Raw genomic sequence first — 48230 nt, 5'->3', positions numbered from 1 at the left:
CATGGCTGCATTTGAAAAAGAGGACGCCGACCCGTTTCGAGAAGATACAGGAATAGCCAAGCCAAAACAGGAACTTTTTATTGATGATGTCATTCCAGTAGGGATCTAGGGCAGCATTCTACGGTGGAAAAAATGGTGATTTGATGTTATAATTTAGAAAAGAAGTGCATATACTAAATACTACTCCTTTTTAAGGCGAGGTGATTAGTATGTGTGATGAGGAGGATGTTGAAATGGCTACAGAAACAATCTTTCAACGGTTTACTCTTGATGAAGAAGCGTCTAAAAAAATTATTTCATCGCCACGTACTCAAATCAGACACACAAATACTTTTAACGATATAAAGCTTAATAAATCAGAAAGAATTGCTAATGCAGCAAAAATATTAAATTCTAGAAAATGCAAATAGTTAGTTTATCGAGTTTAATTGATGCGTCTCAGGATGAGGCTGAAATATATCAATACTTGTCATCCTTTCAAAGTGAAAAAAATGAGGATGTTCAAGTATTTCTGCACAAAAAGGCAATTCCCAATGAAACAAGAGCTTTAACTCGTACAAGTCTAGTTGTGGATGATGAAAATGATAATGAAATAATTGGTTACTTTACTCTTCTAGTAAAACCCTTTGTAATTGTAGAGGAAGTTTCTAAAGAATCAAGGAAGAAATTATCTGGAGATAAAAATACAGATGTCTTTAATTCTATTTTAATCGCTCAATTAGGAAGATCTGACTTATATAAGGGTAAGGTAAGTGGCGATGCTATCTTAGAATTCGCTTTAGAAAATTGCGAGTTGGCTTATGATTTAGTTGGATTACGAATTGTATGTGTAGAATATGATGATGTCCCATATCTAAATGATTTTTATTTGAGCAATGATTTTAAAATTCTTCAAATGAATAATAATCAAAAGATATTAGCCTATTTAAGATTTTAATATAAGGAATCCCAAACAAGGGGTTCTTTTTTTGTGCCTAAACGAGAGGAGGTGGAGTTGTGGCATTAAAAACGGTGCCTGTGCACTACACAGTTAGACACTATTCTGATAACTAGATAGTGTTCAAGAAAAGAGTCTTTTGATCGAGAAATCGATGGGGGACTCTTTTTTGATTGCAGCCTATCAGTCCAATGTAATTCCACACAACCCAACCACAATAGGTCACTAAATAAACATTCTGCTGTTCACTCCAGCTCATCGGCCAAGTCCTTCATCACCATCTTCACTTGAAATCCTTCGAAAGCTTGCAACATACGGCCTACTTCATCCCACGTATATGGCTTTCCGTCGATGATTACGAGCGGTGCTTCGCTGTTTATTGAATCGTAGGTAAGTACGCCTTTCAAGTGGTTTTGTTTTACATATGTATAGGGTTCATCTGTTGGAAATTTCCCTGTTTCCAGATAAGTCTCCGACAGGCCCCGTGTTGTTTTTTCTATCAGTTGTTTGAATAGTTTATGCTGATCGTCATCCAGTTCTCCATCCACTGCAAACTCGTATCCTTGCTCCCATCGTTCATGCGCAGTCAGCAAAATCGCTGTTCCCGTGATCTGCCGCTCCACTTCAAAAATATGTTTTACTCCATTCACATCATCAGCGACAAATGTTTTGGGCAGTTGCGGAAGCTCTAATCCTAACTCCTCCGCCATCACTGTATTATAGCAATCCATACAGAGTGAATGATTGCCGAACCGTACGCGCACTGTTGAATTCAAAAGCTATTAAATCTTACTCAAAATAAAAACTATCAAAATTCAATTTTGCCCCCGAAAACAGCCCCGAAATTCAATTCTTTATATCCACAATACGATACCTATGCACTTCTCTTGCTTTCAAAATTCAATTTTGCACTTTTGACGTTACTTTGTTTCCTTCGCTATACTCAATACAATCATATATACGAGAGAGGGTGGAGTAATGGCATCGACGGTGTGGAGTGTTGGTCTGCAAGGGTTAAAAGGAGAGCGTATTCGGGTGGAGGCGGATATTCGTGACGATAAAGAACAATGTGTCATTATAGGGTTGCCGGATGTAAGTATCAAAGAATCAAAAGAGCGGATCTTAAGCTGTTTACATCATTTAGCGTATGATTTATCCATGAAGAAGATTACGATTCATTTATCGCCTGCTGATATACGCAAAAGCGGTACAGGATTTGATGGAGCGATGTTGCTTGCGGCTATACAGGAACTTACCGATCAGCCGTTGCCGCTAGATGATTCTATTTGTGTGATTACCTCTCTTTCACTACACGGTGAACTGGTTCCTTTTCACGGCTTGTTACCTGCGATTCAACAAGCGCTCACTCTTGGTTTTAAACGAATCTATTTGCCGCCAGTGGATGTTTCATTTCTTAATTATGCAAAAGACGTAGAATTGATTCCACTGCCGAATGTTGAGGCTCTGTTGAATCATTTACGAGGACAGTCCACTCTGTTATTTGATGGCTTATTAGCTCCCGTAATTACAGAACAAGCGACGTTTCAGGAGCAATATGAGACCGATTTTTCAGCTATCCGTGGACAACAGCAGGCAAAGCGTGCATTGGAGATTGCAGCAGCAGGCGGACATCATACATTATTGATTGGTCCTCCTGGTTGTGGAAAAAGTATGCTTGCTGGTGCATTTTCATCCATTATGCCTGATTTGGCGCAGGAGGAAGCACTTGAAGTGTATAGTCTTTATCATTTAGCACGTGAAAAACAAGGTATAACGCTTCGTCCTCCCTATCGGCAACCCCACCATTCAGCATCCGCTATTTCATTGATCGGCGGAGGTACGTATCCAAAGCCTGGCGAGATATCCTTGGCGCATCGCGGACTATTATTTCTTGATGAATTGGGGGAATTCTCCAGAAAAACATTGGATATGTTACGTCAGCCGATGGAGTCCGGAGAAGTGACGATCAGCCGCGTAAAACAAACCGTCAGTTATCCAGCCTCTTTTACGTTAATTGCGGCTACGAATCCTTGTCCATGTGGCTATTACGGTTCTCGGGAGCGCTACTGTACGTGTACTCAGAAGCAGATTACGCATTATCAATTAAAAGTATCCGGTCCGATTTTAGATAGGCTGGATTTTGTGTTGTCTCTTGAAAGCAGTGGCTTAAAAGAACAAACTACTGCGGAGAGTTCATTGGATATACGGAAGCGCCTAGAAAAAGCGCGGGAGTTGCAACGAATACGATATGGTCGCAATGTTCTAAACGGCACGGTATCGTTTCAGCTACTGGAACAGACTGCTGGGCTGACTTCCGATCAACTGAATCTAATTGGTGATATCTGTTTTGAGCACAAGTGGAGTAATCGGACACAAGTCAAACTCATTCGGATTGCCCGTACTATAGCGGACTTGCAGGGGAGCACGGGTATTACGGCAAGTGCGCTGCAGGAAGCGATTGAGTGGAAGCGGCTACCTACCGGGTTGCAACTAGTAGGAGGTGATTCAGTTGGCCAGACGTAAACGAAACTGGCGACCGTATGCATACTATCATGTTGTCATGCGTGGCAATAACCGTCAAAATATTTTCGCTACTGAAGAAGATATGTATCATCTGATGCGTTGTATTGCTCATGCGTATGAGAAATATCGATTTACTCTAATCGCATTCTGTATTATGACTAATCATTATCATTTGCTAATTCGTTCAGAGGATGACTTATCGAAAATCATGAGGGAGATCAATCGTCGATATAGCGACTATTATTCGAAACGCTACAATCATGTAGGACGCATCTATCAACGTCGCTATTTCTCCAAAGAAGTCGATACTCCACAATCGCTTCTCGCAGTCAGTCGATACATTCATCGGAATCCAATCGAAACCAAGATTCCAATGGTGAAACGTTTAGCCGATTATCCATTCAGCTCCTTTCCTTTATATGATGACACTACTACTTCACTACCTTATATAGATATTCATTCAATTCTTCGGTACTTACCGCCACCGTTTGAAAAGACTAGTGAGAGTTATATCCGATATTGTTTGATGGAGGTAGAAGAGATTTTGGATATTGGTGAATATATCTCTTTGTCTTAGTGAGCTGTACCTGTGCACAACAAGCCAAATTAATTAAAGGTGCCTGTGCACTGTTGAATTCAGAAGCTATTCTGACGGTTGCCTGATGAAAAAAGAGAACCGTTAACTCCGGTTTAGCGTTTACAGTAGGTTACTATAACTGTGTAGAGAATAGTCACTAAGAATCATAACTAAGTTGCTTTACTAGTTCAAATCACACTATAATGAAATGATATAACAGAATGTTCAGGAGGCTACTATGTCTAGAAAATGGTTACCTATGTCGTTTTGCATTGCAATTCTACTTTTCACTACTGTACTCCCTGTTACGGCCACGACGCTGAATGGAGAGAATGACAGAGTAGAATCTACACAAGCGAAGTCAATTGTGCCAAAAAGTCACACATTGAAGTTGCTTCCGAATCTGCAACTGGCTATGCAGTAGAAGCCCCTTCGAACGATTAACGATCCTCGGAAGGCATGGCGCATCCAGTTCAATCGTCCAATGAGTGGTGCGGAAGAGAATTTGTATAAAGCGAAGATTTTTGATCAAGCGGGGGTTGAAGTGTCTACGGTTAGTTCTTTATATCCCGAGCATCTGCTGCTTGTACCGAATACCCCTTATCAGGCTGGAAAGACATATACGCTACTTTTGCAGAAAGATCTAGTTAGCGAGCAAGGTATCGCGTTAGGAAAAGATGTGTATCAGCAGTTTGTTTATCAGCCACGACAGCTTCCAGGAGAACCTGAAATAGATCCCCCATATCATGGAACAGTCTACGTAGATCCTACTATCATCACAGCGAACGATCCATCAAGCTTTACAAAGTTAAGCTATGCTGGAAGAGAAACAAGGACAATGTATGATCGTAGAAGTGCAAGTTAGGTCTTACATGGTTTGCCATGCTATTTACTGCAGGATTGGTGATCGGCCTCGTCTTCTTTGGACTAGCCGAACCAATTTACCATTACGTGAATCCCCCGTTTGGAGAAGGAAATACAGTAGAATCAGCAAAAACAGCTATGAAATACAGCTTCCTACATTGGAGTCTTCATCCATTTACATGGCAATTGAATCCGGGTACTATATCCAAAAGCCGTATTCTACTTATGTTTTATACCTTCACGCTCTAGTAATCACTAATGAGGTACCATTTTGATATGCTCCAAGAATGGCATTGTATCAGCCGTAAAATCAGAAAAACGATTGCAATGAACGCAATCGTTTTCTAGGTTCAATTATTTTTGCTTTAATAGGAACGATTCATATCTCTGAATAAACGCTGATATGTGTGCACGCGTTAAAATTTGGTCAGGTTTATACTCAACGGCTGAAGTCGCTGTAGTAAGCCCATTACCCATGAAAAATTGAATCGCTGTAGGTTCACTTACTTTTTTCCCATAGTGGTAAGATGCCATCAATTGTGCCAATTTACCACGTCTAATGCCTTTCTCCGCTAGAGCTTTCGAAGCTTTCGAATTTTCATTTGCTAGTACAGGCATTTTATACTTTTTCGCCATGCTGTATATACCACTTCTACTCCAAGACGAAGTGTTTTTTACACTTCCTATTTCATCTTTTTGAGCGTAACGGAAGAAGATTGTTAGGAAGTGTGCCTCTGTTAATTGTGTATTCGGTTGTAACTGGGTTTCGTATTTCTTTGTTTTTGTGTTCCATTCGTTATTGTAACCTCTAATTAACCCCCGGTCGATTGCCCAAATCATATCATCTCTCCACCAAGCTGTAGTGCTGAAGTCTGCAAACCTTTTAGCGTAAGCTGAGTAGTCCTGTGTAGTGTCAACTGGAGGTGTTGGCGTTGGCGGTGAAGCTGAGTAGTTTAAATAACTTGATGCTACATACCCCTCTGTCCCGTCACTTCTTTTCACAGGATACCAAACAAAATGGTTTTTCTTCGTTGATACTTCTTCATATTCAAAAGGACCCGTAATGGTAACAATTTCGCCTTCACGTAAAGTACCCATAGAAAGACTATCCGTAGTAGGTCTTGTCCTAAATGTTACATTAGTTGTTGCACTAACTTTTTGATTTGTTTCAAAAAAATACTTTGATTTTTTTAATGGTAAATCAAAATCATAGTTCATCGCTGAAAATTTAATATTTTCCCTGCTGTTAGAGTCATATTGAAAATGTTCGCGTGAAAAAGGTAGCTCTGTTAGATCTATTAATTCCAAATTCTCGATAATTCGGAGAACTTTTTCTTGATAGGCATTTGCATTTCTTTCACCAGTTGCTTGGACAATTGGACTATTTACCGGCTTAGTACCGTTATAAGCCATGATAGCGAAGTACCAATGTTCCAGTACATCTCTTTCCCCACCGTTGATGCTAGGTAAATCCTTCCGCTTAAACATATCATCTAGAGTCTCTACACCAGCTTGAATATTATAGACAATATCGCTTTTTAGTCTATCTTGATTGTAGCCGGCTTGATTTGTAATTTGCATAATGCCAATTCCATTATCAGCTGTCACAATCGCTTCACCATTCATATCGAAATGACGCCAATTTCCACTTTCACCTTCCGCTATTGCCTTCACAATTTCAGGAGGAACATCATAAATCAGTGCTGTTTCGGTTAACAAACAGTTCATTGTGGAATAATCAGGGTTTACTTTCGATGCCGAATCATACTCACATGTATTTGCAATATTATTAGCTAATACATTTTTATCTATATTTATAGATAGAGAGAGGGCACCAATGGCAATAACACTAATCAATGGCTTTAATATCTTTTTCATATCTGATTATTACACTTCCTTTCATATTTTCTAAAGTCAAAAGATTCATATATATGTTATCATAAACCCAATATTTGAGATAGGATAAAAAGCTGTACGCTGTGCACCACACAACTTGGACCTATTCAGACAATTTGTAGGTGTTAAAAGGCCATACCTATTATATGAAATAGAATGAGTGAACTACACAACTCCAACACCATTCCGAAAATCATGAGAAGTCTTCTAACCAAGAAAACGGTCGGAAGGGTTTTTGTTGTTTAATTTCAAAACAACAAAACTTACCCAAAATAAAAACTATAAAAATTCAATTTTGCCCCCGAAAACACCCCCAAAATTCAATTTTGCTTTTCCGAAATCCAATACCTATGCATTTCTTTGGTACTCAGAATTCAATTTTATGCTTTTGATGGTACTGTGTTTCTTTCATAAGTCGTTGGTTCTTTACTGTTTATTTCTGCAGGGCTCAATTAAAATCTCCCCCAAAATAAAAAAATGACCCACCTTGGTCCGCATTGTTAAGAGGCGTGGTGGGTTCTGTTGTTATCATGGTATCAAGAAGCGGCTATGCTGTAAAGAGACAAATGCCCAAAGCGATGTTAAAAACGGGTGCCTATGCATAACGCAAAAACGATGTGCACCACACAACTTCAATACTATTACGACAATTATCCGATAAAAAATGAAGTGTCTTCTGATCTAGAAAACGCTCAGATCACTTTTTTCTGTTCAATTATAATCCCACAATATCCGCCACTCGCCTACAGCATTTGCGACATATACTTCTTGGAGGAAGCTGAACCTTCCGTATTTTCCTTTATAGGTTTGAATGACAGTAAATTTATAGGCTATATCAAATGCCTCTGCTTCTTCAGCCATTTTCCAATCATTGATTTCATTACCTCCTGTTATTGTAAATTGGAACGTTTCAGCACCAAAATGGCCATTAAAAACATGGAGACGGTCAGTCATGAACTGTGTTTTACTCCATTTATCTTTCATGAAAGGGTGAAGTAATGCCCATGAATCAGCGTAGTTACCACCTTGTTCATGCGTATAAAACGCCTCAAGTACTTTCTTTGATTTGTAGCTTGGCGAAAGCAGGTGATTAATAAAGCCTATCAACGCAAGTAAACTACAAATGGATATGATTATAATAAAAAGTAAGAGTTTATTACTTTTCTTCTTTCCCATCATGATTATCCCCTTTGGTAAGTTAATCTCTGTTAAGAGGATATGATTTCAACAAGTTTATTATCAAAACGGACAGCCTGTATTTGGGGAAACTGCACAGTTGGAACAAACTATGTACTAGTGAAATTTCAAATGACAAATTTCAGCTTGTATGGTAATCTGAAAAAAATGAATATTCTATCCAATGGAGATACCTTTGAAAAGGGATGAGATCATGCAATGGAAAGTAAAAGCAGAACATTGGGTAACACAGCTGACTGACAAAGATCCGATGAAGAAGGAACTCTCGGAACTGTTACTCAATGAGAAGGTAGCAGAGGATTGTTTCTACAAAGATTTAGAGTTCGGAACGGGCGGCATGCGTGGTGTGATGGGGCCTGGAACAAATCGGTTAAATATGTATACGGTACGTAAAGTGGCCCTTGGACTTGCACAGTATGTAGTAGGACAAGGGCAATCAGCGAAAGAGCGTGGAGTCGTTATTGCTTATGATTCACGTCACTTATCCAAAGAATTTGCGCTTGAAATGGCAAAAGTGATTGGCGGACAAGGTGTTACAGCGTTTCTATTTGATGAACTTCGACCGACGCCATTGCTTTCGTTCGCTGTTCGCAATCTACAAGCATTTGCTGGAGTTATGATTACAGCTAGTCATAATCCACCAGAATACAATGGCTTGAAAGTGTATGGTGAAGACGGAGCCCAACTTCCACCAGAAGCAGCAGACATCATTATCGATTCTATAGCTAAGTTAGGAATAGATCTTGTACAGGATCCAGCGAATGAGGAGCAATTAGCTACTGAAGGATTACTCGTATCGATTGGTAAAGCAGTTGATCTAGCGTATATGGAAGAGTTACAAACGATCAGATTAAACAAAGAGGTAACGGATGTATCGATTGTCTTTTCAGCACTTCATGGGACAGCGAGCAAGCCTATGCGACAGGCATTTGAAACGTTTGGCTTCGAGCAGGTCGAGTATGTAAAAGAACAAGAACAGCCAGATCCGAACTTCTCAACTGTTAAAAGTCCAAATCCAGAAGAAGCTCAGGCGTTTGAATTAGCTATTCAATATGGAGAAAGGGTTGGAGCCGATCTATTGCTTGCAACAGATCCAGATGCAGATCGACTAGGCGTGGTGGTTCGGGATGAACAGGGGCAATTTAACCTGTTAACAGGTAACCAAATCGGCACAGTTATTCTCCATTATTTACTGGAAGAGAAAGTAGCAGCCGGGGAACTACCACGTAATGGTGTCGTTCTGAAAACAATCGTCTCTACCGATATCGTGACTGTGATGGCGGAAAAGTACGGCTTACAGACAGTGGACGTACTAACAGGCTTTAAATTTATCGCAGAGAAAATTCTTACATACAAGGAAACACAAGCGCAGACATTCCTTTTCGGCTTTGAAGAAAGCTATGGCTACTTGATAGGGGACTTCGTACGTGATAAAGATGCCGTTCAAACCGCAGTCTTCATGGCGGAAATTGCTGCTGTGTATAAAGATAGGGGAAAAACGATCTATCAAGTGTTACAGAAAGTCTATGAAATGTATGGCTTTTATAAAGAACTGAACACTTCTATCACACTAGAAGGAAAAGATGGTTCGGAACAAATCACACGGATTATGAATTCGTTCCGTCATACGCCACCTTTGACTGTTACTGGTAGTAGAGTGCAGAGGATAGAAGATTATTTAAGTAGTGAAATGCTTGAGTGTTCTACTGGAAAGATTACAACGATTGACTTACCGACTTCTAATGTATTGAAATACTACTTGGAAAATGGCGCTTGGTTTACAATCCGTCCATCTGGAACAGAACCTAAATGTAAATTTTATTTCGCGGCGAGAGGTCAGACAGAAAAAGAAGCACTAGACACAGTAGAAACAATTTGTGATTCCGTATTGAAAAGAGTACAAACAGACGTATTATAAAAACACAAAAGGCATGAGGTTGAATAGATTGAAAAAAGTGCGCAAAGCCATGCCAAAAGAATGTTGCCCATTATCGATAAACCTACTTTGACGCTATACGTTGTGAAATTTAATTTTTAATAATAGGGATTTCTAGCGTTTCATATCCTGGCTTATTCAACAGTTTAAACATATTCGTTTTATATTCCTCCACACCAGGCTGATCGAATGGATTCACACCGAATAGATAGGCGCTCATCGCACATGCTTTTTTAAAGAAGTAGACGAGGTATCCAAACGTATAGGCATCCATGGATGGAATTTCAAATATTAGTCCGGGAACGCCACCGTTACTATGCGCGTTAAGTGCGCCTTCGAATGCTTTACTATTGACACAATGCAACGTTTTGCCTGCCAAATAATTGAGGCCATCTATATTGTCATCCTGGGGATCAATTGGTAGATCATCTTTGTTTTGGTTCACTTTCACAATCGTTTCAAACAAGTTCCGTTGACCTTCCTGTATATATTGACCGAATGAATGCAAGTCCGTAGGGAAGGTGCCAGATGCTGGGAAGATTCCTCTCCTGTCTTTCCCTTCACTTTCGCCGAAAAGCTGTTTCCACCACTCCGCTAAATAGTGCATACCGGGTTCGTATGTGACGAACATTTCGATTGCCATGCCTTTTTGAAAAAGGATATTGCGAATGACGGCATATTGATAGGCGGCATTTTCCTGCAAGACTGGGGTCAATAATTCAGTATGGGCCCGCTTAGCGCCCGCCATGATCGGATGGATATCGATTCCGCTTGCTGCGATCGGCAGTAGACTGGCAGCAGTGAGCACTGAATATCGCCCGCCAATGGTGGCGGGAATGGCAAAGGTGTCGTAACCTTCTTTGACCGCAAGCTCTTTCAATGCGCCTTCATGTTCATCCGTCGTCACATATATCCGTTCTCTCGCTTTCTCTTTGCCGTACTTCTCCTCCAAAAGCTGTCGGAACAACCGGAAAGCAATTGCCGGTTCAGTCGTTGTGCCCGATTTGGAGATGACGTTAATGGAGAACTCTTTTCCTTCCAATACATCCATCACATGTCTTACATACGTAGCGCTCAGATTATATCCGACAAATAAAACTTGCGGAAGACCATGACGTTTCTCTTTTGGCAATAAATTATGGAAACTATGGTTCAACATCTCAATCGCTGCACGCGCCCCCAGATACGAACCACCGATTCCGATGACCAACAGTACATCAGACGTCTCTTTAATTTTCACTGCCGTTTTTTGAATACGGTCAAACTCGTTCTTGTCATAGGTTGTAGGAAGATCGAGCCAGCCTAAGTGGTGCTGATGCATGCCTTTCCTGCTATGCATTTGGTGGTGGATCGCTGACACGCTATGCTCCAGAAATTGTATGTTATACTGCCCGAAAAACGACTTTGCTTTTGCATAGTCAAATGTGATATGAGTCATAGGACACCTCCAAATAGTTTGCAGTAAGGCATACAAGAAGGCTGAGATGCTGTTTGTGAATCAAACATTACAGTGTAAGTCTGCTTACAAAACCGCTTTTTTGTTGTTGATAATATCGCTCATATAGGTGAGCAGTTCTTTTTGGATATCAGCATCAAGCAAAGCATAATCGATGGTTGCTTTAACAAATCCTGCTTTTTCACCGATATCGTATCGTTTGCCTTCAAATTCATAGGCAAAGACCTGCTGGTTTTTGTTTAGGGCCTGTATCGCATCGGTCAACTGGAATTCTCCGTCCGCTCCAATTGTCTGTTCGTTTAAATAGGAAAAAATTTCAGGCGTGAGAATATAGCGCCCGACGATTGCAAGGTTTGACGGGGACACTTTTGGATCAGGCTTTTCTATTAGATTGTGGATTTCGTACCGTCTCCCGTCACGCAAACCGGGATCGATTATTCCATAACGTGTAGTTTCCTCCCAAGGGATGGTCTGAACTCCAACTACTGAGGCACCTGTTTCCTCATGGACATCCAGCAACTGTCTTAAACATGGAGTTTTACTTTGAATAATATCATCGCCAAGGAGGACAGCAAACGGTTCATTTCCTATGAAACTTCGGGCACACCAGATCGCATGCCCGAGGCCGAGCGGTTTTTTTTGCCGAACGTAGTGGATGTTCGCGAGGTTTGAAGAAAATTGGACTTTCGCAAGAAGATCAAGCTTTCCTTTTTTGGATAAATTGTATTCAAGTTCGGGAGCAATATCAAAATGGTCTTCGATCGCGCGTTTACCTTTGCCTGTCACGATCATAATATCTTCAATTCCTGCAGCCGCTGCTTCCTCGACAATATATTGAATGGTCGGTTTATCGATAATGGGCAGCATTTCTTTAGGTTGTGCTTTTGTAGCCGGTAAAAAGCGGGTACCGAAACCTGCTGCAGGAATAATTGCTTTTTTAATTGACATAATCGGCCTCCAATTTTTTAGTTAAACCCATCTACGCCTTATGATGTCCTCTTAATCTCCAAAGTTGGTAGAGCATAATGAGTGTTGCAAAAATGGTTAAGTAGGTAAGTACAGTCCAACCGGTTTGTAAAAAAGGTCGGATGGAAGTTTGTACAGATTCACTCGTTAAAAATTCCCTTTCATTTATACAAAAATAGATGGCAAGGCTAATGAATAAAATGATTGCGAATAAGCCTTGTGTAAGTTTGCTTTTCGTCTGTCCTCTTTCGGCACTATACTGGATTGCCCAACCATCCTTTTTGTTTGCGGATAGTTTTCCCAACCATACATTGATGAACGTGATGAGGTTTACCCATAAATAGATTTCCGGACTGATCAATAACGCAGCGAAAATAATATCGATTGGCCGGTGCATAGGTGTTTTTAGTGCGAGCACCGTGTTTAACAAAGAGGCTATCAGAACTGGCGTAATCCAGATCCATGACCAATTGAACTGGTCTGTTGCGAGGCTTAGAACGAGTAGTAAGATGAATAGAAACCTGATGAAAAGATTTGAAAATGTTTTCAATTGGGAACGCCAAATCTTCCCCCTATGCTTCGAACGTACATCAATATTCGGATTCGTAAGTAAATCAACCGTTCCCGACTGCCATTTATTTCGCTGCTGCCTGAATGTATGATAGGTTGTCATGGCATCCACATAACAACGGGCTGTAGGGCTAATCAATGTTTTCCAGTTTTTCTGAATCTGCCATGTCAAGTGCATATCTTCTACATCACTATCATCCTGCCATGGACCGTCCAGCTTGTTTTCATGCATGACGTCTTGTAAGGATTCGGGTCGGAATAAAGTGGCCTGCCCGCCTAAGACATACGTACTGCCGCCACTGTATTGTAAGTCTAACAACCAACTTGCCATATCCTGTTTCTGTTGATGTGTCCACCAACGCGCAATGGGTCCACTATATTCACCGGTTAAAATCTTTTCTTCATAATAGGGATCGGACTTTGACAGCAGACTTTTCTTCTTAGGCATCCTCATTGTATACTTCGCCATAACACCCCCGATATTCCGGGCACTCATCAGCCCTTCCCAAAGATCTTTTAGTGCACCTGGCGCTAATCTGCTGTCAGCATCCATGCCAAGAATCGCTTTCACAGAGTTCTTATAATACTCTTGAAAAGATGTCAGCCTCGTATCATATAGTGCTAAAGTATCTCCATAAATACTTTTCCAAGCTGTATTTAAAGCACCGACTTTTCGCTGCTTGTTATTCGTGGTCGTCAACACTCTCAGGTTTAGATTGAATTCCGCTCCGGCTTGTAAGGCCATTTCTTCCGTTTCATCGGAACAGTTATCCGCAATGACTATGACATCCAGCTCGACGCCAAGCGGCAACGATTGATCGCCTAATCCTGCCAGACAATCCCGAATCGATTTTTCTTCGTTATGCGCGGGAATGAAAGCAACAATCCGCGGTTTCATATAGGTATGCCGGACACCCGGTAAACGACTTGCTGTTGAAATCTCGTCCTCCCTATTAGTTGGGTTAGACACTACTTCCTCCATAGTTGAACTACCCCCTACGTCACTAATCGATCATCCATACTGAACATTTTGATCTGAGTTGGGATAAAATCCTATAGTGCTTTGCTTCTACACTATTGTATTTAGTTGTATAGAAAAGTAGAACGATAGAACAATAGTGGGGGGCATCGATATAATATGTTCGTTAAAAGGGTACTAGGAACCACGAATGAAAGTTCGTATTCAATTCAATAATTGAGTGTGGACTAGGATAAAGAGTCTTAAGAACGTGAAAACGATTGGGAAGCATTTTTCTGTTTAATGTGGAATTTTAGTCAAAGGATTCAAAAATGACAAATTTTAAATGACAAATGACAAATTATAACTTGTATGTTAATCTGAAAAAAATGAATACTTTATCCACTGGAGGTGCCTTTGAAAAGGCTGAGATCAAAGTGATTGACTTTGGGACTCCTTGAACCTGATCCAGTTTGTACTGGCGGAGGGAAGTGGCACTATCAATTGTATGGTATAGACTGTATACATGAGGCGCTGCTTTCTTCTATGAAAGCGGCGTTTTTTTATTTTCTTGTACGGATGTTCAATGGCATTAGTATGTTAACCATTTATGAGGAGTGGGGACAATGAAGATATATGATCACATGATTATTGGCGGAGGGGTAATTGGTTGTTCGATTGCCTATCGGCTAGCGAAGGAAGGCTTAAGCGTAGCTGTATTTGATGCAGGCCAAGCCGGACAGGCTTCTATGGCAGCTGGAGGGATGCTTGGGGCGCAAAATGAGTTTGAGCGGGAAAATCCGTTGTTGGGAATCGCACTGGAAAGCCGGGGGATGTTCCCTCAACTTCGTGATGAACTGCTGTCCGAAACGGGTATTGATATTGAATTACGAACAGCCGGTCTGATCAAAACAGCTGCGACAGAACAGGATAGGGACGAGTTGCAACAGCAATATTACTTTTTGTCCAAAAAGGATCCATCCATTCAGTGGCTTGAGCCGGAGGAAGTGCCGGAGATCGAACCTTGTATGACGTCCCAAACTGCCGGTGCTATTTTTCTTGAAAAAGACCATCAAGTAAAAGCCCCGTTGCTCGCACAGGCCTTTTTGAAAGCAGCACTACATGCCGGTGTTCATGTATATGAAGAAACAAAGGCTCTTCGTCTACTGATTCAACAAAACCGCATCATGGGAATCGGTACTTCAATCGGCTCATTTCATGCAGCGCAAGTTACGATTGCAGCTGGTGCTTGGAGCAGCCATCTTTTAGTTGACACCGACTTTTCCTTGCCCGTCATTCCCGTGAAAGGCGAATGCTTGTCCATCCGATTGGCCGGCCCTGCACCGGTCAAAACCATTTTTGCGGTAGACGGCTGTTATATTGTGCCGAAACGAAATAAGGAAATGCTCATCGGCGCAACGTCTATTCCCGATACGTTTGATACATCGGTAACGGCTCGGGGCATTCTTTCACTATTGCAGCGGGCTTCCCATCTATTGCCTGTACTTAGTGATGGAACAATTCACCGGACATGGGTCGGTGTACGTCCTCAAGCCGCAGACCATCTGCCGGTCATGGGGTCTCATCCGTTCATTGAAGGGCTGTATATATGTACCGGTCATTACCGGAACGGCATTTTGCTTAGCCCGATTACAGGTATACTGATGAAGGATTACATAAACGGCTGTCAGGAGACGCACAAGCTGCTTACGCCTTTTGCACCGGGGCGGTTTTCCGTTGTAAGCGGCGCTAAACACACTATAATGAAATAATATAACAAAATGTTCAGGAGGCTATTATGTATAGAAAATGGTTACCTATCTCGTTTTTCATTGCAATTCTACTGTTTACTACTGTACACCCTGTTTCGGCCACGACGCAGAATGGAGAGAATGACAGAGTAGAATCTACACATGCGAAGTCAATTGTGCAAGAAAGTCACACATTGAAGTTGCTTCCGAATCTGCAATTGGCTATGCAGTGGAAGCCGCTTCGAACGATTAACGAACCTAAGAAGGCATGGCGTATCCAGTTCAATCATCCAATGAGTGGTGCGGAAGAAAATTTGTATAAAGCAAAGATTATTGATGAAGCGGGGGTTGAAGTGTCTACGGTAAGTTCTTTATATCCCGAGCATCTGCTGCTTGTACCAAACACCCCTTATCAGCCTGGAAAGACGTATACGCTACTTTTGCAGAAAGATCTAGTTAGCGAGCAAGGAATCACGTTAGGAAAAGATGTGTATCAGCAGTTTGTCTATGAGCCACCAGGAATACCTGAAATAGATCCCCCATATCACGGAACAGTCTTCGTAGATCCTAATATCATCACAGCGAATGATCCATCAAGCTTTAAAAAGTTAAGCTATGTTGGAAAAGAAACAAGGACAATGTATGATCGTAGAAGTGCAAGTTGGATCGTAGCTGTGCCATATTTATTCCGGGCGGAGTACTACGATGGAAATACGATTGAAATCCAAGTGAATCCCGAGTTTAAGAGTATTGGACAAGCTGAGTCGCAAGCACTCCGTTTTGCGGGTCCAATAGGGCAACTACCGAACTATTTAAGAGAAAAAGTGTTAACTGTATGGATTCATAAAGGAAAAGAAGCATTTGGCGGTGGGAATCATAATCTATTGATTCATACAGAGCAGGCTGATGAATATATAGGGCTAGGCGTATTGGAAGAAGTTCTGTTCCACGAAGCGACACATACATCGATTGATCCTCTATATTCCAACCATCTGGGATGGAAGGCAGCCCAACAAGCTGACGGGAATTTCATTTCAACTTATGCAAAAGAATTTCCGGAGCGGGAAGATCTCGCTGAGTCGTTTTTAATGTATTACGCATATAGACAAAACCCTACTCGTATAAGTGAAGAAATGATATCTACCATACGTAAGACGATGCCCAACCGTATAAACTTCTTTGATCAACAATTTTTTCGGAGGAATAAGTGAAAATAATTTTTAGTGAATACTAGCAAATAGTTTAGCAGGACTCCTCATACTAGCGGACTTGCAAATGCATCACAAAATTTAACAACGCAGAAATTCTCGCCTTTTCCTAAATATTCTAAAAGTTTAGTGACGGTTTAGTGAATGTATGATACAATGGTCGCAGGGGAAATAAGTGATAGAATATACATGCCACTGATAGCACGCCGTATGCGATGAAAGTCGCCTGTACGGTGTAGGCCCGGATCGAAAGCTGTTGAAAAGCAGTATAAGACGGGAATGGCGGACAACAGTTGAATAAAGCTACGCAACCGGGGACATATGGACCGGCAACAGGCACACAAGTAATAGCAGGTGACTTTACCGTTTCAAGTCCTGGAGTCAATTTACAGAACATGGTCATTGAAGGAAATCTCATCCTCGGTCCAGCTGTGGGTGAAGGTGATGTTCATTTGAATGGTGTCACCGTTCAAGGGACTACAATCATCAATGGTGGCGGTGAGAATAGTATCTATTTCACCGATTCGGTATTAGCGACAGTAATTGTAAATAAAAACAACGGTGCAGTGCGTATTGTGGCACAAGGTAGTACGCAAGTATTTGAAGTGCAACTTGAAACACCGGCAAGAGTAGTAGAACAAGGCTTGACTGGCAACGCACCAGGATTCACTGATATTGTTGTATCGGAAGCGATGCAAACTAGTCAGTATGGTGTGCAACTGGAAGGTGTCTTTGAAACAATTAACTCAAGAGCAACGAATGTTCGTATTACGTTAGAAGCTGGTACAGATATTAGAACGCTTGTTTTGAATGCATTGGCAACAGTGTTAGGTACTGGGAATATTCAGCTTGCAGAAATTAATGCAGATGGTTCTACGTTGTCTCAAAGACCACAAAATGTTGTTTTAAACAATGGTCAAGTGACGATTGCTGGGGACGTAGTCGATTCTAGTTATTCTGATAACTCTGCAACAGCTGTATTGAACTCTATTGCAGTTAGTCCAGGAAGTATTTCATTGAATACGACACAATTTATTGCAGGTTTAACCGCGTCTGATTTTAACATAACAGCAAAGGTAGATAACGAGGCTATTGAGTTAAATAATGTGTCTTATGATTCGAATCAAAACCGCTTTACATTCAATCCAATTGCGTTAATTGGAAACGAGGGTAAGCAAGTAGAAATAGCAGTGACGCCTGCAGTAGGTTCGAAAGTGACAGGAACTGTGAAAACAGCTTCTTATCTTATTAGCACAGGTTTTGGTGGACGAATCACAGATGTGCAAGAAGTAGGTATGGCAAATGCGACGCTTACGTTCAAAGCGAATAATCAGGTAGTTGGCACAGCGACGACGGATCGTCATGGGTATTATTCTGTAAATCTACCAGCAGGAACATACCAAGGTGAAATCTCAGGTCCAGGCTATATTACATCACAAATATTCGGTGTAGCAGCTACGGATGTATTCTTGATGGATCAAAACGAAACTGGGATTCGTGCAGGTGCTTCTAATGAAGTGAAGATCATGCTCGATTGGGGTGAATACCCGAGTGATTTAGATTCGCATTTGACGGGACCAGGAGCAGATGGTAATAGGTTCCACGTTTGGTATGCTAATAAGCAGGCAACGACAGGTGAAACTACGTATGTTGATTTAGATTGGGATGATACGGATTCATATGGTCCTGAAACGACAACCATTCGCAAATTAGTTGATGGAGAGTACCGTTTCTACATTCACAATTATTCTAGTCGTTATGATAATGAAAATACTTTATCAGGCTCTAAAGCGAAAGTGAAAGTATTCAAGGGTAATGCGAATACACCTGACTTAACGTTCAATGTGCCTGAAGGTGACGAAGAGGCAATCTACTGGATTGTTTTTGATATGAAAGTTAGTAATAATGGTGAAACAATCGATATCGTAGAAGTAAATACGATGACAAAAGAAGAACCAATCAAATAATAGGTACTAGGTTCCCACGCAATTTAGACAATTTGAAAAGTGATAAAGGAGAAATTCCCCGACGGAAAGATCGGTCGAGGGAATTTCTCCTTTTGTGGTCTGTATGACTTATGGGGGAATTGGAACAGCTTCTTGAATTAATTTCGGGTGCCTGTGCAGGACGCTATTTTGAATTTCATGTTGCAGAGGCACTTATTAAAGAAGTTTCAACTTATAACGGGCAAGTGCAAGCAAAGGAAAGATCATTCGATAGCTATGGTAGTGGAAATAGAGCTCACCACCCATTCCTTGTCCAACGGGATACGAAGTGGTCCAATCGTTTTTATCATAGGAATCGAGCAAATAAGAAATTCCAGCTTCTATTTCAGATGTAGATTTATCCGCGACTGCAATGAGCGCATCAAGTGCCCATGCTGTTTGGGTTATGTTGCTGGATCCAAGGGGGATGTACTTAGCTGCATGATCACTTTTGCAAGATTCACCCCAGCCACCGTCCGGATTTTGTATTTCGTGTAACCAGTTTACGGCTTTTTGAATTGGCTGTTCTTTTGAGTGTACACCTGAAGCCATTAGGCCGGTAATTGCCGCCCATGTTCCGTAAATATAGCAAATTCCCCAGCGGCCGTACCATGATCCATCCTTTTCTTGATGATGAATGAGCCAATTTGTCCCGCGTTTCATCAGGCCGTGATTGTTTGGTAAATCGGTGTAGCTACCTAAAAATTCAAGAGTTCTCCCGGTTAAATCTGCAGTACTAGGATCCGTTAGTAGGAACTTTCCACCTTCGATTGGAAGTAAGGTCAATAATTCATTAGTTACATTTTTTTCAAACGCGGGCCATCCACCGTCCTGATTTTGCATCGACATGGTCCAATGAATGCCTTTGCTCCATGCTTGATGATAGTCTGGATCTGTCAGGGCAAGCCGCGAAATAGCTCTGAGTGAAGCCGTTGTGTCGTCTATATCAGGGTTCATCGTATTAATAGCTGAAAATCCCCATCCTCCTGGTAATACACCAGGATTATGAATTGCCCAATCGCCATATTTAGACTGTTGACGTGTTAACAAGTATTGGTTAGCCTGTTGGATGACCGGATCAGTTGAAGGAACGCCTGCATTTTGAAGGGCGTAGCTAATTAAGGACGTGTTCCAAACTGCAGCGGTTGTAAACTGTATATGTGTATGACCAAGAATGGTGCATTTCATCCCTTTTAATCCACTTACAGCTTGTAAAATGATCGGGTCCCGGTTTGAATAATCAAGAGAAAGTAAAGCAAATATCATGAAAAACGTTGAACTGAAATAACTGTAAAATGTGCCATCGGGCTCGATGCGGTCAAGCATATATCGAGAACCGGTACCAGGTCCCCACACAACTTAAGTTTTTAAAAAATGGGGTTGGAAGTAAAGGATTAAAAAGAATTCTAAAAATAACAAACCATTTCTCCATTCAAGTCGTTACCTTAAGTGAACGAGTAAAAAAACTTGGATGAGGGAGGAATGAAAGATGAGAAAATGGTTCATTGGGTTGCAGTTGTTAATCGTGCTGGCCATAGTTGCTGCATGCGGAAATGAGGGGACAGAATCAGTCTCAGACGAAGGCAACGGTTCAGAAACGACAGCATCGGCCCTGCAAGTCTTATCAAATGATAAAACTGGCGATTATTTAGCGGATGAAGAAGGAATGACAGTATATTATTTCAAAAAAGACGCTGAAGGAAAGAGTAACTGTACGGATGATTGCCTCGCAAATTGGCCGATTGTAAAAGCTACTGATTATGACGTGCCGGAAGGGTATAATAAGGCCGACTTCGGTAGCATTACTCGTGAAGACAATAGTGAAGAACAGTTGACGTATAAAGGCTATCCGCTTTATTACTTTGTAAAAGACGAGGCACAAGGTGATGTAAATGGGGAAGGCGTCAAAGATGTCTGGTTTGTAGTGAATGACAAGACTGAGTTCGGAAAATAACTTTTGGAAAAGGAGAAACCTGAATGGTTTCTCCTTATTTTATGCGCACATAAATTGCTTCCTGTTAACAGCAAGCGATCTTATTGGTATTATTAGAGGAATAAGAATATTCACTCGGGAAGGGGTGCGGTTGTGTGCGTACAAAAAACGATGAGGAACTATTTCGATTGGTGAAAAAGAAGAACCGCCACGCACTTGAGGAATTATATGACCGATACGGGAAGCTCGTATATAGCTATGCGTATAAATTTTCTAATAATCAATTGGAAATGTCAAAGGAAATTACACAGCTTGTTTATTTAAGGCTATGGACGACTCAAAGTCACTATGTTGCGTCAAAAGGGAAGTTTATCAATTGGCTATTAACAATTACAAGAAATATTTGTCTTGATTATGTAAAGAAAGAACGGCGGCACAAGTTTTTAGGCAATGTTGATACGATTGAACATATAGCGGATCCGAAAAATAAAATTGACGAGCATATCGACGCACAGTTAATACATAATGCAAAACTGAAACTCACTGAGAAACAAAGACGTTTAATCGATCTTTTATATTGGAAAGGTTGCACACTTCAGGAAATTGCAGAAATTGAGCAAGAACCCCTTGGAACGATAAAAAGCCGGCTTCATCAGTCATTAAAACAGTTGCGATTAAGCATGGAAGGGAGAAGCGACAATGAAAAATGACCCCAAAGATCAGGATGAAAAAAAGTCTTTGTCTAATCGATCCCTCCCACGTGATTTGGATGGTGCTGAGGAGAAAATGTGGGAGGCCATGCACTTCGATTTTGAAGTTGTTGAAGAACCATTAGGGTTAAAAGAAGACGTGATGAATTTTGTGTTCGAAAATGAACAGTTGAACGTAACACGATGGGGAAAAATGAAACTTCTATTCCGATCGGCACGAAACCAGTTTACCCCCTTGACGACAAGTTTGATTGCCGTGATGTTAATAGGTATTGTTTTGTTGATGGCTCCGCTTATTCAAGTCCCATCGAAAGAAGGATTCAGTGAGATAACGGCATCCATGAAGTTACATGTTGCAGGGGAAGAATTTGGCGAAGTATATGGTCAAGCATTTTTGGTAAACAAAAGTGGAAAAGAGGAGCTCGTCGTAAATGTATTCGATTTTCCTCAAACAGAAGGGCAAGAAGTGTATCAAGTGTGGTTGATTGACAATGGTCAACGTCAAAGTGCAGGTGTCTTTAGACCGGATAAGGCGGGTTACGGTGTCTTGACAGTTGACACGTCGAAATTTAACATATTTGACACTATCGGGATTACGTTGGAACCAGATACTACTAGTAAACAGCCCAGAGGAAAGAAAATTGTTGGAACTTAATAAAGGGTACCTGTATATTAAAACCCGTACTGGAGCATCAGAAACGGTTCTCTGGATTCAGAACCGTTTCTTTTGGTGCGTAAAGCGATTGGAGCCTCTTTCACGCATCGCCATATATGTGCTTCCGCTAGAATTTGTACTTAAGTTCTTGAAAGACAACGTAACAGTTCAGAGTTTTCTTCAACGGATATCTGAAGAAGTGTCTTACGAAATCGATGAGCTTTCGGGTGCTTTTTTTGTAGATTTTCTCTTTCTTCTTTTCATTGCCTTTAACAAATAGCCGCCTTTAAACTTTCTTGGTTCGTACGTGATAATAAAAGCATTTGGCTGGTAATCACAGATCAAATCATATAACCCTTCTTCCTGATTCCGCTTCGTGAGGATTTCGAGTTTATATCGAACACTATCACGTCCAGTGCCTTCAAAAACTGTTACACCATATCCTTCTTGCCGCAACCGGTCAATGAGCGGCTGATTTAGCGTAGGAATGTTCACTTGGATGGCAGTATAACCAATCGCCAGCTTCTCTTCAATTAGAGTTCCGACAAATATGCCGATGCTGAATCCGAGTGCGTATACGAGCATGCTCATAAAGCTTTGTTCTCCGTCAAAAACAAGTGATAATCCAAAAATATAGATCAAGGCTTCAATTGCACCAAGAATGGTTGCTTGAGTTCTTAATTGTTTTACAATAAAGATTGTGCGCAATGTGAAACAGGGGACGTAAAGTAACTGTAAAATAAGAATCCAGATAATGTTATTCATTCCACATCTCCCTTAAGGCCTGTGCCGGTAGTACTTCCATTGTATTCAACTACAATAGCGGACATACAAAGCATCCCGAACATAAATCGAACAGGCTGCAGAGAAGATCAAGACTTTTCCACAGCCTGTTTTAGATGTAGCGGATGTATTGTTGTTATTTTTTTATCGTCATATTTTGTGTGACAGGTATTTGCTGTGACTCTATTGACGTACCTAATGGAGTAGTCTCCTTATTTTCTGCATTGGAAAGTCTATTTCCCGTTATTCTTGTAGGGATCGTTTCCTTCGATAGTTCCTTTAAAAGCGAATAGCACATGAAAAGCATTAAGATAGTTAGCGGGAATGACGTGATGATTGCCAATGTTTGAATAGTGGACAAATCACCTGTTAGTAAAAGAAGACCCGTCACGATTGCCATGTATACGCCCCATGTAGCTTTTACTTTTCTTGTAGGGTTTAGGTCACCATTTTGACTCAGCATCGCGAGTACAAAAGTAACTGCCTCAGCATTTGTAATAAAGAATAGGGCAATCAGAATAATGGTGATAATACTCATAAACGTTGTTAGCGGCAAGTACTCCAAAAATGCAAACATACTGAGTGCACTATTTGCGAATGCTTGATCGGCCAATGCTGTATAGCCTAAGTCGTGTAGGAAGTGTAAGCCGGTTCCTCCGAAAACGGAAAACCAGATCATTCCTAAAAAGGACGGTGCCAATAGAACCCCGGCAATAAATCCACGAATCGTACGTCCCTTCGAAATACGTGCCACAAAGATTCCGACCGCAGGAGCCCAGGATACCCACCATGCTAAATAGAATACTGTATACTCCCCAAGCCACTTATTATCTTTGAAAGGCTCAATTCCTAAGCTCATGGAAACGAAGTCACTCATGTATGCACCCAGTGAGCTGATGAACACTTGGATAATTTGTAGTGTCGGACCCATTAGAAAAACGAAAGCCAATAGGAATATGGCTAGTGCTATATTAAGATTGGATACTAGCTTGATTCCTTTTTCAATCCCCGAAATGGCGGCAGTGATATAGATGAGCGAGATGACACCGATAATAATGAACTGTGTCGTCATCGTATTAGGGATATTGAAAACGTGTTCCAATCCGGCTCCCATCTGTAATGTACCGACTCCATAGGAAGCCGCAACGCCAAAAACAGTAGCTACTACGCAAAATATTTCTACTGTATATTTGAAAGCCCTTTCATTTTTACCTTTATACAAACCAATGACCGTTGAACTAATTAAAGCAGGTCTGTCTTTTCTGTATTGGAAGTAAGCTAGCGCCAGACCGAAGATCGCATACATCGCCCATGGATGAAGACTCCAATGAAGGAAGCTGTATTTCATGGCGACTGTTGCAGATTCCGCTGTATTTCCTTCTCCATAAGGAGGATTCACGTAATGGTAAATTGGTTCGGCTAGTCCAAAGAAGACGAGGCCGATCGCCATCCCTGCAGTAAATAGCATGGCAAACCATGTCAGTCCTTTATAGGTTGGTCGATCGGTATCTTTCCCAAGCCGAATGCTGCCATAAGGGGAAATGCATAACCAAACTAATAGGCCAACAACTAGGAAAGCAGCTAGTAAGTAAAACCAACCGAAATAATCTACAGCTAGTCCTAATGCGGATGAAGCGAAAGTACCGAGTGCTTTATTAAAGAAAAAAGCGAAAATGATAAAAACCGTGATAATTGAAATAGAAACTTTGAAAATTACATTATCCTTTGTATTGGGATTTTGCATAGCCATCCTCCTCGAGTAATTTAATAGATTCTTCTAACATGCCATTGTAATGTACGTTTACACGTAAAAGCAGTATCGAGAGTCTGATGTTGTACTATGTCTACGTTTTAATCACTCTTCTATCTCCTCCCTTATAGTGTGAACTTGTATTTTATATGAACAAGTTCATTAATGGCATTATTATAGGTTAATTAACTGGAAAAGTAAATGTATATTAAATATTTAAAATATTTTACTAGAAACTATTGCAAGTGAAAAAAAATGATGTTATTATCTGAACAAGTTCATGAACATGTTCATTAATTGAACACAATCAATTGTGTAGGGGTGGTTACTATATTGAATCAGCTAGAAGCGTTTGTTCCTGTAGCTAAGGTTTCTGATTTTGATGATGAAGAATTGATCAGCGTTGAAGTAGATGACGAAGAAATCATGCTTTGTCAGGTTGAAGGTAAGTATTATGCGATTAACAATATTTGCAGTCACGCACATGTGGAATTATCTGACGGTGAACTTGATGGGTGTTTTGTAACATGTCCCCTCCATTTTTCGCAATTTGACGTACGGACAGGGGAACCCCAGGGCCCACCCGCTAAAGATCCGGTTGAAACATATGAAGTGCTAGTCGTTGATGATCTAATCTATATAAAACCTTACTGAATGGAGGCGGAAGAATTGAGTACTTATAATCAAATCGTAATTATCGGGGCGGGCATTGCAGGGGTCAATGCTGCAAAAACATTACTTGATAATGACTATGAAGGAAAAGTGGTTCTTATAGATAGAGACGAAAACCTTCCTTATGACCGGCCGCCACTATCTAAAGAATATTTGGCAGGAACGATGGATAATGATGGTATCTTGTTACACCCTGAGGAATTCTACCGAGACGATCGAATGGAACTGTTACTTGGGAAATCTGTAACTGAATTACGTCCTGATAAGAAAACGGTCATTCTCAACGACGGTGAAGAAATAGGGTGGGATAAGTTGTTGATTACGACAGGCTCTAAATTAAGACGACTGCAGCCGTTGGATGAACAGAATTTTGAAAACGTTTTCTATTTGAAGACGCAAAAGGATGCATCGAGGGTACAGGAGCAATTGTCTTCTATTAATCACTTAGCCATTATTGGAGCAGGCTTTATAGGGTTGGAGGTAGCAGCTTCCATGCTAGCTGCTGGTAAGCAAGTAACTGTATTCGAAGCAGCAAAAACCCCTTTATCGAGAGTGCTAGGTGAAGATATGGGTACGTATATTGCCGAAAAGCACCGTGCGAAAGGCATTGAGATTTTTACAGATGATTATATTACTCAATTTAAAGGCGATTCATCCATACGCGAAGTGGAGACGAAGAATGGTATAAAGTTAGCGTGTGACGGTGTATTGGTAGGAATAGGCGTTTCTACGGATGGCCTATTAGTAGAGGGAATTTTAGATTTTGATGATGGAATTATTGTCAATGAGTTTTGTGAGACATCTGTTGCTGATATTTATGCGGCAGGAGATTGTGCAAGATGGACGTATCCAATCAGTGGGGAAAAGATCAGGATCGAGCATTGGGATCACGCCATGAATCAGGGAGCGACTGCGGCACTAAACATGTTGCAGCCTAATTCACAACCTTTTACAACGATACCGTATTTCTGGTCAAATCAGCATGACCTCGCTATTCAATATGTAGGGCACCCTACTACGTGGGATCAAACCGTTCTAAGAGGTTCTATGGAAGACGATACGTTCACTATGTTTTATTTGCTAGAAAACAAGGTGGTAGGTGCTTTGATTGTGAACCAACCTACGAATGTATTGCCTATACGCCGCCTGATCAGCCAATCTGTAATCGTGAATACAGATCAGCTGGGCGATGAGAAAGTCAAACTTAAACAAATTATTAAACAAGCAGCAGTAATCAACTAAAAAGGGGTGTCGAGGATGGTTATCAATACGGATAATACACAAGTCAATGACGCGGAGACAAATAAAAAGACACAATTAATTGATGTGGATGTTCATTGTTTTTTAGGATCTTTAGATGAGTTAGTACCTTATTCTGATGAATGGCTGCATAAGATGATGAATTTTGGGAAGTTCAGTAATAGCTTTTTGAGTTCCCAGACTGCGGGAGCTTTCGAATTTCCTAAAACACGCTATCACAACCCGAATCATGTACTGCGCTTAGACGCCACTACTCCGTCGGGCGGAATTCCAGGTTCTGACCCTGCGTTTGTGGGAACAGACTTATTTGATAAGTTTGGAACAACGTACGGAATCTTGAATGTAGGTCATGGCACGATGACGCCGTATCATAATGTGGATGTTACGACAGCCTACAGTTCTGCATGCAATGACTGGCTATATGATAAGTGGGTGAACACAGACGATCGATTCAAAATTGATATGGTCGTATCAACGGTAGATGCCGATGCTACGGTTAAAGAGATTGAACGAATTGGTAAGAAACCGGGCGTTGTAGGGATTAACCTGCAAAATATCAATATTCCTTTAGGAAAGCGTCATTTTTGGCCGATTTATGAAATTGCAGAGGCGTACGGTTTGCCGATTGTCCTGCATCCTGACTCTGAAGGTTCAGGTGAATACTCGCCTGCCCAATTTATCGGTCCGGCATCGACTTATATGGAATGGCATTCTTCACTGTCGATTGTACCGATGCGACAAATTAACAGTCTGATCTGTGAAGGTGTATTCGAGCGATTCCCGAAACTAAAAGTCGTTTTTGTAGAATATGGATTCTCTTGGATGCCGCATTTGATGTGGAGATTAGATAAAAACTGGAAAGCATTGAGAGATGAAATCCCTTGGGTGAAAATGCTGCCTAGTGAATATATCAGAAGAAATATCCGTTTGGCGACACAGCCATTTGAAGAACCTTTCCATCCAAAAGATCTAGTGACTTTAGTGGATATGATTGATGCAGAAGATATGCTCATGTTCTCTAGTGACTACCCGCATTGGGATGGGGAACATACGATGGATATCTTTGCTCATTTTCCAGAGGATTTAAAGCAGAAAATCTTCTATAAAAATGCTTTAGAAACGTACAGATTTTAATATAGGGAGGGAATTCAATGATCACCAAACCGAAGAATGAGATTGTCGTATGTAAAGCAGAGGAGTTGCCTAGCGGTAAGCGTAAAATCGTAACGATTAAAAACATGACGATTGTAGTCGTGAATGTAGAGGGGAAACTGCGGGCGTTTAACAATATGTGTCCTCATCAAGGAGCGCCATTGGAGTTTGGCTCTATCTCAGGTATTATGGAGGCCTCTGATCCTCAGCAATACAAGTATGGTTGTCATGACAACTATGTCAAATGTCCACTGCATGGCTGGGCGTTTGATATCGAAACTGGGAAGTCGCTATTTAGTGAGAAAGTGAAGATTAAGACATTTGAAGTGAGGGAAGAAGGTGGATACATTCTCTTGTCCGCAAAAGGAAAGCAGGAGGATGCTGTAATTTCAGATGTAAACCATGTGTGCGGTTAACAATAAAAATCATTCCGGTCTGCAGCTGGAATGATTTTTTTGTATTACTTTGTATAATGGCTCATTATTTCTCGTATGTAGTTCATTGTGATGGCAGTAGCTTGTTCGGGCGTATAGTGTGTCCGGTTATTGAGAAGTGTAGTTAACATGCCTTTCCACATAAGAATGGTGATATCAACAATAGCTTCCAGTGACTCATCAGACAAGTGCTTATTCTGAACAGCATTATGGAGCATTCCTTTACTGCGCTTAGATAAGTCGTTTTCCATTACAAGCATTTTGATTTCTTCAGGCAACTTCAGCAAATCATTGGGATAGATCTTATAGTAACGCTTTAACAACTCGTTTAGTTCTGACCCTAAGTCAGAGATGAAAATCACATTGTAAATTTGGGGATTATTGTATGAATGTTTACAGAAGCATTCCCAGGAGGAGAGGTATTTTTCAAGGGGCTCTTCCTCTCTATCAATATACTTGGATAGATCTGTAATATATTCATCCAAGAAGCGTAAGGAACCGAAGAAGATGAGATGATTCAGTTCTTCAAAATAATTATAGATTGTCGAACTAGTATATCCAGCCAAGTCGGCAATTTTTCTTGCAGTAACATGTTGCACGCCTTCTTTTTCAATCACTTGTTCAGTTGCTTCGATAAAAAACTCTAACATCCGTTTGACTTTTATATCTCGTTTTTTCACCATAGTCTAGTGACTCCTTTGTTTTTTCATTACATATATAAGTGGGTAGTTAAACCGAGAAATGCCTACGTACGGTACAGTGAATTAGTATAGGGAGTAGGTATTATACGTATCGTATATCTTTAGTGTAATAATACAGGTGGAAAATATCAAATCTTATGAGTGACTTTAAAAAGCCGTACACGTACATTGCGGAATTTTGGCCCTATTCTGGTAATCGGCAGATGCAAAAAAAGAGGCGTAAATCAATACGTAATCAAAAAGAAAAATGCATGGTAGCGTACTTTAATAGGTTACTTAGTAAAGATGTTGCATTTTTTTAAAGGTGCCTACTTTTCAATTAACTTGTGTTACTATATACTATTACTTTACATCTAGAGAGGAGTGGATGATATGCCACAAATGCTTGCTTTTGCTATATTAGCGGGGATTTTATTCATCGGAGATTTTATTGCAGTTCGTACAAAAGCATGGATTCCATCAATTTTTGTTTGTGCGGTGTTAATTTTATTTGGGTATTGGACGTTTTTCCCTGAGGATATCGTTGCGATTGCCGGTGTACCGCCAGCAGTTGCTACCTTGTTAATATATTTATTAATAACGAATATGGGAACGATGCTTTCTATTCAGCAGTTGAAACAGCAATGGAAAACGATTTTGATTTCAATTTCCGGAATAGTCGGTATCATTGTGTTTCTATTTACGATTGGTCTATTGCTATTTGATGTGAAAACGGTATTAGTAGCAATCCCACCTTTAGTCGGCGGTATAGTTTCAGCGTTGATCATGTCTGAAGGTGCAGCTGAAGCAGGTCTTGTCACGCTGTCTGTTTTCGCGGTTGTGATTTATGTCATGCAAGGCTTTGCGGGTTATCCGCTGACATCGATTGTCTTGAAAAAAGAAGGAAAGATGCTTCTTCAGAAGTATCGCAGTGGCGAATTGGAATTGAAGGACAGTCCAGTAGAAGGAGCGTCACTTCCGTCTACCGAGCTGAAAATGTTTAACAAGATGCCGGAAAAATATAATACGGAATATTTCAAGTTTTTCCGTTTGGCATTTGTCGGTTTTCTTGCCTACGGTGCTTCTACGCTTCTCGCGCCAATCATTACGATCAGTCCGTATGTTCTTTGTTTACTGTTCGGAATTATTGCGACAAGCGTCGGTTTTCTTGAACGCAACGTACTTCAAAAAGCGAATGGATTTGGCTTCGCTATGCTAGCGTTAATCTTATTTATTTTAGATGGTCTGAAAAAAGCGACACCGGCTATGATGTCGGAGATTTTGTATCCGCTTGTCGGCTGTATTGTAGTAGGCATCATCGGCATGTACATTTTCTCGTTTTTCATTGGAAAGGTGCTAAAGGTAAGCAAAGAGATGGCGTTTGCGGTGTCTCTTACAGCGTTGTACGGTTTTCCAGCGGACTATATTATTACGAATGAAGTCGTAAACGCATTGACAGATGACGAAAAGGAACGGGAGGCATTGCTTAGTCATATGCTGCCCCCAATGCTTGTCGGAGGGTTTATTAGCGTGACGATTGTGTCGGTTATTTTAGCAGGAATTTTCGTCGGCTTCTTATAATAGGAGGAATATAGTATGACAGCGAATAAAGAGCGTATCGAGCAGCATATTGAATTACTCGGACAGTTCACAGCCACACCAGGACAAGGTGTGACGAGACTGACGTATAGTAAAGAAGATTTGCAAGCGCGAAATTATATTAAAGAAAAAATGGCGGCATATGGTCTTCAAGTATCAGAAGACGGTTTTGGAAATATTTTTGGCAAGCTAGAAGGTACGTTGAAAGATGCACCTTCTGTAATCGTCGGATCGCATTTTGATTCGGTGCCGAACGGTGGGGCGTATGACGGGACAGCGGGTGTTGTCATCGGGTTGGAAGTGGCCGCACTGTTTCAGGAACTGCAACTGACGCCTGATTATCCGCTCGAGGTACTTGCGATGGTAGAAGAGGAAGGTTCTCGTTTTGGTGGCGGCTTGATGGGTTCACGGGGCATGATGGGCGTTATGATAGAAGAGGATTTTACTGCAGTAGCGGATAAAGACGGCATTTTAGCTACAGACGCAATGGCAGCCATTGGACTGGATCCTTCCAAAGAGAAAATTCGACGACCGGAGACGATAAAAGCATTTCTTGAACTCCATATCGAGCAAGGTCCGATTTTGGAAGAGAAGGGCATCCGTATTGGTGTCGTAGAAGCGATTGTTGGGCTAGTGCAGCTGGAAGTGACTGTGCAAGGACGCGCAGGTCACGCAGGCACTACACCAATGGATCGCCGCTCGGATGCGCTAGTATCTGCAGCGCAACTGATTGCAGCGTTTCCTCAACTTGCGAAAGAGACAGGCAACGGTACAGTCATTACGACAGGAAGACTACAAGTATTCCCGAACGGCGCGAACGTGATTCCTGACAAAGTCGTTTTTTCAGTGGATATTCGCGCGGGCAAGGAAGAACATATACAACACGCTCTAGATCGAGTAAAAGAGCTTGTAGCTTCTCATAATGGAGTGGATGGTATTCACACCATTGCTGATCAACTTATGTCAATAGAGCCGAAAGAATTAGATCCGGAAATTCGTGGACTGTTTAAGAATATAAGTGAAGAGTTAGCGATTCCTTATTGTACGATGAATAGTGGAGCAGGGCATGACGCGATGGTGCTGTCAGATTTCACCGCATGCGGCATGGTATTTGTTCCTAGTAAGGACGGGCTTAGCCATTGTCCAGAAGAATGGTCCGATGCGGAACATTTGGCGGATGGTGCGACGATTTTATTTGAAGCGGTTAAGCGGTTAGCGGTAGAGTAAGTGTACAATCTTCATAGAAGAAAATACAATGTGGCAGGAAGGACCCTGTCCGCTGTTCGACCCCTTTTTCTCTAACTAGAGGAAAGGGGTTTTTCTTATGGTAAGAGGAAAATTAGGGGGATTTGCATGGTGGTCTAAGGGTAGTATTCGATACTCATTGTTGGAATTGCTTATGACATAATACGTCAAAGTTTTCGGAAAAGTCTTTACAATGAGGATTGCTTATTATACAATAATTAAAACGATTGTCGACAATAGGACAATGTCTGAGAGGTTGATCAATTCATATGACGAATAACTTTTCAAAAAGCTCATTAAAGCATCAAATTGCACAAGAAATTAAAAAGTTAATATTTGAAGGGAAATTAGAACAGGGAGAAAAGATAACTGAACTTCAAGTATCAAAAGACTTAGGGGTTAGCCGAACTTCTGTCAGAGAAGCTATGCTGCTATTGGAGTTGGAAGGTTTGCTAATTTCCGAACCTTATAAAGAAACACGAGTGACTTCTATTTCAAAGGAAGAAGTGATCGAACTTTTAATCCCCATGCGCCTTCAAATTGAAACATTCGCTTTGAAAAAAGGATTTTCAACTTGGGGAGTAGATACAAAAGAACAATTTAAAACTATTCTTGAAAATATGAAGAAAGCTATACAATATCAAGATTTATCGACATTTATCGAGTTGGATATACAACTGCATGAATTAATCGTCAGATCTTCCGATTTGGAAAATGTAATCCAAATTTGGGAAAGTATCGTTCATAGAATTCGGCTTCATTTCCTCTATCAAAACAGCAAGTCGGGCATATTAGAAAAATGGTTTACGGAACACGAGGAATTGGTTGATGTTTTTGTGAATGGAAACTCCACTGAAGAAGCTATTGCTGTATTAAGAAAACATATTGTAGATACGAATATTCCAGATGTCTATTTGTTAGATTGACAGGTTATTCCTTGAAAGGGGGGATGCAAAAAACTAGTAGTATTTTTTTAAAAAAAGGAGAGAAGAAAAAGGTATGAAACTGAAAATTGATAAAGTCGAAGTGTTTGTTGTAGCTGGACCTGATGCGAAATATAAAACATCATCCCATTATTCCGACTTAACAATCAGCAATACAATTGTCAAAATACACACTTCAGATGGCTATGAAGGATTTGGTGGGGCCATTTCTTGGACGGAAGAAGGCGTAGATAAGAGTCTTGCGGAATCTATTCGTCATTTAGTCCCATTCCTAATCGGGAAATCAGCTCTTCAGAGAGAAGAACTTTTTGCTTTACTCGCTAGTCGATGTGTCCAAATGACACCACAAGCACAGTCGCCGATTGATATCGCTTTATGGGATTTGGTTGCAAAATATGTAAAACTGCCATTGTATCAACTACTTGGTGGCGCGAGAAATAAAATTCTGTCCTATGCAAGTACTCCGTTTCTGTCAAGTATTGAAGAGTATATTCAACATGTTCAAGAATTACAAGAGCAGGGATATAAAGTTATTAAATTTCATACGTGGTGCACATTTCAAGAGGATATGGCTTTAGTAGAAGCTATTCATAAAAGATTTAAAGATTCCGATCTTAAATTTATGATAGATATCGAATCCGCTTATACGAGGGATGAGGCATTACGAGCTGCCAAAATAGTCGAAGCGTATGATTATCTTTGGTTGGAAGCACCGCTACCGGATACAGATTTGGCAGGCTATAAAGAGTTACGATCCCGGGTTTCGATTCCGATCTTACCAGCGGGTAATACATTGCTTCATTTAAATCAAATTGAACAAGGCATTCAAGAGGGCTGTTGGTCAAGCGCACGTGTAGATACTACGCTTGCAGGCGGGATAACGCAAACGAAAAAGATCATGGGAATTGCTGAAGCAAATTCGATGACGGTGGAACTTCAGTCTTGGGGCTATACTCTATCGCAAGCTGCCAATTTACATTTGATGTTAGCCTGTAACAATAGTCTGTACTTTGAGCAAGCAGTTCCAGTAGAACCATTGGAGTTTGGAGCGCTAACAACGATTAGAACTGATCAGGACGGCTATGTTCACGCACCGGAAGGTAATGGACTAGGTATTGAAATGGATTGGGAATTAATTGAAAAGACTGCGGTATTAAAACTTTCATACGATGAAACAGGTTGGACGGAATAAAAACAGAATCTTCTTTAACTATATGCGGCGGCAACCAATCATATATAAAGAGATTCTGTCCAATCTCAGTATAGCAAATCTACATGAATACTACACTGATTACCTTTTGTATAACAACTTGTATAACATCATGCACTGTCATGAATATTAATTCTTACTTATTACTATTCAATAGGAGAGAGCCAAAATTATGTCCAAATTAATTAATTATACTATCCCTATTATTAATAATAGCCAGTTGCCAACGTATCCAATACCTTCGTTAGAAGATACATTGAATCGGTTTCTAGAATGGGTGGAGCCACTGGTTTCCGCAGTAGAATTAGATGAAGCAAAAATAGCTGTTGATGAATTTATAACGACTAAAGACTTCCGTAAATTGGATAAGAAAATTCAGGAACTTGGCAGTACAGAAAATGATAGTTGGATTTATAATTACTGGGTAAAAATGCATCTCTTAATTAGAGAACCACTTTCCCCCCATACAAATGTGCCTATTATCTATCATAATGATAAGCTAGCGACACTTTCAGTAACCGAAAGAATGGCTGTTCTAATTCACTCTACAGCAACAATCTACAATGAGTTTACGAATAAGGGTACGGGAGAGTATTGGATGAATAATAAGCGTTATTCATCAGATCAATTCCATGGTTTATTGGCCGCAATCAATGATATCAAAGTAGGCATAGATCAGTATTATATCAACTCCAGTAAGTCCGAACATATCGTCTTTTCCTATCGTAACCATTTCTATCATATGCGTGTCATTGAAAATGGACAGGTCGTTTCATATGGCCAAATCCTTCAAAGTATCGATGAAATCCTATCGTGTACACCCGAGCCACTTATACCGAATGTAAACTATGTAACGATAGGGGTAGACAGGGATCAAGCCGCGAATGTTCTTTCAACGATTTTGCTAAATGAAGAAAATCAACAATCTTATCAAAAAATTAAAGATGCCATTATGGTGATGAATTACGATGATGCAGTTAGTGATACTGCACTTGAACAACTTCATCAGGCTTGTTACAACCGTGAACATGTCAATCGTTGGCATGGAAAGGGCTTACAATTTTCTTGCTCGAAAAACGGGCAATTTTCATTTGTAATAGATCATGCTTTTGTAGATGGTGGGACAGAAATCTATTTTATTGAGCTACTGAAACAGACGATTGACGAAGCAACTATTTCCTTTGGTCACTCCAATCAAGCACCTAGGATTGAGCGTTTACTTTTTGATATTTCAAATGAGGAGAAACAGTCACTTTTACATTTCAAAGAAGAATTTGATCAATGTATGGATAGTTTTGAAGCGCGGTATGTTGATTTCAATCAACTTTCCAGATCTATTTTGAAAGAGAAGGGCATTCTTTCTGGGGACGGATTCTTTCATCTCGCATTACAAGTAGCTCAATATGTAACGTACCAACAAATACACAACACGTACATTTCAGTGGATGTCCGCAAATACTTTAGAGGGCGAACTGAATCTAACCGACCTGTTTCAAAAGAAAGTGTTCATTTTGCCCATGAGTTTGTAAAAAAGGTGAAGTCAAAGAAAGAGTTACAAGATTTGATGAAGAAGGCATTAGATGAGCACCATAGACGGGTGAAACTATGCCAGTCAGGAGAAGGAGTAAACCGATATCTTTATGTGCTCGAATCTGTTTATAAAGATTTTGGAGAGTCAATGGGAATTGCTGAACAACCAAGTTTATTTGATACAACTGCCTTTAAAGAAATAGCGAATAACCGATTATCTACAACGTCTTTCGGACATCCAGATATTAAATATATCTATTTTCCACCCGTTGTAAGCAATGGATTTGGTATTTATTATATGGTAGCTGAGCAATCATTTATGATTATGACGGCTTTTACTGATGAAATTGAGACAATGGATCAACTAATCACCAATTTACAAAATGTAATAACTGAATTGCTTGCGTTACAAGAGTAGTGACAAAGGGGGGGACATACTATGTCGAACAAAGAATTTGAGGGTAAAATTACATTAGATAAAGTTGTACTTTTTGGTGCTTTTATCGGTTTACTAGCTTTGTCATTACCGATTATCATTTTCCCTACTAAAAGCGCAGAGATTATCAACTCCATCAACGAATTTATTATTACAAATTTAGGATCGTTTTATATTTGGTTTGGGTTATTTTGTTTTGGTTTTTGTATCTGGGTTTCTTTCAGTAAGTACGGCAAAGTCCTATTAGGGGATCGGGGAGAAAAACCGGAGTTTGGTAAATTCTCTTGGGCGGGTATGCTTTTTTCTGCCGGAGTAGGTGCAGGAGTTGTCTATTGGGGAGTAATCGAATGGGTCTATTATTATCAGGCTCCTCCCCTAGGTGTAGAAGAAGGATCATGGCAAGCTGCTGAAATGGCGGCCGCTTATGGTATGTTCCACTGGGGCCCAATGGCTTGGGCAATTTATTCTGTAGTAAGTTGTGCAATCGGTTACATTTTATTCGTGAAAAAAGGGAACGTGCTTAAATTGAGCGAGGCATGTCGTGGTGTGCTCGGATCAAAGACCGATGGAATTCTAGGTAAAATAATCGACATAGCATTTATCTTTGGACTTGTGGGCGGTGTAGCCACGAGCTTAGGGCTAGGTTCTCCATTGGTAACTGCTGGCTTGTCACGAGTTTTCGGTCTGGAAATTACTCCAGCACTTGAAGTGACAGTCTTACTTTTAGTAACAGCACTCTTTGGTATAAGTGCCTATTCAGGCTTGAAGAAAGGTATCAAGGTGCTGAGTGAACTTAATATCATTTTAGCCATAGTCGTCATCGTATTTGTTTTCTTAGTAGGAAATACGCTCTTTATTTTTGAAATGGGAACGACTGCGTTGGGCGTTGTAGTCACGAATTTCTTTAGAATGAGTACATGGCTCGATCCAGCAGGACAATCTAAATTTCCGCAGTCTTGGACCGTGTTTTACTGGGCGTGGTGGGCGGCTTATGCACCATTCCTAGGCATGTTTATTGCACGTATTTCAAAAGGACGAACAATCAGGCAAATGGTTATAGGGGCTTTATTCTATGGCTCTGCTGGTTGTGCAGTATTTTTTACCGTTTTAGGTAACTATGGATTAGATCTTCAACTCAGTGGGAAAATGGATGTTGTAGCAACGTTAGAGGAGGTCGGTGGACCACAAACTATAATTGCTATTTTAGCGAATCTACCGATGGCTGAGGTGATTATATTAGCGCTTGTTGTCCTCTGTGTGGTCTTTATGGCAACCTCATATGACTCGGCGTCCTATATACTTGCAGCAAACTCGCAAACTAGATTGGATAAGAATAACGAACCCATCAGATGGCTTCGACTAGTTTGGGCTTTTGGATTAGCACTTATTCCAATTGGTTTTATTTTACTAGGAAGTCCTCTTCAAACATTACAAACCGCATCACTCGTTTTCGCAATACCTGTCTGTTTTATTATTATAATCACTGCTTTTTCTTTTGTGAGAATGGTAGATGCCGATACTAAATTACAAGAGAAAAAATAACTCGAAGTATTATAAAATAAGAAAAGGTATTTGTACACGACGCGAGTCTGAGTACAACATGATAAGTCTTTCATTCCAAAATATGGAGTGAAGGGCTTTTAATTTTATAGATTATATAAAACATTCGCCTAAAATAAATATACTTATTTAAAAACACCTGTCCACTTTTCGACCCCAGCTCTCTATATAGAGGGAAAAAGGGGTTTTTCTTATGACATATTATCTATCCACTTACGCGAAGTTTGCAAACAAAGAACAATTAGATGCGGCTGCACGCAAGCATTCGGACATTCACTATAATGCGATGAATAAAACGGATCGTGCGGTGCTGGAGATGATTCGTTGCTATTCCGTAAAGTATTTAGCAGCACATTTGAAGCATGAGACGATGGAGAAGAAGCTTGGCTTATCGAATTCGACGATCCGACGTGCGTTGCGTAAATTAGCGAAGTTAAAAATTATCGAGCGAATTCATTTTGTGCGACCTGTCTTAAATGGATTGGGTGCGAACATTTATGTCATTTTGCCTGTGCATGACCAGGGGGAAATGGACAGCCCGAAGAAGGAGAATGAGCCTTGTCGTGACGCGGTTTCTGAAGTAGTTTCTCAGAAGGAAGCTTCTTTCTTTAAATCTACAAACACTAAGCAAGGACCAAAGACGTCTCATCTTGCAGATGAAAAGTTATCCACAACGTTATTTTCTAAGATGAAAAATCTACTTGCGTTAACGGGAGATACTTCAAAAGCAAGGGATCTATTTGCGATTCATCGTTCATTGTCTGGTCGGATGTTACGTTTTGATATTCATCAAGGGAAAGAAGAGTTATTTGAGGAATTGGCGTATCGTGCAGCAAGAATTAGTGTGATGGCTACGAAGACGAAGAACATTCGGAATGTGGCGGGCTATTTTAGTGGTGTGTTGAGACAATTGATCACAGATACGTTGTTTGAGGATATTCATGAGGAGTATTCGGTTTCTGTAGATGAGCTGTATTATCCCGGATTGATATGAAATGTAAGGAATAGAGTATGGCATGTACTTCATCGCATGGGCTATACTATTTACTGGGGAAATAAGCATTGTGAACTACTACTGATGGCACGCCGTATGCGATGAAAGTCGCTTGTACGGTGTAGACCTAAATCGAAAATTGAGTGATCAATATAAGATAGGGATAGCGATCAACTACGAAACGTAACAGGAATAGTTGAGAAGTATGATAAGACAAGTGTGACAATAGACGGGACGACATATATGGTTGATCCATCTATGGCAAGTATTTTTTCAGAAGAAAATAAAACGGCATTACAAGGGGCAATTATTGAATTTAAAGTGGAGGGTAATAAAGCTACCAAGCTAACTGCGCTGACTTTGAATCATACAGCGGGATCTGAGGATCAACCCATTATCTTTGATGGGAAAAATGCAGAGATCGATGGAAGTATGGTGTTAGCTGGAGGTCACTATACCGTTAAAAACGTACATATAAAAGGTGATTTCATAATTACGTCTCAAGTGAAAAATAATTTTACGGCGCACCATATGATTATTACCGGAACTACTTATGTGAAGGAAGAAAGTAATACTGCACTTACTCGTTCTAGTCATACTGAAGATGAAAATCTTAAGCCGCGATTCACGGTGATGTTTAACGATTCAACAATAGCAGTTATTGTAATTGCACGAAAAGATACTAATTTTACGACTATAGGCGGTACGACGATGACAGAATTGATTTTACAAGAAAATGCTTTTGTTTCTACAGATGAAAATGTGGTTTTGCCTAAAGTTCGTATTGGCAAAGGTGCGACACGTGTAGAATTGAACGCTACTATCAAAGATGTCATCATAGATTCAACTAACGAAGTGACGATAGTAGGACATGGGAATTTTGAAAATGTCATGACAAATACGAAGAATGAAATTATATTGGAGATGTCAGGGAGAGTTAAAAACCTGGATGCGCGGAATGGAAAACTTACTGTGTGGATCGGGCATCATTTGTTAGTAGGTAAAGTACTTGTTGCTACGGATATGGATGTTAAAGATATCGTATCAAATTATAAAAATAGTCAAGCGCAAATTGGTGGCGTCACAGATAAAGTGGACTATTTTGAAGCTAGTCTTTTGCGTGTGATGGATCGATTTGGTTATGTGAAGCTCAACCTGAAAAATCAAGGTTCTCACCGTGTGATGTATGAACTCGTTAAAAAACGTACGAAAAATCTTACAGACACAGGTGAAAAGGTACCGACAAATGCTGTTGTGTATACTGCTGAAGAGGAGTTCATCGCTTGGGATGGCTATGAGGTGCATGTATATCAGGTGGATGAGAGCAGCAAAATAGTTGATGCCATTTCTCTCGATATTTTCTTTCAACAACCAATTAGATGGAGAGTGACGGACGACGGATATTTGCAAATCAAAACAACTTTCCATGTAGGTGAAAAGAGTATTGCAGACGAAATACAATTCATTTATTTATATAGTGATAAAAAAGTAGAAAAGTTTACAGACTTCTCAAATATTAAATGGGAAATGGAAGACGGTTTGAAAACGTTGAATCTAAAACTGAGTCAGCCCAACAACCCAAAAGAAAACTTACTACTATTCTTTTCATCCGACTATTCAACAATGGAAGGTTGGAGCGGGACTGGGGATCGATGGGGTACGCCTATTTTCATGTTGCATGATGCAGCCGCAGACAACAATCTACATTTTACTTGGCATTTTGTAAGTATGATTAAATGGTTTAATCATCAAGCGAAAACGGACACGGTTAGCATGGAGACTTATAAAACGGAATTGATTACTAATAAAGAAGAATTGCAGTCGTTTGAGAGTATTTCAGCGATGATCGACACGGTGAACGATAGACTACAATCTACACTCGATTCCTATCAACATGTCCGTAACCTCGTGAGCAAGTTGCTCGTTGCAGATTACGATAAGTACAAAGAAAAGGATCGTTTGCGTGCAGGCGTAACACAGGAAGATATAAGTGATGCGTTAGCTAATTGTGAAGCATTAGAAGATCATGAACTTCTGGACAAGAAGCATTTAATGATGCAGATTATGTACGCTCAAGAATTATTTGATTCCATGTAATCCATGCGTATCGAAATATAGTCAATAAGAACAATGGTTTGTTGCCGAAAGGTGGATTTCGTCCGAATGCAACTTCTGAAAATATTGCAGACCTTACTTCAAAACAACTGGAAATCGGTTATGCCTTTCGGTTAAACGCAACACCATTTGATACACAGATCGTTTATAGATAGCGTACCTGATAGAAAATAGTAGAGAACAGTCTTCTGATCGTGAATAACGATTGGAGGGCTTTTTTCTTGAAGCTCCTTCGCTCTACTAATAATTTTCCTAGCTATGTTGTCTTCTACCTTAATTAATGCTATCTTATCAGTATAATAAACCGAATAATTGGAAAATTATCGAAACGTGTCGAACGTGGATAGGCTACGGACGCATGACAAAATAGAGCGAAAAACGCTTCATGAAACGAGGGATTTGATGAGTAACGTAGAGAGTCCGAATAGTAATAAACCAAGAGGGTTGCATAGACTTCTGGATAGAGAATTAATGAAGTTGGAAACCATTTCATTGGAAGAATTCACGAGTGATGTTGTTGAAACATCTGAAGTACAGGAACTTACACAAACAGAGTTGGTTGCTCATACGCGTATTGAGACGCTTGAAGAGCTACTTGAATCCGATTTGATAGCAACCTCAGTAAAAGAAGAAATCACGCGGTTGAAAATGGATGGTGCAGTAGGACAAGTAGATATGGCCAAACGAGCGGTTGAGATGTTTAATTTAGTGGATCAGTTACGTATGACGCTTGAGGAAAGTGACGCCGAAACGCTTCGACAAGTACAATCGGTCGTTTCTCATGCGCTAGCACTGTTGCGCGAGATGGGGATTCATGAAGTGGATGTCTACGGCCAATATGTGGACGAGGAGTTTATGGAGTTGTTGGGGACGATTCCTATTGAAGAGGCTGCGGAAGGTTTACAGACGTACCAAGTGGGGTTCGTGTACCGAAGAGCATTTTCGTTTGAAGGAACGGGGAAAGTTATTCAAGATGCTTTAGTAAAGACGGTTTCGTAAGGGGGATTTTATGGCGATGCATAGAGATGAAGAGGTGGTTGCATCATGAACTCGACTATTCAAATAGAGGAGCTCGTCAAGCAGACCCAACGACACATTAGACAGAAACAATATTTGAAAGCGCTTGCCACTTTAGATTCCCTTGAGGCCGTCAGTGGCAACCGGCAGCAGATACTTTGGCAGAAGGCATTGCTTGAAACTAAAGTCGGTCGTTTACATATCGCGCGTCACTATCTAGAGGAGATTCAAGGCGATTTGCGAGCGCAAGCGGAGTTGTTAGAGAAAGAGATTGAAAGGAACTGGTCTTCGTATACGTTTTTGATTGGCGAATATAATGCAGCGTATGCTGAAATTCGTAAAGGGGATTCTGAAAACGCGCTTTACATCTTGAATGACGCGTTACATAGGGTCGCAGATTTACCTATATCACTTGAAGTATATCGAATGAACACGCTATTACTTGCGCACCACCGCCCAGATTTATTGGCACGCTTTATATTGGACTTACCGATCCATGCGATGGAGGATCGTGTGATTAAGCGTGTGCATTCGGCAAAAACATCGCCAAGCCTAATTGAGGAGCAAGAGTTATCGGTAAAACAGCGCAAGCCGAATATGCGAATTGTGGCTATGTGTGCTGCGATTATTAGTACGCTCGGCTTGTCAGGGTATTTGTTGTTAAGTGACAAAGAGGCAGTGGATTCATCACCTGATCCGCCGGCTGAAGTGGCAAGCGTGGTTATTGCAGAACCCGAGGACACTAAATTAGCTACTGTTGAACAAGCGCGACCGCAAGAATTAGCTGATGATGAGAAAACATTGTTTGTCTCGTCTGAAGTTGCTGAAGGGCATTATGAAGATGGATTGAAAGACTATCGTAATGGGAATTATTCAAGGGCGATTAAATCTTTTGAACAAGCAGTACGTTCATTAGAAAGTGAGTATTTTTCAGACGATGCTGCCTATTTTCTGACTGCAAGCTATATGAAGGAAGATGCTTACGAGCAAGCACTTCGTACAGTAGAACAGTTTCAGACAGAAGAGAGCGACGATTACATGGAATCTCCGTATCGTGAAGCAATTCGTTTGCAGGAAAGCAGTGCGTTGTTAAAGCTAAATAGGCGCGTGGAAGCTATTGCTATTTTAGAGGAACTTTCTAAGAAAACGGAAATTGACTGGGTGAATCATGAGGCGGCTTCGAAGCTCAAGCTGCTGAAGGATGTGGAGTAATAGAAGAGAGACGTCGCAAGAGCAGGTGTACTTTCTGCGACGTCTCTTTGTTTATTCTTTTGATTGAATGAGATCCACATTGTACTTTTCCCATTCAGTCAACGAGCCATTATAAGATTCGTTCGGTGAATACCACGTTTGTGAACCAAAATAGGATTGTAATTCTTTTGATTTGAACACATAGCCGTAGCGTGCGTAGATTTCGTTACGTGCAAGTCGCAAGTCGCTTTTTGACAGGCCTTTTAGATCGGAGGCTTTCAAATACATATCCGCGCTTTTAGGGAGAATGAAGTAATCATTATAGATAGTAGTTGTAGGATCTTTCTCTATTTCCTTTTCAGCAACGACTTTATTTATCACAGCAGTTTCTTGTATGTGAAGATTTTTGGTCGTTTGCGCAATTTCATTAATAGAAGCAAAAGTAAGATTGATTGTTTGGTCGGTACCAAATACATTGGCTTGTATTTCTTCTGAAACAGTCTCCTCATGAATCATTGTCGTCATTTTGATTGAATAGATTCCTGCTAAAAATGGTCCGAACTCGGCAACTTCGCCTTCATTTTTAATATACCCAATTTCAGAATTAGCAGTAGAGAGAACGGTCTCATTTCCTGGCGACTCGACTTCGACTATATAGCCTGTTGGGTTAATAGTGTAGCGAGGAAACAAGCCGAGTCGTTTTCCAAAGGCCCTCATCGTGAACATGCCATCACTCTGTTCCTTTAAGGAATTTTCGATCGTCTGAACAAGTGAGGGATTTTTCTCGATAAGAGTTAGAAGTGCTTGTAAGCTGTCTTTATCTATTGTGATGCGGCTATCTTTCGGCACAATCAGCTCATGTAATGTAGAAGTATCTTGTTCAATGAGTGCCGTAACGAATTGTTCAGCCACCGCCTCTTTACCATATTCACTTTGCATAACAATATATCCAAATGCCGCCACAACTAACACGATTGCTAATACAATTTGATAAAGTGGCGTTTTTTGAATGAATGATTTTTTCGTATGTGCACGGCGTAACGATAGTGATGTTCCGCAATTCGTACAAAGCTCTTGTTTCTCAGAATTCATTTCCTGACATGAAAGACATTTTCTCATAATTAATCTCCAATTTTGTAGTGTTTCATCAATACGTTATTTTTAGTTCATTCTACTGTGAGATTATACTATGTATGGCGGGAATATTCTATAAAGAGGAATGAAGATGGGGTAGTGTTTGTGTATATTGTGTGGAGATTTGATGGGAGAGTTGTTGCGCTTATGGGGATAGGTGTTCCCGCGCTCATAGGGAGAGTCCCCGCGCTCATAGAAAGTGTTCTCGCGCTCATAGAGTGAGTCTTCGCGCTCATAGAGAGTGTCTTCGCGCTCATAGAGTGTGTCCCCGCGCTCATAGAGTGTGTCCCCGCGCTCATAGAAAGAGCCTCCAAAACAAGCTATATCAAATAAATTAAAAAAACGCCTTAAAAGTTAATAAATTAACTTTCAAGACGTCTGTTCCTCAATCAATAAACAGCGACCCATCCTTCAGGTGTCACGAAAATTCGTACAGCTACTACTTGGCGATCGGCTGCCAAAGTGAAGTAATGGCGCACATTTTCTGGCACGGAAATTAAATCACCTGGATCTAAATGTACTTCAAAAAAGCGCTCGTCTTTTCCTTGAATGACAAAGTCCCCGTGTCCACTGACGATAAAACGAACTTCATCGTCTGTATGATGATGTTCACGCTCGAAGTTCTTCAACATTTCTTCGATGTTTGGTGTATCACTCGACAATGAAATGACGTCTGCTGCCTGATAGCCACGACGTTCGGAAATCGCATCAATCTCTTTTTTGAAAGATTGAAGAATTTCTTCTTTTTCAGAATCCGTTAAATCAAACTTCTCTTGTAGATGTGCTGGTAATTGATCGATTGCCCAATGTTCGTAAATGACTTCTTGTTGTGTAAGGAAATCAGCTACTTGCTCTTGTCCTTCAATCACTTCGTTTGTTCCTTGAATTGTAATTGTAGCCATCTAGTTGTTCGCTCCTATCTAATTATAATTGTGTTTTTACAATGTTAATGCAATCGGTAAATGTCTCAAAACGTTTGTAGGGGATGTCTAGTTTCTCGCAAGTTTCAGCTAAGAAGTCTCTTGCAATGACGACATCCGCGAGTTTAGCTGCTTCAAAGTCTGTCACGGAATCCCCAATGACGATGCGTGTCTGCTGTTCGTCTGAAAGTTTACGCATAATAGATGGTTTACAGCAACCGCAACCTTGGTTTGTACACGATTCATCACACGCATGCGGATAATGAATCGTGATACGTTCTTCGTCAAAAGTAGCCTCGTTACAATAAATATGATCGAATGGACCATATGGATCTAATACTGGATGAACGAAGAAATCGATACCGCCACTAACAATATAAAGTGGAATGTTCTGCTCTCTTGTAAATTGCACGAAGTCACTAAATCCTTCACGAATTTCGGCATCTTGCAATACGAATGAGATGATTTCTTCTTTCAAATTACTTGGTACTAATGAAAACAGTTGACGTACGCCTTGTTGAATGGAGATTTTTTGACTTAAAATATCGTCTTTAAGCTCCTCCCAACCAGGCAATGCGAATTGGTTCATAATGCTAATAATATTATCTTTTTTCGTAATTGTGCCATCAAAATCACAAAATACAACTACATTACTCATTGTCAGGCCTCCATCTTACTTTGCTTGAACGACGCCCCATTGGTCTAATGCATGTTGCAAAGGAAGGGATGTTTTTGCTGCTTCAGGCAAAGAAATTTTATTGACACTTGCTTCGATTGCGGCACGGAAAGCTTGTGCGCCAGGTGTTGGACCGTCCGGATGTCCGAAAATCCCGCCGCCTGCATTGATGACTAAGTTATCGCCGAAGTCTTCAAGCAACTGTGGTACCATACCCGGATGAATACCTGCAGAAGGTACTGCGAAAGTTTGTTCAAAGCCATTGTTTTCTACTAACTTTTCATTAATACCTAGCGCATCTTCCCTTGAAATTGCCACATTGCCATAAGGGCTTGGGAATAATGAAAGGTCACCACCGACGAGTCGCGTTAATTTGCCAACGAGTAGGGGATAGGAGAACCCACCGCCTGCTTGACCTGCTAGTACACCTGATAAGGCAGAGTGCGCTAGAATCGGTAAGCCGATGTTGTTATTTTCGCGTAGGGATTGAAGTGTATCTAGTCCGTAAGCGTGCACGTTGAATAATAACGCACTCGCGCCTAATTCTGATGCGCGCTCTGCTTTCTCATGCAACTCATGTGATCTGCCGGATAAGTTTACCGCGTACAGTGCACGTGCGCCTGTCTGTTCATAGTGATTATTGATGATATCTTTTGCTGTCGTTACGCGTTTATAAAAAGGAGTTAATTCATTTTCAAAAAGAATTTCATCGTCTTTAATTAAATCGATCCCGCCAGCAAGTAAATCTTGTAGTTGAGCGGAGAAGAAGGACAGGTCACGTCCCATAACTCCTTTGAAAATTGCTTTTAATAGCGGGCGATCATAAACACCTAATTGTTCGCGTATTCCTTTGACACCAAAACGCGGTCCAGGGAATTGTGCGAGCAATTGATCGTCAAACTGTAGATCGATCAGTTCATAGCCTTCGAAAAACGATAATTTACCGTAAACCGTTGTGAATATTGCAGGTAGATCAGCAGAGACGTTTGCAGACGGGTAAAAAATCGTCACCGTGTCCTTCTTTTCCCCTTTAACAACGGATACTACTTCACCTTTATGATGCTTTAATTGCTCCTGCTCCAAATGGGGAATGTCGGTCCATGAACCAATCGTCAACCCAAGCGCATGTTGCTCTGCAATTTTTTCTTGATCAGGATGTGTGGGAAATAAATATGTCGCTGTAATGCCCATTAAACTGCCTCCTCTAGTGTTTATTTAGTTGCTTGGAACCAGTGACTCAGTTGTTCCAATGATTGAATATTTTTGCGTTCCATAATTAAATACTTACCAAGTTCCAAGACGTTCTTTCTAGCCGCCATGCGCAAGCCTTCATCTTGTTCGATATTCATATCAGGAATTTGCGCGATACTGATGGCGCGTCTCACTAATTCACAACCCGTATAGCCGATAAGATCAGCGAAGATTTCTTCCATAATAATGGTATGGAAGCCGTCCACTTTCGTGTAGCGTTCATTCGATTTGGTCTGCCAAAGGTGCGCGAACGTTTCCGCAAATGCATACCAAGTTTCTTTCGCTTGCTCAAAACGTTTTTCCTTGTATGCTGGGAAGGCTAGCCCATTTAGGAATAGGTTTGCAATGAACTGTCCGAGATCGAAACCGAATGGGCCGAATAATGCAAATTCCGTATCGAAAATGACCGTACGATCCTCTCCAACGAAAATGGCACCACTATGTAAATCTCCATGAATGAGAGCGTCCGATTTCGTCATGAATGTATGTTTCAGCTGCGCTACTTCAAGCAATAAACGCTGATCTTGGCTCAGGAATTTCACCTCACTGCGCATACCTTCTTCAAATACATTCGTTTCATGATTGCTATACGGCCAATCAAACACTAATTCCTCCGTTAACTGTCTCATGTCAGGATTCGCGAGCGACGCCTGCAATTTCTTTTTCACTGGCGATTCCAAATAAAAGTCCGACGTGTAAAATAGTGTCTTGGCACTCATTTCACCGACGTCTGCCGCAAAACTAGCCGATTCACTGCCGTTAATAAGTGCTGTGCGACCGACTTCAAGTGGCAACATATCCTCCATAACGACCACAGCCATTACTTCGTCTAAATGTATAACTTCAGGAACGCACCCTGGAATAATTTTTGCATACTGCTCCATCACTTGCGCTTCAATCCGCACACGATCTAGTGGAAGGGGCATCGATTCACCGACGACTCTTGCGTAGGGAACTGCTTGTTTAAAAATTACGGTTTTCTCACCACTTCGTAAGCGATAGACGTGATTTATCTTGCCGTCGCTTACTTCGATGACTTCAATTTCCTCCGACTCAAGAAAGAGGTCTAAGTTTTTTACATATTGTATGATATCTTCAGTCTCTAAAAAACGATATGCATTGTATAGTTGTTCATTTGCGAATACGCCCATCCACACGTCCTCCTCTAGTATAAAAAAGACCAATCCACTGAGGGACGGGTCTTTTACAAACAATTGTCTATCTAGCGCTAAGCTGAATCCAGTCACCATGCTGAGTTCTCTAGTTGTTTATGAAAAGAATGCAGAAAATCCCTATCAAACATGTAGAAATTATCACATGCAACTGCGGAGTTGTCAATCAATTTAAAGTATTTGACAAAATTCGGTGCAGTTTAAAGGGTAGGATAGTGCAGGGGGATTTGCGCTCTGGGTGGACGCGTTTGAAGTGACCCCTTAAAGTTAGACACGATTATTTCATCAGGCAACTTGCTCAAAATGAGTTCGGTATTGGACCGGACTCATTTTTAATTTTGCCTTTATCCGTTTCGTATTATAGTAATGGATATATTTTTCTA

43 protein-coding genes, 1 pseudogene and 1 riboswitch are annotated in these 48230 nt (G+C 40.7%); of the genes and pseudogenes, 28 read left to right on the top strand and 16 right to left on the bottom strand.

Going from position 1 to position 48230, the window contains the following annotated elements; all coding sequences use genetic code 11:
• Window positions 1-233: 233 nt before the first annotated feature.
• Together CSV79_RS16840 and CSV79_RS11615 are read left to right on the top strand one after the other, a co-directional pair.
• Window positions 234-410, top strand: a complete 177-nt coding sequence (locus CSV79_RS16840) for a hypothetical protein (protein ID WP_158232527.1) — start codon at window positions 234-236, stop codon at window positions 408-410.
• Window positions 401-937, top strand: coding sequence for a hypothetical protein (locus CSV79_RS11615; RefSeq protein ID WP_099689222.1), 537 nt, complete (start codon window positions 401-403; stop codon window positions 935-937). The genes CSV79_RS16840 and CSV79_RS11615 overlap by 10 nt, the downstream gene beginning before the upstream one ends.
• 245 nt (window positions 938-1182) lie before the next feature.
• On the opposite strand, the gene CSV79_RS11610 is transcribed toward CSV79_RS11615, so the two are convergent.
• Window positions 1183-1713 carry a DUF7686 domain-containing protein gene (locus tag CSV79_RS11610; RefSeq protein ID WP_143560569.1) on the bottom strand — a complete coding sequence of 177 codons (531 nt, stop codon included), beginning with the start codon at window positions 1711-1713 and terminating at the stop codon, window positions 1183-1185.
• A gap of 202 nt (window positions 1714-1915) precedes the next feature.
• On the opposite strand from CSV79_RS11610, the gene CSV79_RS11605 reads away from it, so the two are divergent.
• The 5 genes and pseudogenes from CSV79_RS11605 to CSV79_RS11585 form a co-directional block, all read left to right on the top strand.
• The gene (locus CSV79_RS11605) at window positions 1916-3460 is read left to right on the top strand and encodes a YifB family Mg chelatase-like AAA ATPase (RefSeq protein ID WP_099689220.1); all 1545 of its coding nucleotides are present in this window, start codon (window positions 1916-1918) and stop codon (window positions 3458-3460) included.
• Window positions 3447-4037 carry a transposase gene (locus CSV79_RS11600; protein ID WP_099689219.1) on the top strand — a complete coding sequence of 197 codons (591 nt, stop codon included), beginning with the start codon at window positions 3447-3449 and terminating at the stop codon, window positions 4035-4037. The genes CSV79_RS11605 and CSV79_RS11600 overlap by 14 nt, the downstream gene beginning before the upstream one ends.
• A 238-nt stretch (window positions 4038-4275) precedes the next feature.
• Window positions 4276-4461, top strand: coding sequence for a hypothetical protein (locus tag CSV79_RS11595; RefSeq protein WP_099689218.1), 186 nt, complete (start codon window positions 4276-4278; stop codon window positions 4459-4461).
• Window positions 4462-4542: 81 nt separating this feature from the next.
• Complete coding sequence (locus CSV79_RS11590; protein WP_143560568.1) at window positions 4543-4902, top strand: hypothetical protein; 360 nt, start codon at window positions 4543-4545, stop codon at window positions 4900-4902.
• A gap of 2 nt (window positions 4903-4904) precedes the next feature.
• Window positions 4905-5078, top strand: a pseudogene (locus CSV79_RS11585) (BCCT family transporter); the annotation flags it as partial.
• Window positions 5079-5255: 177 nt separating this feature from the next.
• On the opposite strand, the gene CSV79_RS11580 reads toward CSV79_RS11585, so the two are convergent.
• Entirely contained in the window at window positions 5256-6779 is a 1524-nt protein-coding gene (locus tag CSV79_RS11580; protein ID WP_099689215.1) for an SH3 domain-containing protein, read from the bottom strand.
• Between the two features lie 729 nt (window positions 6780-7508).
• Window positions 7509-7976 (bottom strand): hypothetical protein, encoded by a 468-nt coding sequence (locus CSV79_RS11575; RefSeq protein WP_158232526.1) that lies wholly within the window; start codon window positions 7974-7976, stop codon window positions 7509-7511.
• A 211-nt stretch (window positions 7977-8187) separates the two neighbouring features.
• On the opposite strand from CSV79_RS11575, the gene CSV79_RS11570 reads away from it, so the two are divergent.
• Window positions 8188-9912 (top strand): phospho-sugar mutase, encoded by a 1725-nt coding sequence (locus CSV79_RS11570; RefSeq protein WP_099689213.1) that lies wholly within the window; start codon window positions 8188-8190, stop codon window positions 9910-9912.
• Window positions 9913-10021: 109 nt separating this feature from the next.
• Here CSV79_RS11570 and CSV79_RS11565 read toward each other — a convergent pair whose 3' ends face one another.
• From CSV79_RS11565 to CSV79_RS11555, 3 genes are all read right to left on the bottom strand, one after another.
• A complete protein-coding gene (locus CSV79_RS11565; RefSeq protein WP_099689212.1) occupies window positions 10022-11368 on the bottom strand; it encodes a glucose-6-phosphate isomerase in 1347 nt (448 codons plus the stop codon).
• Window positions 11369-11452: 84 nt separating this feature from the next.
• Complete coding sequence (gene galU / locus CSV79_RS11560; RefSeq protein WP_099689211.1) at window positions 11453-12337, bottom strand: UTP--glucose-1-phosphate uridylyltransferase GalU; 885 nt, start codon at window positions 12335-12337, stop codon at window positions 11453-11455.
• 28 nt (window positions 12338-12365) lie between these two features.
• The gene (locus CSV79_RS11555; RefSeq protein ID WP_199171916.1) at window positions 12366-13904 is read right to left on the bottom strand and encodes a glycosyltransferase family 2 protein; all 1539 of its coding nucleotides are present in this window, start codon (window positions 13902-13904) and stop codon (window positions 12366-12368) included.
• A 373-nt stretch (window positions 13905-14277) separates the two neighbouring features.
• Window positions 14278-14387, top strand: a riboswitch (TPP riboswitch).
• A 119-nt stretch (window positions 14388-14506) separates the two neighbouring features.
• On the opposite strand from CSV79_RS11555, the gene thiO reads away from it, so the two are divergent.
• From thiO to CSV79_RS11540, 3 genes are all read left to right on the top strand, one after another.
• On the top strand, window positions 14507-15652 hold the full coding sequence (gene thiO, locus CSV79_RS11550; RefSeq protein ID WP_099689210.1) for a glycine oxidase ThiO: 1146 nt from the start codon (window positions 14507-14509) through the stop codon (window positions 15650-15652).
• Window positions 15653-15678: 26 nt separating this feature from the next.
• A complete protein-coding gene (locus tag CSV79_RS11545; RefSeq protein WP_099689209.1) occupies window positions 15679-16842 on the top strand; it encodes a hypothetical protein in 1164 nt (387 codons plus the stop codon).
• A 290-nt stretch (window positions 16843-17132) separates the two neighbouring features.
• Window positions 17133-18806, top strand: a complete 1674-nt coding sequence (locus CSV79_RS11540) for a carboxypeptidase regulatory-like domain-containing protein (RefSeq protein WP_099689208.1) — start codon at window positions 17133-17135, stop codon at window positions 18804-18806.
• A 195-nt stretch (window positions 18807-19001) separates the two neighbouring features.
• On the opposite strand, the gene CSV79_RS11535 is transcribed toward CSV79_RS11540, so the two are convergent.
• Window positions 19002-20150, bottom strand: coding sequence for a prenyltransferase/squalene oxidase repeat-containing protein (locus CSV79_RS11535; RefSeq protein WP_099689207.1), 1149 nt, complete (start codon window positions 20148-20150; stop codon window positions 19002-19004).
• Window positions 20151-20313: 163 nt separating this feature from the next.
• On the opposite strand from CSV79_RS11535, the gene CSV79_RS11530 reads away from it, so the two are divergent.
• The 3 genes from CSV79_RS11530 to CSV79_RS11520 all read left to right on the top strand — a co-directional run bounded on the left by CSV79_RS11530 (window position 20314) and on the right by CSV79_RS11520 (window position 22122).
• Complete coding sequence (locus tag CSV79_RS11530; RefSeq protein ID WP_099689206.1) at window positions 20314-20778, top strand: COG4315 family predicted lipoprotein; 465 nt, start codon at window positions 20314-20316, stop codon at window positions 20776-20778.
• 134 nt (window positions 20779-20912) lie between these two features.
• Complete coding sequence (locus CSV79_RS11525) at window positions 20913-21467, top strand: RNA polymerase sigma factor (RefSeq protein ID WP_099689205.1); 555 nt, start codon at window positions 20913-20915, stop codon at window positions 21465-21467.
• Window positions 21457-22122, top strand: coding sequence for an anti-sigma factor (locus CSV79_RS11520; RefSeq protein WP_099689204.1), 666 nt, complete (start codon window positions 21457-21459; stop codon window positions 22120-22122). Before CSV79_RS11525 ends, CSV79_RS11520 begins: the two co-directional genes overlap by 11 nt.
• Window positions 22123-22326: 204 nt before the next feature.
• Here CSV79_RS11520 and CSV79_RS11515 read toward each other — a convergent pair whose 3' ends face one another.
• Together CSV79_RS11515 and CSV79_RS11510 are read right to left on the bottom strand one after the other, a co-directional pair.
• The gene (locus CSV79_RS11515) at window positions 22327-22887 is read right to left on the bottom strand and encodes a DUF2179 domain-containing protein (protein ID WP_099689203.1); all 561 of its coding nucleotides are present in this window, start codon (window positions 22885-22887) and stop codon (window positions 22327-22329) included.
• A gap of 154 nt (window positions 22888-23041) precedes the next feature.
• Window positions 23042-24649, bottom strand: a complete 1608-nt coding sequence (locus tag CSV79_RS11510) for a BCCT family transporter (protein ID WP_158232525.1) — start codon at window positions 24647-24649, stop codon at window positions 23042-23044.
• Between the two features lie 339 nt (window positions 24650-24988).
• On the opposite strand from CSV79_RS11510, the gene CSV79_RS11505 reads away from it, so the two are divergent.
• The 4 genes from CSV79_RS11505 to CSV79_RS11490 are packed head-to-tail and all read left to right on the top strand — an operon-like array spanning window position 24989 to window position 28155.
• The gene (locus CSV79_RS11505; protein WP_099689201.1) at window positions 24989-25309 is read left to right on the top strand and encodes a Rieske (2Fe-2S) protein; all 321 of its coding nucleotides are present in this window, start codon (window positions 24989-24991) and stop codon (window positions 25307-25309) included.
• A gap of 15 nt (window positions 25310-25324) precedes the next feature.
• Complete coding sequence (locus tag CSV79_RS11500) at window positions 25325-26569, top strand: NAD(P)/FAD-dependent oxidoreductase (RefSeq protein ID WP_158232524.1); 1245 nt, start codon at window positions 25325-25327, stop codon at window positions 26567-26569.
• 15 nt (window positions 26570-26584) lie between these two features.
• Window positions 26585-27721 carry an amidohydrolase family protein gene (locus tag CSV79_RS11495; RefSeq protein ID WP_099689199.1) on the top strand — a complete coding sequence of 379 codons (1137 nt, stop codon included), beginning with the start codon at window positions 26585-26587 and terminating at the stop codon, window positions 27719-27721.
• Window positions 27722-27738: 17 nt separating this feature from the next.
• The gene (locus CSV79_RS11490) at window positions 27739-28155 is read left to right on the top strand and encodes a Rieske (2Fe-2S) protein (RefSeq protein ID WP_099689198.1); all 417 of its coding nucleotides are present in this window, start codon (window positions 27739-27741) and stop codon (window positions 28153-28155) included.
• Between the two features lie 44 nt (window positions 28156-28199).
• On the opposite strand, the gene CSV79_RS11485 is transcribed toward CSV79_RS11490, so the two are convergent.
• A complete protein-coding gene (locus tag CSV79_RS11485; protein WP_099689197.1) occupies window positions 28200-28856 on the bottom strand; it encodes a TetR/AcrR family transcriptional regulator in 657 nt (218 codons plus the stop codon).
• A 390-nt stretch (window positions 28857-29246) separates the two neighbouring features.
• On the opposite strand from CSV79_RS11485, the gene CSV79_RS11480 reads away from it, so the two are divergent.
• The 10 genes from CSV79_RS11480 (at window position 29247) to CSV79_RS11435 (ending at window position 42715) form a co-directional block, all read left to right on the top strand.
• Window positions 29247-30434 (top strand): hypothetical protein, encoded by a 1188-nt coding sequence (locus CSV79_RS11480; protein ID WP_099689196.1) that lies wholly within the window; start codon window positions 29247-29249, stop codon window positions 30432-30434.
• Between the two features lie 15 nt (window positions 30435-30449).
• Entirely contained in the window at window positions 30450-31679 is a 1230-nt protein-coding gene (locus CSV79_RS11475; protein ID WP_099689195.1) for a Zn-dependent hydrolase, read from the top strand.
• A gap of 287 nt (window positions 31680-31966) precedes the next feature.
• Window positions 31967-32623: a GntR family transcriptional regulator gene (locus tag CSV79_RS11470; protein WP_099689194.1), complete on the top strand. Its 657-nt coding sequence runs from the start codon at window positions 31967-31969 to the stop codon at window positions 32621-32623.
• Window positions 32624-32696: 73 nt separating this feature from the next.
• Window positions 32697-33833, top strand: coding sequence for a mandelate racemase/muconate lactonizing enzyme family protein (locus CSV79_RS11465; RefSeq protein WP_099689193.1), 1137 nt, complete (start codon window positions 32697-32699; stop codon window positions 33831-33833).
• Window positions 33834-34023: 190 nt separating this feature from the next.
• Entirely contained in the window at window positions 34024-35799 is a 1776-nt protein-coding gene (locus tag CSV79_RS11460; protein WP_099689192.1) for a choline/carnitine O-acyltransferase, read from the top strand.
• Window positions 35800-35820: 21 nt separating this feature from the next.
• The gene (locus CSV79_RS11455; protein WP_099689191.1) at window positions 35821-37359 is read left to right on the top strand and encodes a BCCT family transporter; all 1539 of its coding nucleotides are present in this window, start codon (window positions 35821-35823) and stop codon (window positions 37357-37359) included.
• A gap of 211 nt (window positions 37360-37570) precedes the next feature.
• Window positions 37571-38371, top strand: coding sequence for a hypothetical protein (locus CSV79_RS11450; RefSeq protein WP_099689190.1), 801 nt, complete (start codon window positions 37571-37573; stop codon window positions 38369-38371).
• 243 nt (window positions 38372-38614) lie between these two features.
• On the top strand, window positions 38615-40468 hold the full coding sequence (locus tag CSV79_RS11445; RefSeq protein WP_099689189.1) for a hypothetical protein: 1854 nt from the start codon (window positions 38615-38617) through the stop codon (window positions 40466-40468).
• A 420-nt stretch (window positions 40469-40888) separates the two neighbouring features.
• Complete coding sequence (locus CSV79_RS11440; protein WP_143560567.1) at window positions 40889-41485, top strand: hypothetical protein; 597 nt, start codon at window positions 40889-40891, stop codon at window positions 41483-41485.
• A 45-nt stretch (window positions 41486-41530) separates the two neighbouring features.
• Window positions 41531-42715, top strand: coding sequence for a tetratricopeptide repeat protein (locus tag CSV79_RS11435; protein ID WP_099689187.1), 1185 nt, complete (start codon window positions 41531-41533; stop codon window positions 42713-42715).
• 51 nt (window positions 42716-42766) lie between these two features.
• Here the strand turns inward: CSV79_RS11435 and CSV79_RS11430 are convergent, their stop codons facing one another.
• The 6 genes from CSV79_RS11430 to CSV79_RS11405 form a co-directional block, all read right to left on the bottom strand.
• On the bottom strand, window positions 42767-43813 hold the full coding sequence (locus CSV79_RS11430; protein WP_099689186.1) for a YARHG domain-containing protein: 1047 nt from the start codon (window positions 43811-43813) through the stop codon (window positions 42767-42769).
• A 404-nt stretch (window positions 43814-44217) separates the two neighbouring features.
• Entirely contained in the window at window positions 44218-44730 is a 513-nt protein-coding gene (locus tag CSV79_RS11425) for a 1,2-dihydroxy-3-keto-5-methylthiopentene dioxygenase (protein WP_099689185.1), read from the bottom strand.
• 22 nt (window positions 44731-44752) lie between these two features.
• Window positions 44753-45406, bottom strand: coding sequence for a 2-hydroxy-3-keto-5-methylthiopentenyl-1-phosphate phosphatase (locus CSV79_RS11420; protein ID WP_099689184.1), 654 nt, complete (start codon window positions 45404-45406; stop codon window positions 44753-44755).
• A gap of 15 nt (window positions 45407-45421) precedes the next feature.
• Window positions 45422-46615 carry a 2,3-diketo-5-methylthiopentyl-1-phosphate enolase gene (locus CSV79_RS11415; protein ID WP_099689183.1) on the bottom strand — a complete coding sequence of 398 codons (1194 nt, stop codon included), beginning with the start codon at window positions 46613-46615 and terminating at the stop codon, window positions 45422-45424.
• Window positions 46616-46635: 20 nt separating this feature from the next.
• Window positions 46636-47826: an S-methyl-5-thioribose kinase gene (mtnK, locus tag CSV79_RS11410; protein ID WP_158232523.1), complete on the bottom strand. Its 1191-nt coding sequence runs from the start codon at window positions 47824-47826 to the stop codon at window positions 46636-46638.
• 306 nt (window positions 47827-48132) lie between these two features.
• On the bottom strand, window positions 48133-48230 hold a 98-nt coding region (locus CSV79_RS11405), incomplete at its 5' end, for an IS3 family transposase (RefSeq protein WP_143560566.1).

Origin of the sequence: Sporosarcina sp. P13 (genome assembly GCF_002743055.1) — a bacterium.
Lineage (GTDB): Bacteria > Bacillota > Bacilli > Bacillales_A > Planococcaceae > Sporosarcina.
This window is presented reverse-complemented; position numbering and strand designations above follow the sequence as displayed.

Coding starts and splice junctions, on each gene's coding strand:
- CSV79_RS11485 (WP_099689197.1), bottom strand. CDS start 28,856: ATGGTGAAAAAACGAGATATAAAAGTCAAACGGATGTTAGAGTTTTTT.
- CSV79_RS11425 (WP_099689185.1), bottom strand. CDS start 44,730: ATGGCTACAATTACAATTCAAGGAACAAACGAAGTGATTGAAGGACAA.
- CSV79_RS11580 (WP_099689215.1), bottom strand. CDS start 6,779: ATGAAAAAGATATTAAAGCCATTGATTAGTGTTATTGCCATTGGTGCC.
- CSV79_RS11445 (WP_099689189.1), top strand. CDS start 38,615: ATGGTTGATCCATCTATGGCAAGTATTTTTTCAGAAGAAAATAAAACG.
- CSV79_RS11605 (WP_099689220.1), top strand. CDS start 1,916: ATGGCATCGACGGTGTGGAGTGTTGGTCTGCAAGGGTTAAAAGGAGAG.
- CSV79_RS11420 (WP_099689184.1), bottom strand. CDS start 45,406: ATGAGTAATGTAGTTGTATTTTGTGATTTTGATGGCACAATTACGAAA.
- CSV79_RS11490 (WP_099689198.1), top strand. CDS start 27,739: ATGATCACCAAACCGAAGAATGAGATTGTCGTATGTAAAGCAGAGGAG.
- mtnK (WP_158232523.1), bottom strand. CDS start 47,826: ATGGGCGTATTCGCAAATGAACAACTATACAATGCATATCGTTTTTTA.
- CSV79_RS11465 (WP_099689193.1), top strand. CDS start 32,697: ATGAAACTGAAAATTGATAAAGTCGAAGTGTTTGTTGTAGCTGGACCT.
- CSV79_RS11470 (WP_099689194.1), top strand. CDS start 31,967: ATGACGAATAACTTTTCAAAAAGCTCATTAAAGCATCAAATTGCACAA.
- CSV79_RS11430 (WP_099689186.1), bottom strand. CDS start 43,813: ATGAGAAAATGTCTTTCATGTCAGGAAATGAATTCTGAGAAACAAGAG.
- CSV79_RS11575 (WP_158232526.1), bottom strand. CDS start 7,976: ATGATGGGAAAGAAGAAAAGTAATAAACTCTTACTTTTTATTATAATC.
- CSV79_RS11555 (WP_199171916.1), bottom strand. CDS start 13,904: ATGGAGGAAGTAGTGTCTAACCCAACTAATAGGGAGGACGAGATTTCA.
- CSV79_RS11595 (WP_099689218.1), top strand. CDS start 4,276: ATGTCTAGAAAATGGTTACCTATGTCGTTTTGCATTGCAATTCTACTT.
- CSV79_RS11615 (WP_099689222.1), top strand. CDS start 401: ATGCAAATAGTTAGTTTATCGAGTTTAATTGATGCGTCTCAGGATGAG.
- CSV79_RS11415 (WP_099689183.1), bottom strand. CDS start 46,615: ATGGGCATTACAGCGACATATTTATTTCCCACACATCCTGATCAAGAA.
- CSV79_RS11475 (WP_099689195.1), top strand. CDS start 30,450: ATGACAGCGAATAAAGAGCGTATCGAGCAGCATATTGAATTACTCGGA.
- CSV79_RS11530 (WP_099689206.1), top strand. CDS start 20,314: ATGAGAAAATGGTTCATTGGGTTGCAGTTGTTAATCGTGCTGGCCATA.
- CSV79_RS11460 (WP_099689192.1), top strand. CDS start 34,024: ATGTCCAAATTAATTAATTATACTATCCCTATTATTAATAATAGCCAG.
- CSV79_RS11515 (WP_099689203.1), bottom strand. CDS start 22,887: ATGAATAACATTATCTGGATTCTTATTTTACAGTTACTTTACGTCCCC.
- CSV79_RS11570 (WP_099689213.1), top strand. CDS start 8,188: ATGCAATGGAAAGTAAAAGCAGAACATTGGGTAACACAGCTGACTGAC.
- CSV79_RS11535 (WP_099689207.1), bottom strand. CDS start 20,150: ATGCTTGACCGCATCGAGCCCGATGGCACATTTTACAGTTATTTCAGT.
- CSV79_RS11450 (WP_099689190.1), top strand. CDS start 37,571: ATGACATATTATCTATCCACTTACGCGAAGTTTGCAAACAAAGAACAA.
- CSV79_RS11495 (WP_099689199.1), top strand. CDS start 26,585: ATGGTTATCAATACGGATAATACACAAGTCAATGACGCGGAGACAAAT.
- CSV79_RS11520 (WP_099689204.1), top strand. CDS start 21,457: ATGAAAAATGACCCCAAAGATCAGGATGAAAAAAAGTCTTTGTCTAAT.
- CSV79_RS16840 (WP_158232527.1), top strand. CDS start 234: ATGGCTACAGAAACAATCTTTCAACGGTTTACTCTTGATGAAGAAGCG.
- CSV79_RS11455 (WP_099689191.1), top strand. CDS start 35,821: ATGTCGAACAAAGAATTTGAGGGTAAAATTACATTAGATAAAGTTGTA.
- CSV79_RS11480 (WP_099689196.1), top strand. CDS start 29,247: ATGCCACAAATGCTTGCTTTTGCTATATTAGCGGGGATTTTATTCATC.
- CSV79_RS11440 (WP_143560567.1), top strand. CDS start 40,889: ATGAGTAACGTAGAGAGTCCGAATAGTAATAAACCAAGAGGGTTGCAT.
- CSV79_RS11545 (WP_099689209.1), top strand. CDS start 15,679: ATGTATAGAAAATGGTTACCTATCTCGTTTTTCATTGCAATTCTACTG.
- thiO (WP_099689210.1), top strand. CDS start 14,507: ATGAAGATATATGATCACATGATTATTGGCGGAGGGGTAATTGGTTGT.
- CSV79_RS11510 (WP_158232525.1), bottom strand. CDS start 24,649: ATGCAAAATCCCAATACAAAGGATAATGTAATTTTCAAAGTTTCTATT.
- CSV79_RS11435 (WP_099689187.1), top strand. CDS start 41,531: ATGAACTCGACTATTCAAATAGAGGAGCTCGTCAAGCAGACCCAACGA.
- CSV79_RS11565 (WP_099689212.1), bottom strand. CDS start 11,368: ATGACTCATATCACATTTGACTATGCAAAAGCAAAGTCGTTTTTCGGG.